Annotated in this window: 53 protein-coding genes, 2 pseudogenes, 1 CRISPR repeat array and 1 riboswitch (1 of these 57 running past the window's edge); of the genes and pseudogenes, 36 read left to right on the forward strand and 19 right to left on the reverse strand. The window is 58.7% G+C overall.

The genetic code is table 11. From position 1 onward, the window contains the following. From SOR61_RS01795 to SOR61_RS01815, 5 genes are all read left to right on the forward strand, one after another. On the forward strand, window positions 1–1945 hold a 1945-nt coding region (locus tag SOR61_RS01795; RefSeq protein ID WP_320610987.1), incomplete at its 5' end, for a DNA-directed RNA polymerase subunit beta. Window positions 1946–1965: 20 nt separating this feature from the next. After that, window positions 1966–5826, forward strand: a complete 3861-nt coding sequence (gene rpoC, locus SOR61_RS01800; RefSeq protein ID WP_320610988.1) for a DNA-directed RNA polymerase subunit beta' — start codon at window positions 1966–1968, stop codon at window positions 5824–5826. A gap of 182 nt (window positions 5827–6008) precedes the next feature. Next, window positions 6009–6941 (forward strand): UDP-N-acetylmuramate dehydrogenase, encoded by a 933-nt coding sequence (gene murB / locus SOR61_RS01805; protein ID WP_320610989.1) that lies wholly within the window; start codon window positions 6009–6011, stop codon window positions 6939–6941. Between the two features lie 17 nt (window positions 6942–6958). Next, the gene (locus SOR61_RS01810; RefSeq protein WP_320610990.1) at window positions 6959–7534 is read left to right on the forward strand and encodes a hypothetical protein; all 576 of its coding nucleotides are present in this window, start codon (window positions 6959–6961) and stop codon (window positions 7532–7534) included. Window positions 7535–7667: 133 nt separating this feature from the next. Then, on the forward strand, window positions 7668–8126 hold the full coding sequence (locus SOR61_RS01815; protein ID WP_320610991.1) for a dipicolinate synthase subunit DpsA: 459 nt from the start codon (window positions 7668–7670) through the stop codon (window positions 8124–8126). A gap of 6 nt (window positions 8127–8132) precedes the next feature. On the opposite strand, the gene thiD is transcribed toward SOR61_RS01815, so the two are convergent. From thiD to SOR61_RS01850, 7 genes are all read right to left on the reverse strand, one after another. After that, entirely contained in the window at window positions 8133–8951 is an 819-nt protein-coding gene (gene thiD / locus SOR61_RS01820; RefSeq protein WP_320610992.1) for a bifunctional hydroxymethylpyrimidine kinase/phosphomethylpyrimidine kinase, read from the reverse strand. Between the two features lie 72 nt (window positions 8952–9023). Then, window positions 9024–9326: a thiamine-binding protein gene (locus SOR61_RS01825; protein WP_320610993.1), complete on the reverse strand. Its 303-nt coding sequence runs from the start codon at window positions 9324–9326 to the stop codon at window positions 9024–9026. Then, on the reverse strand, window positions 9323–9967 hold the full coding sequence (locus tag SOR61_RS01830; protein WP_320610994.1) for an HAD family phosphatase: 645 nt from the start codon (window positions 9965–9967) through the stop codon (window positions 9323–9325). The genes SOR61_RS01825 and SOR61_RS01830 overlap by 4 nt, the downstream gene beginning before the upstream one ends. After that, window positions 9960–10619 (reverse strand): thiamine phosphate synthase, encoded by a 660-nt coding sequence (gene thiE, locus SOR61_RS01835; RefSeq protein ID WP_320610995.1) that lies wholly within the window; start codon window positions 10617–10619, stop codon window positions 9960–9962. Before thiE ends, SOR61_RS01830 begins: the two co-directional genes overlap by 8 nt. Then, window positions 10606–11430 (reverse strand): hydroxyethylthiazole kinase, encoded by an 825-nt coding sequence (gene thiM, locus SOR61_RS01840; protein WP_320610996.1) that lies wholly within the window; start codon window positions 11428–11430, stop codon window positions 10606–10608. Before thiM ends, thiE begins: the two co-directional genes overlap by 14 nt. Then, window positions 11427–11954, reverse strand: coding sequence for an energy coupling factor transporter S component ThiW (gene thiW, locus SOR61_RS01845; protein ID WP_320610997.1), 528 nt, complete (start codon window positions 11952–11954; stop codon window positions 11427–11429). The genes thiM and thiW overlap by 4 nt, the downstream gene beginning before the upstream one ends. A 308-nt stretch (window positions 11955–12262) precedes the next feature. Beyond that, window positions 12263–12383, reverse strand: a riboswitch (TPP riboswitch). Window positions 12384–12471: 88 nt separating this feature from the next. Beyond that, window positions 12472–12816, reverse strand: a complete 345-nt coding sequence (locus SOR61_RS01850) for a penicillin-binding transpeptidase domain-containing protein (protein WP_320611051.1) — start codon at window positions 12814–12816, stop codon at window positions 12472–12474. Window positions 12817–13010: 194 nt separating this feature from the next. Between SOR61_RS01850 and SOR61_RS01855 the strand changes: the two genes are divergently transcribed. The 12 genes from SOR61_RS01855 to SOR61_RS01910 all read left to right on the forward strand — a co-directional run bounded on the left by SOR61_RS01855 (window position 13011) and on the right by SOR61_RS01910 (window position 26016). Continuing rightward, on the forward strand, window positions 13011–13877 hold the full coding sequence (locus SOR61_RS01855) for a nitroreductase family protein (protein ID WP_320610998.1): 867 nt from the start codon (window positions 13011–13013) through the stop codon (window positions 13875–13877). 18 nt (window positions 13878–13895) lie between these two features. After that, window positions 13896–15755 (forward strand): flavin reductase, encoded by a 1860-nt coding sequence (locus SOR61_RS01860; RefSeq protein ID WP_320610999.1) that lies wholly within the window; start codon window positions 13896–13898, stop codon window positions 15753–15755. 1074 nt (window positions 15756–16829) lie between these two features. Continuing rightward, on the forward strand, window positions 16830–17144 hold the full coding sequence (locus SOR61_RS01865; protein WP_320611000.1) for a hypothetical protein: 315 nt from the start codon (window positions 16830–16832) through the stop codon (window positions 17142–17144). Next, window positions 17144–19114, forward strand: coding sequence for a V-type ATP synthase subunit I (locus tag SOR61_RS01870; protein WP_320611001.1), 1971 nt, complete (start codon window positions 17144–17146; stop codon window positions 19112–19114). Before SOR61_RS01865 ends, SOR61_RS01870 begins: the two co-directional genes overlap by 1 nt. Continuing rightward, on the forward strand, window positions 19111–19608 hold the full coding sequence (locus tag SOR61_RS01875) for a V-type ATP synthase subunit K (protein ID WP_320611002.1): 498 nt from the start codon (window positions 19111–19113) through the stop codon (window positions 19606–19608). Before SOR61_RS01870 ends, SOR61_RS01875 begins: the two co-directional genes overlap by 4 nt. Before the next feature lie 46 nt (window positions 19609–19654). Beyond that, complete coding sequence (locus tag SOR61_RS01880; RefSeq protein WP_320611003.1) at window positions 19655–20125, forward strand: V-type ATP synthase subunit K; 471 nt, start codon at window positions 19655–19657, stop codon at window positions 20123–20125. A gap of 32 nt (window positions 20126–20157) precedes the next feature. Continuing rightward, complete coding sequence (locus SOR61_RS01885; protein WP_320611004.1) at window positions 20158–20751, forward strand: V-type ATP synthase subunit E; 594 nt, start codon at window positions 20158–20160, stop codon at window positions 20749–20751. A 33-nt stretch (window positions 20752–20784) separates the two neighbouring features. Next, window positions 20785–21786, forward strand: a complete 1002-nt coding sequence (locus tag SOR61_RS01890; RefSeq protein WP_320611005.1) for a V-type ATPase subunit — start codon at window positions 20785–20787, stop codon at window positions 21784–21786. After that, entirely contained in the window at window positions 21779–22087 is a 309-nt protein-coding gene (locus SOR61_RS01895; protein WP_320611006.1) for a V-type ATP synthase subunit F, read from the forward strand. The genes SOR61_RS01890 and SOR61_RS01895 overlap by 8 nt, the downstream gene beginning before the upstream one ends. 69 nt (window positions 22088–22156) lie before the next feature. Beyond that, window positions 22157–23935: a V-type ATP synthase subunit A gene (locus SOR61_RS01900; protein ID WP_320611007.1), complete on the forward strand. Its 1779-nt coding sequence runs from the start codon at window positions 22157–22159 to the stop codon at window positions 23933–23935. Beyond that, entirely contained in the window at window positions 23932–25308 is a 1377-nt protein-coding gene (locus tag SOR61_RS01905; protein ID WP_320611008.1) for a V-type ATP synthase subunit B, read from the forward strand. The genes SOR61_RS01900 and SOR61_RS01905 overlap by 4 nt, the downstream gene beginning before the upstream one ends. A gap of 12 nt (window positions 25309–25320) precedes the next feature. After that, window positions 25321–26016, forward strand: a complete 696-nt coding sequence (locus SOR61_RS01910; RefSeq protein WP_320611009.1) for a V-type ATP synthase subunit D — start codon at window positions 25321–25323, stop codon at window positions 26014–26016. 75 nt (window positions 26017–26091) lie between these two features. Here SOR61_RS01910 and SOR61_RS01915 read toward each other — a convergent pair whose 3' ends face one another. Then, complete coding sequence (locus tag SOR61_RS01915; protein ID WP_320611010.1) at window positions 26092–26523, reverse strand: potassium channel family protein; 432 nt, start codon at window positions 26521–26523, stop codon at window positions 26092–26094. A 165-nt stretch (window positions 26524–26688) separates the two neighbouring features. On the opposite strand from SOR61_RS01915, the pseudogene SOR61_RS01920 reads away from it, so the two are divergent. Then, window positions 26689–26859: pseudogene (locus SOR61_RS01920) on the forward strand (NAD(P)-dependent oxidoreductase); the annotation flags it as partial. A 285-nt stretch (window positions 26860–27144) separates the two neighbouring features. Further along, window positions 27145–27729, forward strand: a complete 585-nt coding sequence (locus SOR61_RS01925) for a dipicolinate synthase subunit B (protein ID WP_320611052.1) — start codon at window positions 27145–27147, stop codon at window positions 27727–27729. 126 nt (window positions 27730–27855) lie between these two features. Here the strand turns inward: SOR61_RS01925 and SOR61_RS01930 are convergent, their stop codons facing one another. From SOR61_RS01930 to SOR61_RS01950, 5 genes are all read right to left on the reverse strand, one after another. Continuing rightward, on the reverse strand, window positions 27856–29421 hold the full coding sequence (locus SOR61_RS01930; protein ID WP_320611011.1) for a sodium/proline symporter: 1566 nt from the start codon (window positions 29419–29421) through the stop codon (window positions 27856–27858). A 173-nt stretch (window positions 29422–29594) separates the two neighbouring features. Further along, complete coding sequence (locus SOR61_RS01935) at window positions 29595–30215, reverse strand: TetR/AcrR family transcriptional regulator (RefSeq protein WP_320611012.1); 621 nt, start codon at window positions 30213–30215, stop codon at window positions 29595–29597. A 12-nt stretch (window positions 30216–30227) separates the two neighbouring features. Beyond that, window positions 30228–31376, reverse strand: a complete 1149-nt coding sequence (locus SOR61_RS01940; RefSeq protein ID WP_320611013.1) for an alanine--tRNA ligase-related protein — start codon at window positions 31374–31376, stop codon at window positions 30228–30230. A gap of 157 nt (window positions 31377–31533) precedes the next feature. Then, window positions 31534–32547, reverse strand: coding sequence for an aspartate--ammonia ligase (gene asnA, locus SOR61_RS01945; protein ID WP_320611014.1), 1014 nt, complete (start codon window positions 32545–32547; stop codon window positions 31534–31536). Window positions 32548–32588: 41 nt separating this feature from the next. Then, on the reverse strand, window positions 32589–34073 hold the full coding sequence (locus tag SOR61_RS01950) for a DUF1846 domain-containing protein (protein WP_320611053.1): 1485 nt from the start codon (window positions 34071–34073) through the stop codon (window positions 32589–32591). Between the two features lie 304 nt (window positions 34074–34377). On the opposite strand from SOR61_RS01950, the gene SOR61_RS01955 reads away from it, so the two are divergent. The 3 genes from SOR61_RS01955 to SOR61_RS01965 are packed head-to-tail and all read left to right on the forward strand — an operon-like array spanning window position 34378 to window position 36510. Next, on the forward strand, window positions 34378–35133 hold the full coding sequence (locus SOR61_RS01955; RefSeq protein WP_320611015.1) for an ATP-binding cassette domain-containing protein: 756 nt from the start codon (window positions 34378–34380) through the stop codon (window positions 35131–35133). A gap of 2 nt (window positions 35134–35135) precedes the next feature. Continuing rightward, window positions 35136–36053 carry a SufD family Fe-S cluster assembly protein gene (locus tag SOR61_RS01960; protein ID WP_320611016.1) on the forward strand — a complete coding sequence of 306 codons (918 nt, stop codon included), beginning with the start codon at window positions 35136–35138 and terminating at the stop codon, window positions 36051–36053. Further along, window positions 36037–36510 (forward strand): PaaI family thioesterase, encoded by a 474-nt coding sequence (locus SOR61_RS01965; RefSeq protein ID WP_320611017.1) that lies wholly within the window; start codon window positions 36037–36039, stop codon window positions 36508–36510. The genes SOR61_RS01960 and SOR61_RS01965 overlap by 17 nt, the downstream gene beginning before the upstream one ends. A 48-nt stretch (window positions 36511–36558) precedes the next feature. Here SOR61_RS01965 and SOR61_RS01970 read toward each other — a convergent pair whose 3' ends face one another. Further along, window positions 36559–36762, reverse strand: a complete 204-nt coding sequence (locus tag SOR61_RS01970) for a hypothetical protein (RefSeq protein ID WP_320611018.1) — start codon at window positions 36760–36762, stop codon at window positions 36559–36561. Between the two features lie 164 nt (window positions 36763–36926). Here SOR61_RS01970 and SOR61_RS01975 point away from each other — a divergent pair, with 164 nt between their 5' ends. From SOR61_RS01975 to SOR61_RS01985, 3 genes are all read left to right on the forward strand, one after another. Beyond that, window positions 36927–37277: an Asp23/Gls24 family envelope stress response protein gene (locus SOR61_RS01975; RefSeq protein WP_320611019.1), complete on the forward strand. Its 351-nt coding sequence runs from the start codon at window positions 36927–36929 to the stop codon at window positions 37275–37277. Window positions 37278–37299: 22 nt separating this feature from the next. Then, window positions 37300–38943, forward strand: a complete 1644-nt coding sequence (locus SOR61_RS01980) for a DAK2 domain-containing protein (protein WP_320611020.1) — start codon at window positions 37300–37302, stop codon at window positions 38941–38943. 64 nt (window positions 38944–39007) lie between these two features. After that, on the forward strand, window positions 39008–39796 hold the full coding sequence (locus SOR61_RS01985) for a hypothetical protein (RefSeq protein WP_320611021.1): 789 nt from the start codon (window positions 39008–39010) through the stop codon (window positions 39794–39796). 102 nt (window positions 39797–39898) lie between these two features. Here the strand turns inward: SOR61_RS01985 and SOR61_RS01990 are convergent, their stop codons facing one another. Then, window positions 39899–40156 (reverse strand): sporulation transcriptional regulator SpoIIID, encoded by a 258-nt coding sequence (locus tag SOR61_RS01990; RefSeq protein ID WP_320611022.1) that lies wholly within the window; start codon window positions 40154–40156, stop codon window positions 39899–39901. 274 nt (window positions 40157–40430) lie between these two features. Between SOR61_RS01990 and cas3 the strand changes: the two genes are divergently transcribed. Genes cas3 through cas2 form a run of 7 tightly spaced genes read left to right on the forward strand, consistent with a single transcriptional unit; the run spans window position 40431 to window position 47874 of the window. Further along, window positions 40431–42575 carry a CRISPR-associated helicase Cas3' gene (gene cas3, locus SOR61_RS01995; protein ID WP_320611023.1) on the forward strand — a complete coding sequence of 715 codons (2145 nt, stop codon included), beginning with the start codon at window positions 40431–40433 and terminating at the stop codon, window positions 42573–42575. Window positions 42576–42601: 26 nt separating this feature from the next. Next, window positions 42602–43264, forward strand: a complete 663-nt coding sequence (gene cas5c / locus SOR61_RS02000; RefSeq protein ID WP_320611024.1) for a type I-C CRISPR-associated protein Cas5c — start codon at window positions 42602–42604, stop codon at window positions 43262–43264. Continuing rightward, complete coding sequence (gene cas8c / locus SOR61_RS02005; protein ID WP_320611025.1) at window positions 43261–44994, forward strand: type I-C CRISPR-associated protein Cas8c/Csd1; 1734 nt, start codon at window positions 43261–43263, stop codon at window positions 44992–44994. Before cas5c ends, cas8c begins: the two co-directional genes overlap by 4 nt. Before the next feature lies 1 nt (window position 44995). Next, window positions 44996–45889, forward strand: coding sequence for a type I-C CRISPR-associated protein Cas7/Csd2 (gene cas7c, locus SOR61_RS02010; protein ID WP_320611026.1), 894 nt, complete (start codon window positions 44996–44998; stop codon window positions 45887–45889). Then, entirely contained in the window at window positions 45886–46548 is a 663-nt protein-coding gene (cas4, locus tag SOR61_RS02015) for a CRISPR-associated protein Cas4 (protein ID WP_320611027.1), read from the forward strand. The genes cas7c and cas4 overlap by 4 nt, the downstream gene beginning before the upstream one ends. Then, window positions 46545–47576: a type I-C CRISPR-associated endonuclease Cas1c gene (cas1c, locus tag SOR61_RS02020; RefSeq protein ID WP_320611028.1), complete on the forward strand. Its 1032-nt coding sequence runs from the start codon at window positions 46545–46547 to the stop codon at window positions 47574–47576. The genes cas4 and cas1c overlap by 4 nt, the downstream gene beginning before the upstream one ends. Window positions 47577–47583: 7 nt before the next feature. Next, on the forward strand, window positions 47584–47874 hold the full coding sequence (cas2, locus tag SOR61_RS02025) for a CRISPR-associated endonuclease Cas2 (RefSeq protein ID WP_320611029.1): 291 nt from the start codon (window positions 47584–47586) through the stop codon (window positions 47872–47874). Between the two features lie 171 nt (window positions 47875–48045). After that, a CRISPR array of direct repeats spans window positions 48046–48421; the repeat unit is 33 nt; unit sequence GTCGCTCCCCGCACGGGGAGCGTGGATTGAAAT. Between the two features lie 314 nt (window positions 48422–48735). Here cas2 and SOR61_RS02030 read toward each other — a convergent pair. Next, a pseudogene (locus SOR61_RS02030) lies at window positions 48736–48846 on the reverse strand (sporulation transcriptional regulator SpoIIID); the annotation flags it as partial. Between the two features lie 129 nt (window positions 48847–48975). After that, window positions 48976–49518, reverse strand: a complete 543-nt coding sequence (locus SOR61_RS02035; protein WP_320611030.1) for a stage V sporulation T C-terminal domain-containing protein — start codon at window positions 49516–49518, stop codon at window positions 48976–48978. A gap of 275 nt (window positions 49519–49793) precedes the next feature. On the opposite strand from SOR61_RS02035, the gene SOR61_RS02040 reads away from it, so the two are divergent. The 4 genes from SOR61_RS02040 (at window position 49794) to SOR61_RS02055 (ending at window position 54817) form a co-directional block, all read left to right on the forward strand. Continuing rightward, complete coding sequence (locus tag SOR61_RS02040) at window positions 49794–51812, forward strand: hypothetical protein (RefSeq protein WP_320611031.1); 2019 nt, start codon at window positions 49794–49796, stop codon at window positions 51810–51812. After that, entirely contained in the window at window positions 51709–52002 is a 294-nt protein-coding gene (locus SOR61_RS02045; protein WP_320611032.1) for a HAMP domain-containing sensor histidine kinase, read from the forward strand. Before SOR61_RS02040 ends, SOR61_RS02045 begins: the two co-directional genes overlap by 104 nt. After that, entirely contained in the window at window positions 51999–53372 is a 1374-nt protein-coding gene (locus tag SOR61_RS02050; RefSeq protein ID WP_320611033.1) for an S-layer homology domain-containing protein, read from the forward strand. The genes SOR61_RS02045 and SOR61_RS02050 overlap by 4 nt, the downstream gene beginning before the upstream one ends. A 173-nt stretch (window positions 53373–53545) precedes the next feature. Beyond that, window positions 53546–54817 (forward strand): hypothetical protein, encoded by a 1272-nt coding sequence (locus SOR61_RS02055; RefSeq protein ID WP_320611034.1) that lies wholly within the window; start codon window positions 53546–53548, stop codon window positions 54815–54817. Between the two features lie 106 nt (window positions 54818–54923). On the opposite strand, the gene SOR61_RS02060 is transcribed toward SOR61_RS02055, so the two are convergent. Further along, window positions 54924–55634, reverse strand: a complete 711-nt coding sequence (locus SOR61_RS02060) for an ABC transporter ATP-binding protein (RefSeq protein WP_320611035.1) — start codon at window positions 55632–55634, stop codon at window positions 54924–54926. 4 nt (window positions 55635–55638) lie between these two features. Beyond that, window positions 55639–56042, reverse strand: partial view of an ABC transporter ATP-binding protein gene (locus SOR61_RS02065; protein ID WP_320611036.1) — the end only. It continues 427 nt past the right edge of the window; 404 of the gene's 831 nt are visible here — the last part of the coding sequence; the start codon falls outside the window, past its right edge; the stop codon is at window positions 55639–55641.

Genomic DNA, 56042 nt, shown 5'->3' on the forward strand with positions numbered 1-56042 from the left:
GTCCCCCAAGATGATGGTCTCCATCGCAACGGCCATGATCCCCTTCCTGGAAAACGACGACGCCAACCGTGCCCTGATGGGCGCCAACATGCAGCGGCAGGCTGTGCCTCTGCTCACCACCCAGGCCCCCATCGTGGCCACCGGTATGGAGCATAAGAACTGCATCGACTCCGAGATCGCCGTGCTGGCTGAGGACGACGGCGAGATCACCCGGGTGTCTTCCACCAACGTCACCGTCCGCTATGACCGGGGCGACGTGGTGGATTACCCCCTCATCAAGTTCCTGCGGTCCAACCACGGCACCTGCATCAACCAGCGTCCCATCGTCTCCCTGCGGGACCGGGTGAAGAAGGGCGACGTCATTGCCGACGGCCCCTCTACCAACGATGGCGAGATCTCCCTGGGTAAGAACATCCTCATGGGCTTCATGACCTGGGAAGGCTACAACTACGAGGACGCCATCCTGCTCAACGAGAGAATGGTGAAGGAGGACGTCTTTACCTCCATTCATATTGAAGAATACGAGACCGAGGCCCGGGACACCAAGCTGGGCCCCGAAGAGATCACCCGTGACATCCCCAACGTGGGCGACGACGCCCTGAAGGATCTGGACGAGCGGGGCATCATCCGGGTGGGCGCAGAGGTCCACGCCGGCGATATTCTGGTGGGCAAGGTCACCCCCAAGGGCGAGACCGACCTCACCGCAGAAGAGCGGCTGCTGCGGGCCATCTTCGGCGAAAAGGCCCGGGAAGTCCGTGACACCTCCCTGAAGGTGCCCCACGGCGAGAGCGGCATCATCGTGGACGTGAAGGTCTTCACCCGGGAAGCCGGGGACGAACTGGGCCCGGGCGTGAACATGGTGGTTCGTGTCTACATCGCCCAGAAGAGAAAGATCTCCGTGGGCGACAAGATGGCCGGCCGTCACGGCAACAAGGGCGTGGTCTCCCGGATCATGCCCCAGGAAGATATGCCCTTCCTGCCCGACGGCACCCCCCTGGACATCGTGCTGAACCCCCTGGGCGTGCCTTCCCGTATGAACATCGGTCAGGTGCTGGAAGTCCACCTGGGCCGCGCAGCCCAGGCCCTGGGCTGGAAGGTGGCCACCCCCGTCTTCAACGGCGCCGACGAGAAGGACATCATGGAGCTGCTGGCCCAGGCCGGTCTGTTCCGTGAGGTCTATCCCAACGAGACCATTGCCGGTAAGCAGCTCTACCTGATGACCGAGGACGGCACCGACATCCGCGCCCTGGCCCAGGAAGAGATGGAGGACCAGGCCCAGATCCGCATCTGGAGAAAGGAAGGCCGCCTGCGTCTGGCGGACGGCAAGACCAAGCTCTACGACGGCCGTACCGGCGAAATGTTTGAAAACCCCGTGACCGTGGGTTACGTTTACTTCCTCAAGCTCCACCATCTGGTGGACGATAAGATCCACGCCCGTTCCACCGGCCCCTACTCTCTGGTCACCCAGCAGCCCCTGGGCGGCAAGGCCCAGTTCGGCGGCCAGCGCTTCGGCGAAATGGAAGTCTGGGCCCTGGAGGCTTACGGCGCAGCCTACACCCTCCAGGAGATCCTGACGGTGAAGTCCGACGACGTCACCGGCCGTGTCCGCACCTACGAGTCCATCGTAAAGGGACACAACGTGCCCTCCCCCGGTATCCCCGAGTCCTTCAAGGTCCTGGTGAAGGAGCTGCAGGCTCTGTGCCTGGACATCAAGGTCCTGGACGCCCAGGGTGAGGAGATCGAACTCCGGGATGACGACGAAGACGGATACCAGAACATCAACCAGATCCGGGACGACGACTACTATGAGCCCTACAACGAGGACGCCCAGTTCTCCGCTGCGGGCTATACCTTCAAAGAGACCAGCGACGACGACGATCTGGGTCTGTCCACCGGCGCCGGAGGGGACGCAGACGACGATGACGACGGTCAGTACGACGAATAAAGAAAGGGAGGACGATGAATATGAGTTATGCTGAGTTTGACGCCATTCGTATTGGCATCGCTTCCCCGGAACAGATCCGTGAGTGGTCCTACGGCGAGGTCAAAAAGCCCGAGACCATCAACTACCGCACCCTGAAGCCGGAGCGGGACGGCCTGTTCTGCGAACGCATCTTTGGCCCCACCAAGGACTGGGAGTGCCACTGCGGCAAGTATAAGAAGATCCGCTACAAGGGCAAGATCTGCGACCGCTGCGGCGTGGAGGTCACCCGGGCCAACGTCCGCCGGGAGCGGATGGGCCACATCGAGCTGGCCGCTCCTGTCTCCCATATCTGGTACTTTAAGGGGATCCCCTCCCGGATGGGTCTGCTGCTGGACCTGTCCCCCCGGATCCTGGAAAAGGTGCTCTACTTTGCCTCCTATATCGTGACCAATCCCGGTTACGCTCCCCTGACCAAGAACCAGATCCTCTCCGAGAAAGAGTATCGGGACATGCGGGAGAAGTATGAGGACGATTTCGAGGCCGGCATGGGCGCAGAGGCTGTGAAGCGCCTGCTGGCGGATATCAACCTGGAAGAGCTGTCCGTCCAGCTCCGTGAGGAGCTCCAGCACGCCTCCGGCCAGAAGAAGGCCCGGATCGTGAAGCGTCTGGAAGTGGTGGATGCCTTCCGTCTGTCCGGCAACAAGCCCGAGTGGATGATCATCGACGTGCTGCCGGTCATTCCCCCGGAGATCCGTCCCATGGTCCAGCTGGACGGCGGCCGGTTCGCCACCTCCGACCTGAACGACCTGTATCGCCGGGTCATCAACCGAAACAACCGTCTTAAGCGCCTCATCCAGCTCAACGCGCCGGACATCATTGTCCGCAACGAGAAGCGGATGCTCCAGGAGGCTGTGGACGCCCTCATCGACAACGGCCGCCGGGGCCGTGCCGTCACCGGCGCCAACAACCGCGCCCTCAAGTCCCTGTCCGACATGCTGAAGGGTAAGCAGGGCCGGTTCCGTCAGAACCTGCTGGGCAAGCGCGTGGACTACTCCGGCCGTTCCGTTATCGTGGTGGGCCCCGAGCTGAAGATCTATCAGTGCGGTCTGCCCAAGGAAATGGCCATCGAGCTCTTCCGCCCCTTCGTCATGAAGAAGCTGGTGGAGGACGGCCTGGCCAACAACATCAAGTCCGCCAAGAAGATGGTGGACCGGGGCCGTGCCGAGGTCTGGGATGCGCTGGACTTCATCATCAAGGAGCACCCGGTCATGCTGAACCGTGCACCCACCCTGCACCGTCTGGGCATCCAGGCCTTTGAGCCGGTGCTGGTGGAGGGCCGCGCCATTAAGCTCCACCCCCTGGTGTGCACCGCCTTCAACGCCGACTTCGACGGTGACCAGATGGCTGTCCACGTTCCCCTGTCCGCCGAGGCCCAGGCAGAGGCCCGCATCCTGATGCTCTCCGCCAACAACCTTCTGCGGCCCCAGGACGGCGGCCCTGTTACCGTTCCTACCCAGGATATGGTGCTGGGTTCCTACTACCTGACCTACGAAAAGGACGCCCCCGCCGACCCCGCCTACATCTATCCCTCCGTGGAGGCAGCCGTGGCTGCTCTGGATGCAGGCACCATCAGCGAGAGCGACTATATCTGGATCGAGACCCCCGGCCGTCTGCTGCCCACCTCCGGCTATGAGGCCCGTCAGGCCGCCCAGACCGGGGAGGAGCCCCACGAGGTGCTCCACGCCTTCTCCAGCCCCGAGGAAGCCCGCCTGGCTTACGACGAGGGCCAGCTGGAGCTCCACGTTCCCATCCTGGTTCGGATGTTTGCCACCGTCAACGGGGAAGAGCGCCACAAGCTGGTGCGCACCACCGTGGGCCGCCTGATCTTCAACGAGGGCATCCCCCAGGACCTGGGCTTCGTGAACCGGGAGGATCCGGAGGAACTCTTCGCCCCCGAGATCAACTTCGTCTGCGGAAAGAAGCAGCTGGGTCAGATCATCGACCGCTGCATCACCCGCCACGGCTTCACCCAGTCCGCTGAAGTGCTGGACATCATCAAGGCCAGAGGCTACCACTACTCCACCCTGGGTTCTCTGACGGTTTCCATCTACGATATGACCGTCCCCCAGAAGAAATATCCCCTCATCCGCGAGACCGAGAAGGAGATCGTCAAGATCGAGCGCCAGTTCAAGCGGGGCTTCCTGACCAACGACGAACGGTATCGTCTGGTGGTCAAAGCCTGGGAAGAGACCACCAAGGACGTGACCTCCGCCCTGCAGGCAGGTCTGGACCGGTACAACCCTATCTTCATGATGGCAGACTCCGGCGCCCGTGGTTCTATGGCACAGATCCGTCAGCTGGCCGGCATGCGCGGCCTGATGGCCGACACCTCCGGCCGTACCATCGAGATCCCCATCAAGGCAAACTTCCGTGAAGGTCTGTCGGTTCTGGAGTACTTCATCTCCTCCAGAGGCGCCCGGAAGGGCCTGGCCGATACCGCTCTGCGTACCGCCGACTCTGGTTACCTGACCCGCCGTCTGGTTGACGTTTCCCAGGAAGTCATCATCCGGGAGCACGACTGCGGCACCACCGAGGGTATCACCGTCAGCGAGATCAGCGAAAACGGCCAGGTCATCGAGACCTTTGCCGAGCGTCTCAAGGGCCGTTACCCCGTCAACGACGTGGTGGACCCCAACACCGGCGAGCTCCTCTTCACCAAGGATCATATGTTCACCATGGATGACGCCAAGGTCCTGGAGGACCGGGGCATCACCCGTATGGAGATCCGCTCCGTGCTTACCTGCCGGGCCCGCAACGGCGTGTGCTCCAAGTGCTACGGCATCAACCTGGCCATCGGTGAGCCGGTGGGCGAAGGCGAAGCCGTTGGTATCATCGCTGCTCAGTCCATCGGTGAGCCTGGTACCCAGCTGACCATGCGTACCTTCCACACCGGCGGCGTGGCCGGCGGCGATATCACCCAGGGTCTTCCCCGTGTTGAGGAACTCTTCGAGGCCCGTAAGCCCAAGAAGATGGCCCAGCTGGCTGAGATCAGCGGCCGGGTCACCCTGGAGGAGAGCAAGCGCATCACCATCTGCAACGTGACCATCACCGCCGACGACGGCGAAGTGGTGACCTATGCGCTGCCTTACAGCGCAGGAATCCGCTGCAAGCACGGCGACTGGGTGAACAAGGGCGACCAGCTCACCGAAGGCGCTCTGTCTCCCCACGAGGTGCTGCGCATCCGCGGCGTGTCTGCGGTTCACGACTACCTCATTCAGGAAGTCCAGAAGCCCTACCGTCAGCAGGGCGTTGACATCAACGATAAGCACATTGAGATCATTGTCCGTCAGATGATGCGGAAGGTCCGGGTGGAAGATCCCGGCGACTCCCAGCTGCTCTCCGGCGCTACCGTGGAGGTGCTGGAGTATCTGGACGCCAAAGCAGCCGTCCAGGCCCGCATCGACAACGGCGAGACCAGAGAGGACGGCGGCGAGCTCCAGCTGCCCACCGCCACCACCCTGCTCATGGGTATTACCAAGGCCTCTCTGGCCACCGACTCCTTCCTGGCCGCCGCTTCCTTCCAGGAGACCACCAAGGTCCTGACCGAAGCTGCCATCAAGGGCAAGGTGGACCACCTCATCGGTCTGAAGGAGAACGTCATCATCGGTAAGCTGATCCCCGCCGGTTCCGGCCTGGCCATGTACCGCCAGGTGAATCCCCGGGAGGAGGATACTGCCGAGCCGAAGAACGCCTACGAAGCCGTTGCCGCCGCGGTGACGGAGCTGCACCAGGAGGCTGAGGGAGAGGATGAGGTCCTCTCCATGGATCTGGAACCTGCGGGAGAGGACGTGTCCGCTCCTGTGGAGGACGAGATCATCGGCATCACCCTGGATGAGGGCTGAGCCCTGTTTTCGTGAGAAAACGGCTGCGGAGAGATCCGCAGCCGTTTTTTGTCACCAGAGGAAGTGGTGGGAAATTTACAAATGCGCTACTTTTTCCGGGGGGAATCTGCTATAATAAATAAAGTTTGCAGCGGGCGAAGTCCGCAGCAATAGATCAGGGAAGAACAAGGAGGAGGGCTTTCATGAGTGGGATGAGCGCACTCCGAGATCGATTACGAAAAGAACTGCCCCAGCTGGAGCTGCGGGAGCAGGAACCCATGAGCCGTCACACCACCTTCCGGGTGGGGGGACCGGTCACCCTCATGGCCCTGCCCAAGGGGGAAGAGGAGCTGGCTCCCATTCTCCGGGCGGCAGCCCAGGAGGGGATCACCCCGTTTTTTCTGGGGAAGGGTTCCAATCTTCTGGTGGCTGACCAGGGGGCGGATGCCTTTCTTATTAAGCTGGCCGGGGGCCTTACCCGGCTGGAGCTGGTGGGAGAGACCAGTTTGTACGCAGGCAGCGGCGTGACCCTGGCCCAGGCGGCGGTGTTTGCTGCGGGCCATGGCCTCACCGGGCTGGAGTTTGCCCACGGCATCCCCGGCACCCTGGGGGGCGGGGTATTTATGAACGCCGGAGCCTACGACGGAGAAATGGCCCAGGTGATCACCTGGGTGGACTGTCTGGACCTGGAAGGCCAGCCCCATCGGCTGCCTTTGGACCAGCTGGAGTTGGGGTACCGGAAGAGCCTCTTTTCCCGGCAGCCCTGGCTCATCACCGGGGCGGAGCTCACCTTGCAGAAGGGAGACCCCCAGGCCATTCGGGAGAAGATGGCGGACCTGGCCCAGCGCCGCCGGTCCAAGCAGCCTCTGGAGTACCCCAGCGCCGGGAGCACCTTTAAGCGTCCGGTGGGTCACTTCGCCGGGGGGCTCATTGAGCAGTGCGGTCTGAAAGGGACCGCAGTAGGAGGCGCCCAGGTGTCCGAGAAGCACGCAGGCTTTGTGGTGAACACAGGGGGCGCCACCTGCGGAGAGATTTTAGACCTGATCCGTCTGGTGCGCCGCCGGGTGCTGGAAGAGACCGGCGTCACCCTGGAGCCGGAGGTCCGGCTGCTGGGCTGCACCTTAGAGGAACCATAACGCAAAGGAGAACAACTATGAGCGATCACTTTTTTGTGCTGATGTACGCCACCAGCGGAGAAGAGCGGAACGTCACTGAGTTCCGCAGCTTTCATAAGGTAGAGGACGCTGTGGAGATGGTCCAGGACTGGCTGAGCCGCTGCTGCTGCATGGACTGCATCCCCGAGGAGAAAGAGGCAGAAGTCCGGGCAGCCAACGGCGGCGAGCTGCCGGAGACCGCCTTCCTGTGCCCTGGGGTGAAGGAGCCCGCAGACCTGGTGAAGTACAACGGATTTTATGACTACGAGAGTTTGGGCATGTTCAACCTCTTCCTGACGCCGGTGTACGACATGGAAACCGCGGTGAAGTTCCGGGGAGGCATGAACAAGGAGTTTGGCATCGACCGGGAGTACAGTGACCGGGCAGACCGGATGCTGGCCCACCTGGCCACCTTTGTCCAGTCCTTTGAGGACCCCGCCCTGGATTACAGCGAAGCGGAAGAGGCCATCCGTACCTTCCTGATGCGGGGTGGCTTTGACCTGTTCGACTTCGGCGAGTATGTGCCGGATACCATCGTGATTCCCGGCGGCAGCACCGATCAGTTCAGCCACTAAAGCCCTTTTTTATCCTGAGAACCGAAAGCCCCTGCCAGCGCTCCGGCGCTGGCAGGGGCTTCTTGCGTGGTGTGGGCCAGGCACCCTTTGGTCCGAGGGGAATAGAATGAACCTGAGGGAAGGAGGCGGTTTGATGGAACCCATGGAACGGGAACGAAACGTTTGGGTGGCAGGGGGAGACCTGCGTCAGCGAGCCCTGGCAAGACTGCTCCGGGAGGACGGCCACACCGTCCACATTGCCGGGCTGGAAGGAGAGGGCTTAGAACCGGAACCCATTGGCCCTGGACTGGCGCTGGCCCACTGCGTGATTCTTCCCCTGCCGGTGACCCGGCAGGAGGGAGTGCTGCACACCCCCCTGAGCCGGGAGACGGTGGAATTGTCTCGCCTGCTGGACTACATGGAACCTGGGCAGATCCTCTGCGGCGGTTTGGTGTCTCCGGCGGTGCGGGAGGCAGGGGAAAAGCGTGGGCTGCTGGTCTTTGACTACTACGCCCGGGAGGAATGCATGGTGGCCAACGCGGTGCCCACAGCGGAAGCGGTGGGACCGACAAAGAAAAAAGCCCCAGGCTCCGGGGAGAGCCTGGGACGATAGGATGGATTAGAAGGAGTCCGCGTGGGCATCCAGGGCGAAGGCACTGTGCAGATCGAACATGTGGTTCATGGGTCCGCTGCCGTGGCCCAGGTCCAGCATGGCGTTCAGGGCGCCGGAGATGTAGTCCTTGGCCCGCTGCACGGCTTTGTCCAGAGGAAAACCCTTGGCCAGGTTGGCAGCGATGGCGCTGGAGAGGGTGCAGCCGGTGCCGTGGGTGTTGGGGTTTATGATCCGTTTGCCCCGGAACCAGGTGAGGGTTCCGGCTGAGCAGAGCAGGTCGTTGGCGTCGCTGATGTTGTGGCCACCCTTTACCAGAACGGCGCAGTGGTAGGCCTCGTTCATGTATTTGGCGGCGGTTACCATGTCCTCTTCGTTCCGAATGGACATCTGGGCCAGAATCTCCGCCTCCGGGATGTTGGGAGTGGCCAGGGTGGCCAGAGGGAGCAGCTGGGTTCTGAGGGCGGTCACCGCCGCCTGCTCCAGTAAGCTGGCCCCGGAGGTGGCCACCATCACCGGGTCCACCACGATGTTTCTTGCCTGGTGGCGGGTGAGGGACTGGGTAATGGCCTCGATGAGCCCGGCGTTGGCCACCATGCCGATCTTCACGGCGTCGGGGGGAATGTCCTCAAAGACCCGGTCGATCTGCTGCTGTAAAAAGTCCGGGGAGACCTCAAAAATGCCGGTGACCCCCAGGGTGTTCTGGGCGGTCAGGGCGGTGATGGCGCTCATGCCGTAGACCCCGTTGGCGGTCATGGTTTTCAGGTCTGCCTGGATCCCGGCGCCTCCGCTGCAATCACTGCCAGCGATGGATAATGCTGTCTTCATGGTGGCCACTCCTTTGTGTGCATTCTTTTTACAGGGCGACAGAACATGGTCCCCCGATCTGCCCCCTGGGGCTTAGTGGTTCTGATACTTTCCGATTTTCTGGTCGATGGTGAGGATATCCCCTTCGGGACGGTAGACTACCTTGATGTAAGCGGATACTTTGGGGGCGCCGGCCCGGATGGCTACGTGCTGACATTCCTTGGCGATGTCCATGAGCTGATCGTAGCTGTCGCCCTCGATGGTGGTCTCAAAGGGCCCCACCTCATAACGGAGGCTGGTTTGGCGGATGTAGTCGATGACCTCATCTACGATGCGGCAGAGCTCCTGGTCGTTCTCGGCCTGGGGCAGTACTTGAATGGCAATGCTTGCGCTCATAATGGTAAGCTCCTTTCCCAGTTGTCAATGGTCTCGTCCGTCAGAGCGGACAGTTGGTCCCAGCTTTTCCGGGCGCTGGGGTCATAGACGCCCACCACGTAAAAGCCCGCGTCTTTTGCGGTTTGGGCGGCGTACAGGGCGTCCTCGTATACAGCGGTCTGGGCAGGGTCTGCGCCCAGCTGCTGGGCGGCGGCAAAGTAAACGTCGGGCCGGTCCTTTCCGGCCTGTACCTCCTCGCAGGAGAGGAGAAAGGCAAAGTGATCGGCTACGCCCAGCCGGGTCAGACAGGCATCCATGAGAGGTTCTGCCGTGGCGGAAGCCACGCAGAGGGTGACGCCCCGCTTCTTTAACCGGTCCAGGTAGTCCTTGACCCCGGCTTTCAGGGGAATGTCCCGGCGGTAGTGTTCCTCCATCATGGCGTTCATGGCCTGGGCGATGTGCTCGGGGGTGCCGGGCAGAGAGAAGGATTTCTGGAAGAGGGCGGCAGACTCCGACATGGTCATGGTCTTGATCTGCTCCAGGAGGGAAGGGGAGGGGGAAATCCCATGCCTGCCCAGAAATTCCCGGGCCAGGTCCTTCCAGTAGGGCATGGAGTCCACCAGGGTGCCGTCCATATCGAAGATGGCGTAGGGTTTATCCATGGGCCACCATCTCTTTGGCCAGCTTCAGGAGCTGGGCGGTGGCGGCACCGGGGTCCTCCGCGCCGAAGATGGCGGAGACCACGGCCACGCCGTCTACGCCGCATCCAGCCAGAGAGGGCAGGTTTTGGGCGGTGATCCCGCCGATGGCTACCACAGGGATGGTCACTGCCCGGCGGATGGCCTGCAACGCCTCCATGGAGAGGGTGCGGGCGTTTTTCTTGGTGCTGGTGTCAAAAATGGCCCCGACGCCGATGTAGTCGGCCCCTGCCTGCTGGGCGGCCCGGGCCTCTTCTACGGTTCCGGCGGAGATGCCCAGGATCTTATCCGGCCCCAGCATGGCCCGCAGGTCCCGGCCTTTGATGTCCGACTGGCCTACGTGGGCTCCGTCGGCGTCAATGGCCAGGGCAATTTCCACGCTGTCGTTCACCACGAAGGGAACTCCGTAGCGGGCGCAGAGGGTTTGTAACGCAGCGGCTTCCTGCTGAAAGTCGTCGGGGTTCAGGTCTTTTTCCCGGATCTGTAAAAAGGTGGCTCCGTTCTCCAGAACGTCCTGGCAGACGGAGAGGAGGGTTTGTCCCTCCTTTAACCACATCCGGTCGGTAATGGCATAGAGCAGCATGGACTGCTGGATCATTTCTTTAGAAAATTTCATAACGAGCCCCTTCCTGGCATTGTTGTTCGGTGAGATTGAAAACAGCGTCAATGAGATCGGTGCGGAACGTGGCGTTTCCGGTGCCGTTGGCCAGACGGCGGGCGTCGGCGAGTTCGCCGCAAATCCCCATGGCGGCCACAGCGGCGCAGGCAGCGGAGAACGGGTCCTGGGGCAGCGCGCCGCAGAAGACCCCGATGAGGGAGGTGAGCATACAGCCGCTGCCGGTGATCCGGGCCATGGTGGGGCAGCCGTTACGCAGCACCACAGCGCGGGTCTGGTCGGACACCAGGTCCAGCGCACCGGAGATGACAATGACGCTTCCGGTGGTGGCGGCCAGGGTCTTGACCATTGGGACCGCTTCCGGGAGGTTCTCTTCCGTGATCACGTCCAGCCGGCTTACATCCACGCCGCTGCCCTGCGCCTGCTGTCCGGCCAGGTAGCGGATCTCCGAGGCGTTGCCCCGGATGACGGAAAAGCGGACGGAATCCAGCAGCTGGGCGGCGCAGGTTCTGCGCAGGGTGGTGGTGCCCACGGCCACCGGGTCCAGCACCACGGGCTTGCCCAGGGTGTTGGCCCGACGTCCTGCCAGGATCATGGAGGGGGTGTCCTCAATGGCACCCATGTTGCACACCAGGGCCTGGGCCCCCTGGATGGCCTCCTCCACCTCGTCGGGGTGGTGGGCCATGGAGGGGGAGCCGCCGGCGGCCAGAATGATGTTGGCGCAGTCGTTGACGGTAACAAAGTTGGTGATGCACTGGACCAGGGGCATTTTCTCCCGGACCAGACGCAGGGGGGTGGCAAAGTCGATCATGCTTCCTTCCTCCCTTCCTCCAGTTCCCGCAGCATACGGGAAAGAACCCCGCTTCTCTTCAAGATGAGCAGGACCATCACGCCCATGGCGCCGCCCACCACGGCGGAGGGGGTGTAGAAGGGGATGTAGTAGAACGGGGACTGGGCGTCCAGACCGTAGAACCACTTCATGAGGGGGTAGGACACCATGGCCCCCACAAACCCTGTACCCACCACTTCTCCCACCCAGACCAGGTAGATGTTCTTGGTCTTGCGGTAAAGAAGCCCACCCAGGATGGGGCCGAAGACGGCACCGGCAATGGCTTGGATGGTGCGGCCGGTCATCATACGCATGGCGCCGCAGAGAAAGGCGCTGGCGCACCCGTACCAGGGTCCCACAAAGACGGCGGCCAGGACGTTCACGAAGTGTTGGAATGGCGCCATAGCGGGGAAGTATACGCAGGTGTTCAGCACGAACGCCAGGCACACGAATACCGCAGAGAGCACCATTTTCCTTGTTGTCTGCTTGTGTTTTTGCTTTTGCATGGAAATCAAAACGCTCCTTTGGGTCGGAGAAATGAGCCTGAGACAGCGACCCTTCCTCCGAAAAAAGATAGAGACCCCCTGTGGTGGAGATCGAAGAAAGTCGGTCGATGCTTGCTGGCATCCTCTCACGCCGGAACACGGCTTCCCATCGCTGTGTGTCTTAGACTCAAGGCGCTCCCCTTCAGCCCGCTGTGAATTCCATGGCCCCCTTTCCTCAGGCAGTGCAGCAAAAATCCGGGCGGACAGAGCAATCTGGTCCCTGCCCTGGCAGAAAAACAGGAGGCACCAAAACCTGGTGCCTCCTGCAATGATCCGTTTCGATGACTTCCTACGGCGGCATTATCCGCATCAGGTAAAAGGGTCGAAGGTCACACCTTCCTCTCAGCCTGTGTTGACGCCGGACGTCTGCAAGCTCCCCTGTATTTTGCTGTTGGATCTATTATACACCCCCTGCCACAAAGTGCAAGAGGAAAAATGCAGTCCGCCGGGGGGAACAGCGGCGACCGACAGGGCCCTTTTACGCCGCCTCAAAGAGATCGCCTAAAATCTGAAGGGCGCTGCGCTTTGCCTCTGCGCTGGATACGCTCCCGCCGTCTGTCTGCCCCAGATACACGCAGAAGTACCGGGGCCCCTCCGGCGTTTCCGCAAATCCGGTAAACCAGGCGTCCACAACGGTCCCGTAGTTCTTCCCCGTGCCGGTTTTTCCATAAACTATAAGGCCGTTGCTGTCCTGGTCGGATACCAGCCAGAAGATGATCAGGGAGGGATTGCGGCTTTTGATGTTCAGGGCGCCCGCCCAGTCAGAGCAGTCCCGGTTTCCATACGATAGGGTGTCCAGAACTTTTTTAATTATAGATTTGATAGGGCTTGTATCCTAACAGAACGTATGTTATAATAAAAATGTAATATTTGCATACATTTTTGTAGTATTTTTTAAATTGTGTGTAGATTGGACGAAGGAATGCGAGATGACCATAGAAGGAGGTGTAGAGTCAGGAAATATCTCTCTGTCCCAGGATGTCTTTCTCAACTTAAAAAAGGAGGATCGCCAAAATTATGGATTATAGTGCTTTGATTCAGAATCGAAAATCATTTCGCTCGTTTACAGCACAGCCAGTTACATATGCAGCCCTCGAGGAAATTGACGTTTTTTTTCACGAATCTTGTCAGCGTCTGGATTTATCAATTCCGGTAGAACTTACCGTCTTTCCCAGTGAGGTGCACGCTGGATTAGATGGGATTGTTGGGTATCATCAGATCATGATTGGCGCTCCAGCCTATCTTTTGCTCCGGTCTTCTACTGGTTCACACGCCCGAGAAAATCTTGGATACATGATGGAAGATCTCGTGCTGAAGCTATTAGACCTGGGGTACGATTCTTGTTGGCTTAACATTGATGACGAAAAAGTTTTACTTGAACGCCTCAATTTAGACTTAGATAAGTCTGTCTGCGCCCTCATTGCGTTTGGTATCGGGAAAAAAGAACGCAAGACACTTCGACTGACTATTAAAAGCATGTCTGACATTGACGCAGAAGTTAAGCGCGGCTATTTCGCACAGAAAAAAAATATTCATGAAATGGTGTATCTCAATGCTTTAGGTAGTTCTGAACCTATTGCCCCATATTTGGATAGCTACGGAGAGCATCTCTGGCGAGCTTTCTACGCTGCCACGTTGTCTCCGAGTTATTTGAATCGTCAGCCGTATGCTTTCGTGGTCAAAGATAACATCTGTTACTTGATTCGCGTCCATGACCAATTTACTAACGATGATAACGCAGCTATTGGGCACGGCATAGTCATGTTACATTTTGCAGCGACTTTGAAACATCTCATTCCAGATTCGAAATGGTGCTTTGATGTGGATGGAACGTCGCTTGCTTTGCCTGATGGATGTGTTGCAGTTGCACGGTATCAGCTATAACATTCAGGAGGTTTTTAAATGTATTGTTTCCGCTCCGTTTGTGAAGATTTATTCTGGATTGGAGGAGATGACCGCAGGCTCTCCCTGTTTGAGGGTGTTTATTCTGTTCCTAATGGTGTAAGTTATAACTCTTACCTTCTGTTGGATCAAAAAACTGTTCTGTTTGATACGGTAGATATTTCGGTCAGTTCTGTTTTTTTTGAGAATCTTGAGTACTTGCTGCATGGTCGCCCACTGGATTATCTGGTCATCCACCACATGGAACCGGACCATTCCGCCACGCTCTCAGAATTGTTGTTGCGCTACCCTGAAACGACCCTCGTCTGCAACAAAAAGTCACAAAAGCTTATTGAACAGTTCTTTCACCTTGCCCCCACCGTAGTCCTGGCCGATGAGAATTTCCTCTTAGAAACAGGTTCTCACACGTTTCGTTTTCTGATGATGCCTATGGTGCATTGGCCTGAGGTCATGATGTCTTACGACGAGACTAGCCGGACCCTCTTTTCTAGCGATGCCTTTGGTTCCTTCGGCGCGTTGAACGGGGCCATTTTCGCAGATGAGGTTGATTTCGATGGTCACTATATGGATGAGGCCCGGCGATATTACTCTAATATCATGGGGAAATATGGGCCCCAAGTTTTGACGGCCATGCGCAAAATTGACGATTTAGACCTCCGAACGATTTGCCCTCTCCATGGCTTTGTTTGGCGAACGAGTTTGGAGAAGATTTTGAGCAAATACCGAACCTGGGGTTCTTATACCCCGGAAGAGACCGGGGTTATGATTGCCTATGCTTCCGTTTACGGAAACACTGCAAATGCAGCAACAATTGTCTCCAGCATGCTGCGGGAACGCGGAATCAAAACCGTTATGTTCGATGTTTCCGTCAAGCCGACCTCAGATCTTGTTTCGGCTGCGTTCCAATATAGCCACATCTTATTTGCTTCCACCACGTACAACGCTGGGATTTTTATCAGCATGGAGGAGTTATTACGAGATTTGGTTTCTCACAATATTCAAAATCGAACGGTTGCATTTGTGGAAAATGGCTCTTGGGGCCCCACCAGTGGCACGTTAATGAAGGAGCTATTGTCTTCCTGCAAGGATATGCGGTTTGTTGCTCCTGCGGTTACCATCCGTTCCTCTCTTAAGGAAGCTCAGTTGGATGAACTAGTTGCTTTGACAGATGCTCTGGTAGCGTCGATGCCTTCAGTTGCTAAGGTTGACGATAGCCCTCCTCATCCCACTCTAGCTACCAAACAGACCAATGAGATTGATTTTTTGGCAACACATAAATTTTCCTACGGTTTGTTTTTACTCACTGCGAAAGAAAACGAGAAAGAGAACGGTTGTATAATCAACACGGCAATGCAGTTGACCAGCAACCCTCTGAGGATTTCTATTGCCGTGAACAAGCAGAACTATACCCATGACATGATTCTTCGTACCGGGGAGTTCAATGTCTCTGTGCTGACCGAGCACACCTCTTTCGATGTTTTTCAGCGCTTTGGCTTCCAAAGTGGTCGCACGGTCAACAAATTTGAAAACGCGACCGAGCCATGCACAACAAACGGCATTCGCTATTTGAAGGATTCTTCCAACGCTGTGTTTTCCGGACATGTAATCCAAGGCGTTGATTGTGGCACACATACTCTGTTTATCGCAGATGTCACTGAAGCGCTGGTTTTGTCCTCTGTGCCATCGGTCACCTACGCTTACTATTTCGCAAATATCAAGCCGAAACCTCGGAAAGCCGAAGAAAAAAAGAAAGGGTTTGTCTGTACAATCTGTGGGTATGTTTACGAGGGAGATACCCTGCCTGATGACTTTATCTGCCCGATTTGTAAACACCCAGCCTCTGATTTCGAGGCGTTGTAAGTAGAAATTTGTCGGACAATCGCGTTCAGCTATATTGATACAGTTTGAAGCTGGCACTCGCAGAACAATTTCTGGCGGAAGCAGATAAGGCGCGCATAATTACCGCTGTTGGAGTTGTTGGAGTCAAGGTTTTTTCTGGAAAGCATAGATGATTTTTATGAATTGGGAAAGAAAGATTTAATCATAACTAACAAAATCAGAATCTTAAGTATACCCAATAAGCATTGAACTGCACCCCACTTGTTAGACAGTATAATATACTGTCTAACAAGTGGGGTGCTTTATTATGCCAAAAGGAATACCAAACAAACGCTACACACCAGAATTTTGGACAAGGAGATAAAGCGGAGATATTGGGTAATTACAGACTGTACGGACATACCCCACAGAGAAAGAAACTGACCGTATTTTTGGAGTTATGAGGCCATTTTGAGCAAAGGGGATCCCCTGCCCCGGGCAGAGATCGGGGGACCCCGTCCGTGGCAATTTTGACGATTTTATTTTTCACAAGGGGAGAGAAAAACGCAGCGTTTGTTGTATTTAAAGGAAAAAGGGGGGTGGGTATCAGAAAAACCAATGGTGGGTGTGGTGGGGGTGGAACTGGCTCTGTGGGGATGATTATACATCATATAGATAGAATATGAGGCTTATTTCTTGAAAAACGGGGGGAATCTGGCGAAAGATAGTGAAGAGGTGATAATAAGAGAAGATGATAGGAATAATAAGCAAAGAATAACGAAAATGCGCAAGACAAATCTTAAAGAATCTGTTACAATAAATACAATACGTCGGAACTTCACGATGGAAAGCGCCAAAGAAAAGAGAGAAGACGCAGGAAAGAAAGGCCGGTCCTGGGGGGATCGGTCCTGGAAGAGGACCATCACATTTTCTTATGGTCCGGCTGAAGAAACGGCGCAGGAAATGAAATTTGTCTTGCAAAAATACGACGAAGGAGCAAAAAGGGCCTGGGACCTTCCCCTTGAAATCCCGGATTTCTCATGGTATATTGCAGGACAAGGAAAAAACGCCTGCTTGTGCGTTTGGGATAGAAGGAGAAGGAAAGGGGGTGTGATCATGTCTTTAGAAGGCGTAAAACGAATCGTAGAGATGGAAAAGCTCTCTCAGAAGAGAAAGGAAGAGGCTGAGCAGACCGCCAAGCGGTTGATTGCGGAAGCGGAAAAGGAAGGGTCCGGCCGCCTGGAGGTCGCCCGCTGGGAAGCGGAAATGAAAGTAAAGAAACTCATGACTGCCATTGAACAGAAGTCTGCGGAGAACGCAGCCAAGTTCCGGGCAGAGACCGACCGCCAATGCGAACAGATCAAAGAGGAAGCCCGGAAGTATCTGGACGACGCGGCGGAATTGATTGTAAGAAGGGTGGTGGCTTTCTGATGGCTATTGTAAAAATGAAGCGGCTGCGCCTGCTGGCGCTGGAGTCGGAGCGGGACGCCCTGCTGGCCCGACTGCAGCACGCCGGATGCGTGGAAGTTTTGGAGCCGGAAGGGCAGCTGAACGACCCGGAGTGGACCGCACTTCTCCATCGGGACACCACCACGCTGCTGGAAGTGAAGGCCCAGGCCTCTGTCATTCGCTCCTCTCTGGAGGCGCTGAAAAAATACGCAGAGGTCAAGTCCGGCCTCTTTGTCCAGCGGGTGCCGGTGCAGGAAGAGGACTTCTTTGCCTCCCGGGTGCTGGAGGATGCGCTGAAGACCGCCGAGTTCATTAACCAATGTACCAGGCAGCTGTCCAAGCTCCAGACCCAGGAGACCAACCTGCTCAACGGAAAGGCAGGTCTGCTGCCCTGGGCCTCTCTGGATCTTCCTCTGGAGACCCGGGAGACTGTGACCACGGTGCTTCAGCTGGGCACCTGCCCGGTGGCGGTGGAGCTCAGCACCCTGGAAGGGGAGCTGGCCCAGGCGGCCGAGCGGGCACAGCTGTATGAGGTCTCGGCGGATAAGCACCAGCGGTACCTGCTCCTGGTATGCAGCAAGGACCAGGCGGAGGACGCGGTGAAGAGCCTGCGGCCCTTTGGGTACGGCATGGCCCGTATCAAGGGGATGACCGGGACCGCCGGGGAGAACATCCGGCGGCTGGAAGAGGAACTGGCGGAAAACGCCCGGCAGCGGGAGGAACTCATCGGCCGGATCGTGGACTGCAAGGACCAGAGCAAGGCCCTGGAGATCTGTCAGGACCGGCTGGAGCAGGAGCTGCAGAAGCAGCAGGCCCGGGAAAAGGTCCTCACCGACGGGACCATGATCTTCCTGGAAGGCTGGGCTGCGGAGACCGGGCTGGAAGAACTGAAGCAGGAGCTGGCCCAGTTCGTCTGCGCCTACGACCTGTCCGACCCGGACCCGGAGGATACGCCGCCCACGCTGCTGAAAAACCGCAAGTGGATCTCCTGCATCAACATGGTCACGGAGATGTATTCTCTGCCGGTGTACCACGGGGGCATCGACCCCAACCCCCTGATCTTCGGGTTCTTCGTGGTGTTCTTTGGCTTTATGTTTGCCGACCTGGCCTACGGCATTGTCCTCTTTGCCCTGTCTCTGTACATTACGAAGAAGTACCGGCCCAAGGGGACGGTGGGCTATATGTTCCACCTGGGTCAATACTTAGGTATCTCCACCGCTGTCTTCGGCGCCCTCACCGGCGGCCTGTGCGGTGACGCGATTTATCAGTTTACCTCGGCTTTCTTTCCGGAGCATGTGATCTCCATGCCCGCCCTCATCAATCCCCTGCAAGATCCCATGACCATCATGGCCATTGCTTTGGGGATGGGCGTCATCCATATGCTGTTTGGCCAGTGCGTCCACATCTATATGGAGATCCGGGACGGCCGCCCGGCGGAAGGCTTCCTGGACGTGGTCCCCTGGTGGATCGTCTTTGCGGGCATCGCCGTGGCCTACTTCAAGGGTACGCCCATGGTGATCGGTCTGGGCTTCCTGGCCCTGCTGCTCACCCAGGGGCGGCATAAAAAGGGCATCGTCGGGAAACTCTTCGGCGGTCTGGCCAGCTGGTATGACATCACAAGCTGGCTGGGAGATATCCTCTCCTACTGCCGTCTGATGGCCCTGATGCTGGCCACCTCGGTCATCTCCCAGGTGTTCAACATCCTGGCGACTCTGCCCGGCAAGGGCCTGCCGAAAGTGGTGGGGATCCTCATTTTCCTGCTGATCTTCTTCATCGGCAACGCCTTTAATATGGGCATCAACATCATCGGTACCTACGTCCACGCAGCCCGTCTGCAGTATCTGGAGTTCTTCAGCAAGTTCTATAAGGAGGGCGGCGTGCCCTTCCGGCCCCTGAAGTACAACACCAAGTTCGTGGACGTGACCACACAGAGCGGGGAGGTGGTGGAATGACTACGTTCCTCCAGTCGCTGCCGATTACCGGCGTGTCTGTGGCCCTGCTGGGGGCCGCTCTGGCGGTGGCCCTGCCCTGTTCCGGTTCTGCGACCGGCGTGGGCACGGTGGGCCGCGCGGGGGCCGGCGTTCTGTCGGTGGACCCAGGGAAGTTCTCCCGGGTGCTCATCATGCAGATCCTGCCGGGCACCCAGGGCCTGTACGGCCTGGTCATCTGGTTCTTTGCCCTGACCAAGCTGGGGTTCTTCTCCGGCCAGATGGCGGCGATCACCATGACCGAGGGGCTCAAGTTCTTCGGCGCCTGTATGCCTGTGGCCATCGGCGGCCTCATCTTCGGCATCATTCAGGGGCGCATCTGCGCCGGCGGTCTGTCGCTGGTGGCGAAGAAGCCCAACGACTTGAGCCGGTCCATCATTCTGGCGATTATGATGGAGTTTTATGCCATTTTGGCGCTGCTGGCATCCTTCCTGATGCTCAACAGCTTTCAGTTTTAACCAAAGAGAGGATAGGCTCTCTCCCACATGAATAGGAGGAATCATCATGGAGACAATCGGAATCGCATTGGCGTTTATTGGTGCGGCCCTGGCAGTCGGGCTGGCCTGCTCTGGCTCTGCCCGCGGCGTGGGCAGCGTAGGTGAACTGGGTGCTGGTGTGCTGGCCAACGACCCGGGCAAGTTTTCTCAGATCCTGATCCTGCAAATCATCCCCGGTACCCAGGGCCTGTACGGTCTGGTGGCCTGGTTCTTCGCCCTTATGAAGCTGGGCTTCTTCGCCGGCGAGCTGCGGATGCTCACCGCTGGCGAAGGCCTCATGTTCCTGGCAGCCTGCCTGCCCATGGCCATCGGCGGCCTGCTCTCCGCCATCGCCCAGGGCCGCTGCGCCGCAGCTGGTGTGTCTCTGGTTGCCAAGCGCTCGGAAGAGCTGTCCAAGGCCATCATCATGGCCATCATGGTGGAGTTCTACGCCATTCTGTGCCTGCTGGCATCCTTCCTGATGCTCAACAGCCTGTAAGACAGTCTTAATCGGAAAAGGAGGGCGAGGGAATGAACGGGATTGAAAAGATCACCGACCGCATTGCCCAGGATACCCAGGCAGAAGTAGAAGCATGTATTGCCCGGGGCCAGGAGGAAGCCAGCCGGATCCTCTCTGACTACGCATCCCGCGCCCAGCGGGAGCGGGATGAGATCCTGGCAAAGGGACGGCGGGACCGGGAAGAGCGGCAGGCACGTCTGGACAGTATGGCCCAGATGGAGCTGCGCAAGAGTATCCTGGCCGCCAAGCAGGATGTGGTCAGCCAGGCCTTTGACCTGGCGCTGAAGAAGCTATGTGCGCTGCCGGAGGAGGAGATGGTTCCTCTGCTGGCCCGGCTGGCGGCCGACTCGGCCGTCACCGGCACCGAGCAGCTTGTGATGAACCCGGCCCAGCGGGAGGCCTATGGCCAGAAGGTGGTGGACGCAGCCAATTCCCTTCTGGAAAACGGCCGTCTCACCCTGGGGCCGGGCAACGAAGAGATCGAAGGGGGGCTGCTGCTGCGCAGCGGCTCCGTGGACGTAAACTGCACCTTTGAGATGCTGGTGCGTCTGCACCGAAGCAAAACCAGCGGAGAAGTAGCCCAGGTGCTCTTTCCCCGGGGCTGACCGCAGGACGGGTGCAGGAAAGGGGGAAGAACCATGACAGGAAAGATACGGGATACGGACTACCTGTTTTTGACCACCCGGGTCCGGTCCCTGGAGTGCAGTCTCCTGGACCAGAACCAGATGGAGCAGATGCTGGAGTCCGCCTCGGTGGAGGACGCAGCCCGCATCCTCACCGACTGCGGCTATCCTGAGCTGGAGAAGGTGAACGGCGATACCGTGAGCCGGATGCTCATTGAGGAGCAGGAGCGGATGCTCCAGGACGTGGGACAGTTCGTCCCCGACCCGGCGCTGCTGGCCGTGTTCCAGATGAAGCACGACTACCACAACGTGAAGGTCCTGCTGAAAGCAGAGGCCATGGGCACCGAGGCAGACTACCTTATGGTGGGCGGCGGCCGGGTGGACCGGGATGTGCTGTCGGCAGCGGTCCAGAGCGGAGACTTCCGCAACCTTCCTCCTCTGCTGGGGGAAGCAGTGGAACAGGCCCGGCAGACCCTCTCTGCCAGCCGGGACCCGCAGCTGGGTGACTTTGTGCTGGACGAGTTCTACTTCCGGGAGATGATGGCCTTGGCCGATGGGATGGGGTCCCGCTTCCTGGAGGGCTACGTCCAGCGGACCATCGACCTGGCCAACCTGCGCACGGTGGTGCGGGTCCAGCGGATGGGCAGAGGCAGCGAGTTTCTGGAGGGCATCCTCTTTGCAGGCGGCACCATGGAGACCGGGCGCATCCTCAGCGCAGTGAACGCCGGGGCCATGCTGGAAGAGCTGTACGCATCCACGCCCCTGCAAAAGGCGGCGGAAGCCGGCGCAGCTGCCATCCGAGGAGAGATCCTGACGCTGTTTGAAAAGCTGTGCGACGAGGCGGTGCTGGACTATGCGCGCCAGGCCCAGTTCGTGGGCTTCGGCGAGGCGCCGGTGATCGCCTATCTGGCCGCCAAAGAGGCGGAGATCACCGCCGTTCGGATCATCATGACAGGCCGTCTGGCGGGGCTGCCCACCGACGTGATCCGGGAAAGGATGCGTGAGGCATATGTATAAGATCGCTGTGGTGGGGGACCGGGACAGCGTGCTGGGGTTCAAGACCCTGGGGCTGGAGGTCCATCCCGCCGAGACGCCGGAGCAGGCCCGGAAGATCATCCGCCGCCTGGCGGAGGAGAACTGTGCGGTGATCTATCTCACCGAGCAGATGGGCGCCCAGCTGGGGGATGTGCTGGATCACTACAAGGATCAGGTCACCCCGGCCATTATTCTGATCCCCGGCAAGGAGGGGTCCCTGGGTATAGGGATGAAGAACATCACCTCCGCCGTGGAGCGTGCCGTGGGCGCAGATATTTTATAAGGAATTTGACACAGGCGCAGGCCGGAGACCGGCCGTGCGCCCTGGTTTGAAAGAAGGGAATCGATACCTATGAGCAACGGCAGAGTTGTGAAAGTTTCCGGCCCGCTGGTGGTGGCCACCGGCCTGGCCGAGGCGAACATGGCCGACGTGGTCCGGGTGGGTGAGCAGCGGCTCATCGGCGAAGTGCTGACCATGACCGGAGATTCCGCCTCCATCCAGGTCTACGAGGAGACCTCCGGCCTGGGCCCCGGCGCTGTGGTGGAGACCACCGGCGCCCCCCTGTCCGTGGAGCTGGGCCCCGGCCTCATCGAGATGATCTATGACGGCATCCAGCGCCCCCTGCAGGAGATCGCAGACCTCACCGGGTCCAACAACCTCCCCAGAGGCGTGGAAGTCCCCGCCTTGAACCGGGAGAAGAAGTGGGAGTTTACCGCCACCGTGACCCCCGGCACCCAGGTGACAGGCGGCGACGTGATCGGTACCGTCCGGGAGACCCCCTCTGTGCTCCATAAGATCATGGTGCCTGTGGGGATGAAGGGGACCATCCGGACCATAAAGTCCGGTACCTATACCGTCACCGAGACCGTGGCTACCCTGGAGACGGAAAAGGGAGAGGAAAAGCCCCTCACCCTCATGCAGAAGTGGCCTGTTCGGGTAGGCCGGCCCTATCAGAAGAAATTCGCCCCCGTGACCCCCTTGCAGTCGGGTCAGCGGATCATTGACACCATGTTCCCCCTGGCCAAGGGCGGCACGGCCGCCGTGCCCGGCCCCTTCGGCTCCGGCAAGACGGTGGTGCAGCACGCATTGGCCAAGTGGTCTGACGTGGACGTGGTGGTCTACATCGGCTGCGGCGAGCGCGGCAACGAGATGACCGACGTTCTGCGGGAGTTCCCCGAACTCATCGACCCCAGAACCGGCGAGTCCCTTATGAAGCGGACCGTGCTCATCGCCAACACTTCTGACATGCCCGTGGCCGCCCGTGAGGCCTCCGTGTATACCGGCATCACCATTGCGGAGTACTTCCGTGACATGGGCTACGACGTGGCAGTCATCGCAGACTCTACCTCCCGCTGGGCCGAGGCCCTGCGTGAGATGTCCGGCCGTCTGGAAGAGATGCCCGGCGAGGAAGGCTACCCTGCTTACCTGGCCTCCCGCCTGTCTCAGTTCTACGAGCGTGCCGGCGTGATCCAATGTATGGGTTCCGACGAGCGTCGGGGCTCCCTCACCGCCGTTGGGGCCGTGTCCCCTCCCGGCGGCGACCTGTCCGAGCCGGTCTCCCAGGGCACCATGCGGATCGTCAAGGTCTTCTGGGCTCTGGACTCCGCCCTGGCCTATGCCCGCCACTTCCCGGCGGTGAACTGGCTCAATTCCTACTCCCTGTACCTGGACTCCCTGAAGCCCTGGTTTGACGAGCATCTGGGCAACCATTTCTTCCATAACCGCACCCGGGCCATGAGCCTGCTGCAGCAGGAGTCCAACCTCAACGAGATCGTGCAGCTGGTGGGTAAGGACGGCCTGGCCCCCGGTGACCAGCTCACCCTGGAGACCGCCAAGATGATCCGGGAGGACTTCCTCCAGCAGAACGCCTTTGTGGACGTGGACTCCTTCTCCAGCTATGACCGGCAGTCCAAGCTCATGCAGATCATCCTGGACTACGACAAACTCTGCCGGGCAGCCCTGGAAAGAGGCGCCCAGCCCTATGACCTGTTTGCCATCCCCTCCCGGGCTGCCATCGGCCGGGCCAAGAGCGTGCCGGAGGACCAGTACGCCCGGGCCTATGAGCTCATCGCCACACAGATGGAAAAAGAGATCGCCGAACTGGCAGAGAAAGGAGGCGACGCCCAATGATGAAGGAATATCGTACCATCGCGGAAATTTCCGGCCCTCTGATGGTGGTCCGTCAGGTGGAGGGCGCAACCTTTGACGAGCTGACCGAGATCGAGCTGGCCGACGGTTCCATCCGCCGGGGCAAGGTGCTGGAAGTCAACGGCGACAGCGCCGTGGTCCAGCTCTTCGAGGCCAACGCCGGCATCAACCTGGCCAACTCCAAGGTCCGCTTCCTGGGCCACCCCCTGCAGCTGGCCGTCTCCAAGGATATGCTGGGCCGGGTCTTTAACGGCATGGGCCAGCCCATCGACGGCGGCCCCGATATTCTGGCAGAGGAGTTCCGGGACATCAACGGCCTGGCCATGAACCCCGCTGCTCGAGCCTACCCCAACGAGTTTATCCAGACGGGCATCTCCTCCATTGACGGCCTGAATACCCTGGTCCGTGGTCAGAAGCTGCCCATCTTCTCCGGGTCCGGCCTGCCCCACGCAGCCCTGGCCGCCCAGATCGCCCGGCAGGCCAAGGTGCTGGACGGCGAGTCCAACTTCGCCGTGGTCTTTGCCGCCATCGGCATCACCTTCGAGGAAGCCAACTACTTCGTGGAAGAGTTCCGCCGTACCGGCGCCATCGACCGTACGGTCCTCTTCACCAACCTGGCCAACGACCCTGCCGTAGAGCGTATCGCCACCCCCCGTATGGCCCTCACCGCAGCAGAGTACCTGGCCTTTCACCAGAACATGCACGTGCTGGTCATCCTGACCGACATCACCAACTATGCGGAGGCCCTTCGTGAGATCTCCGCTGCCAAGAAGGAAGTGCCCGGCCGCCGCGGCTACCCCGGCTACCTGTACACCGACTTGGCCACCATGTATGAGCGGGCCGGCCGTCAGCTGGGCAAGGATGGTTCCATCACCATGATCCCCATCCTCACCATGCCCGAGGACGACAAGACCCACCCCATCCCCGACCTGACCGGCTACATCACCGAGGGACAGATCATTCTCTCCCGTGAGCTGCACCGGGCGGGCATCCAGCCGCCGGTGGACGTGCTGCCCTCCCTGTCCCGTCTGAAGGACAAGGGCATCGGCGAGGGCAAGACCCGAGAGGACCACTCCGGTACCATGAACCAGCTCTTTGCCGCCTATTCCGCCGGCAAGCAGGCCAAGGAACTGATGTCCATCCTGGGCGAGGCCACCCTGACCCCCACGGACCTGCTGTACGCCAAGTTCGCCGAGGAGTTTGAGAAGAAGTACGTCTCCCAGGGTTTTGACGAGAACCGCTCCATTCAGGAGACCCTGGACATCGGCTGGGAGCTGCTGTCCATCCTGCCGGAGACCGAGTTGAAGCGAATCAAACCGGAGTATATTGAGAAGTATCTCCCCCGGAAACAGTAAGGAGGTGGACGTATGGCTTCTGCCACTGTCAATGCCACCCGAATGGAATTGACCCGGATCAAGGGACGGCTGAAAACTGCGGTCCGGGGCCATAAGCTGCTGAAGGATAAGCGGGACGAACTCATGAAGCAGTTCCTGGAAGTGATCCAGGAGAACCGCGCCCTGCGCCGCCGGGTGGAGGAGGGGCTCCAGCGGGCCCACGGCTCCTTTACCGTGGCCGCGGCGCTCATGTCCCCGGAGGTCTTGGAGCAGGCCCTGCTGTATCCCAAGCAGAGCGTGGAGCTGGAGATGGGCTTTCGGAACATCATGTCGGTGAACGTGCCGGTATACGAGTTCAAGACCCAGAACCGGGAGGGGGGCGACATCTACCCCTACGGCTTCGCCACCACGTCCTGCGAGCTGGACGGGGCGGTGGAGGCGCTGTCCTCGGTCTTTCAGGATATGCTGAAGCTGGCCCAGATCGAAAAGGCCTCCCAGCTGCTGGCGGAGGAGATCGAAAAGACCCGCCGCCGGGTCAACGCCCTGGAGTACGTGATGATCCCCCGGATGCAGGAGAGCATCAAGTACATTACCATGAAGCTGGAAGAAAACGAGCGGAACAACATCATCCGCCTCATGAAGGTGAAGGATATGCTCCTGGCCGAGGCCATGGAGGAGAACCGCCGGAGAGACCAGCAGGCGCTGGAAGAGAGCCGGGGAACGACCTGAGAATCAAAATGAAAAAACGCAAGGGACCCTTTAAATGGGTCCCTTGCGTTTTTTTGTCTGTGAGAGCCGGGCGGTTTACTTGAGCCAACCGGTCCGGTCCAGCTTGCGGACCCGCTCCTGGATCTGCTCCAGTTCTTCCGGAGAGAGCTCGGTCAGGTGGGTCAGTTTGTCCAGAAAGAGGGTGATGGTCTCCTTCTCCCGCCGGGCCAGGACCTCCTGATAGTGGCTGACCACCACGCCGGTCACCAGAGCCAGCAGCACCAGATGATAGAGGGTCATAAAGGACACGATGAGACGGCCGACAGTGGTGACGGCGGAGATATCGCCATAGCCGATGGTGGTGCAGGAGACGAAGAGGAACCAGAGGGCGTCCCCGAAGGACTGCACGTCGGGTTCCACCCGCAGCAGGACCGCAGAAAAGAGAAGGAACGCAAGGAGAAAGAAAAAGATCGCCTTCTCCAGCTTGCACCGACGGACCACAGCCCAAAATAGTCTGAAATTCTTCATGGCTTTGCTCACCTCATCCGTTGGGCAGCGGGGAAAGGCAGGCTGCCCTGGGTTTCCTCTTACTATACCATAAAGGGACGGAAGGGCCAAGGGTCCTGTTCTCCCTCCCTTGTCGGTCCCATGGCTGCGGCGGTGCCCACCGCAGAAGGGGCCGTGCAAGTGGCCATGGAGGAACTGCCCTTTACCCTGCACAGCGCTCGGGTGCTCATCCTGGGGTTTGGCCGGGTGGGGAAGCTGACCGCCCACCGGATGCAGGCCCTGGGGGCCCGGGTGATGGTGTCGGCCCAACGCTATGAGGACCTGGCCTGGGCGGCGGCTTACGGCTGCGAGACTGTCCGGCTGGAGAAGCTGTCCTGGGAGCTGGGGGGCTTTGACCTCATTGTGAATACCATCCCGGCGGTGGTGCTGGACGGGAAGAAGCTGCGCTGGGTGAACCCCGGTGCCTTCCTGCTGGACCTGGCCTCCGCTCCGGGGGGGGATCGACCGGGCGGCAGCCAAGGAGTTGGGGCTACGGGTGCTGCAAGCCCCGGGCCTGCCGGGCCGGACCGCGCCGGTGACGGCGGCGGCAGCCATCCGGGACGCTGTGTACCACATCCTTTGGGAAAGGGAGGAGTGAGGACCATGGAGCAAGCGCGGGTAGGATTCGCCCTGACCGGGTCATTCTGCACCGTGGAGAAGGCCCTGGGGGCCCTGGCAGATCTGCGGGAGCAGTATCCCAATCTGTACCCCATCCTGTCAGAGACCACAGCCTGCACGGACACCCGGTTTGGCCGGGCGGCAGACCTGCGGGAAACGCTGGCAGATCTGTGCGGCCGCCGGGTGGTGGAGAGCATCCGGGAGGCGGAGCCCATCGGCCCCCAGAAGCTGCTGGATGTGCTGGTGATCGCCCCCTGCACGGGCAATACCCTGGCCAAACTGGCCGCAGGGATCGCAGATACATCGGTCACCATGGCGGCCAAGGCCCACTTGCGCAACGGGCGGCCGGTGGTGCTGGCGGTGTCCACCAACGATGGGCTGGGCGCAGCCGCCCGAAACATTGGGGAGCTGCTGTGCCGAAAGCAGTACTATTTTGTCCCCTTCCGCCAGGATGACCCGGAGGGGAAGCCCACCTCTCTGGTGGCGGACATGGGACGGGTCACCGAGACGGTGGCCGCGGCCCTGGAGGGGCGGCAGATCCAGCCGTTGCTGCTGGGTCCGGCAGAGTAGGCCCCTGCCCCGGGCGGAAGAAGAGACACCGGTGGTTTGAAAGAAAGCAGGAAAGCACAGTCCCCCGGCTCGGACCCGAGCCGGGGGACTGCGCAATGCTGAGAAAAGAGGAGAACAGGAGTCTTTTTATTCGGGGATGGTTCTGCGGCCGGCGGGGTGGCGGCCCACCTCGTCGAACTCGTCGCAGATCTCCTTAGAGGGAGCGGGGGTGGCCAGGGAGACCACCAGGATGGCCACGCAGCCCACCACGAAGGCGGGGAGCAGCTCATAGATGGCCCAGGTGCCGCCCATGGGAGCCACCAGGTACTTCCAGATGAAGACCATGGCGCCGCCGGCGATCATACCGGCCAGGGCGCCCTGCTTGGTGGTGCGCTTCCAGAAGAGGGAGAAGAGCATGACCGGGCCGAAGGCACCGCCGAAACCGGCCCAGGCGAAGGACACGATCATAAAGACGGAGCTGTTGGGGTCCCAGGCCAGGAAGATGCCGATGATGGCAATGACGATAACGGTAGCGCGGGCGGCAAACATGGAAGCCTTGGCGCTGAGCTTGATGCCGAAGAAGTCCTGGAGCAGGTCCTGAGAGACGCCGGAGGCGGCGGTCAGGAGCTGGGAGTCTGCGGTGGACATGGTGGAGGCCAGGATGCCCGCCAGGACCAGACCGGCGATGACAGCGAAGAAGGGGCCGAACTGGCTGAGCAGCTCAGACAGACGGATGATGATGGTCTCGGACTCGGAGCTGGTAGCCAGGTAACCGATCTTGCCAGCCTTGGTGACGCTGAGACCGATGATGCCGATGAGGATAGCCACGAACATGGAGATGACCACCCAGACGGTAGCGATCCGGCGGGAAGTCTTCAGCTCGTTCTCGTTGCGGATGGCCATGAACCGCAGGAGGATGTGGGGCATACCGAAGTAGCCCAGGCCCCAGGCCAGGGTGGAGGCGATGCTCAGGCCGCTGTAGGTGGAAGCCTGACCGGCGGCAGCGTCGTAGCCCTGGGTGAGGTTCAGGTAGCCGGGCAGAGAAGCGGCGTTGGAGGAGACAATCTCCCAGCCGCCGGCCTGCTGGATGCCGAAGAAGACGATGAAGAGCAGAGCAAAGGTCATGACGATGCTCTGGATGAGGTCCGTGGTGGAAACCGCCAGGAAGCCGCCCAGCACGGTGTAGCCGATGACCACGATGGCGCCCACGATCATGGCCATGTGGTAATCCACGCCGAAGAAGCTGCTGAACAGGGTGCCGATGGCCTTAAAGCCAGAGGCGGTGTAGGGGACGAAGAAGATGAGGATCACGATGGCAGAGATGCAGGAGAGCACATGCCGCTGGTCCCGGTAGCGCTGGGAGAAGAAGCCGGGGATGGTGATGGCGCCGATCTGGGCAGAGTAACGGCGCAGCCGCTTGGCTACGATGAGCCAGTTGAGATAGGTGCCGATGGCCAGGCCGATGGCGGTCCAGCCAACCTCGGCCACGCCGGCCAGATAGGCCAGGCCGGGCAGGCCCATGAGCAGGTAGCTGCTCATATCGGAGGCTTCGGCGCTCATGGCGGTGACCACGGGACCCAGCTTCCGTCCGCCCAGATAGAACTCATGGGAGGAGGAGCCGCCGCCGGCTTTGCTGAAGTAGATGCCCACCAGCACCATGGCGATCAGGTAGACCACGATGGTCGCCACGATGCAGATCTGAGATGAGGTCATGGTTGTATCGTTCCTTCCTTTTTATGATTGCAGGCTGGCGGGGAGACCCCGCAAAAGCCCACGGTAAGACAGTGAGACTATCATACCACGACGAAAGATAGAACGCAACACAGAACGCAGTATAGACTGTAGTCTATACTGCGTTCTCAAAAAAACGAAAAAATTGTTGTGTATCAGCGGTTTCCTGCTGTGCTGTTTTTAGGGGATGGGTCAGGGAGGAAGCTGCTTAAAAATGTGGGCAAAACCTGGGCGGCGTAGTCCCGCAGGGAATATTCCCCACCCCGGAGACACCAGTCGTACATCAGGGCCCGCTCGCACAGAGCGTAGAGCTTCACCATGTCATTCACCGTCTGGGTCTGGCTCAGTTCTCCGTCCTGCTGCCCCTGGGCCATGATCCGCCGGAGCAGCCGGTAGTAGATGCGCTTATGGTCCAGGAGATGCTTTTCTCCGCTGGTCACCAGCTGGGTGGACAGCAGGCGGGCCAGCAGGTCCATGGGTACGGTGTTTTCAATGGTGAGAAAGAGCTCGCTGTTGAGGAAGAGCAGCTTGTCCATGGCGGACATGGTGGGGGCCATGGTCTCCAGCAGGGCCTCGTATTTTTCATCAAAGAGGTCGCTGAGGGTGCTGAGCAGGGCGTCCTTTCCGTCGAAGTAGTGGTAAAAGGACCCCTTGGAGGTGTGGGAGGACTCAATGATCTCCTCCACCGTGGTGTTCTCATACCCCTGCTCGTAAAAAAGTTGCCAGGCAGCGCCCACGATCTTCCCCCGGGTATTCCGGGCGTTTTTCTTTGCCATGCCGGGTCCCTCTCAGGCGAAGTAGGCTTCGATGGCGGCCCGCTGGGCAGGGAGAGAACCCTGGATCATGGTGGGCTGGCCGCCCCCCTTGCCGCCCAGGGCCTGATGCATCCCCTTGGCCTTGGCCCGGAGATCCACGGTGCGGCTGCCGATCACATACCGGTAGCCCTCCTTGTCCGAGCCGGTGAAGGCGGCGCAGACTCCACCGCACCGGGTCATACCGGTGTTCACCAGGGTGCGCAGGGTGGGGATGTCCATGCCCTCCTCGAAGAGCAGCAGGTTGCCGTCGGTCTCCGGGAGATTCCTGGTCTTTTCCCCGGCCAGGGCTACCTTGGCCTCCTTTAAGGAGAGGCTCAGGGCCTGCATCTCCTGCTGGAGCCGGTCCACCCCCTGGGCGGCGGCCTCCTGCTTCACCGACAGGGCGGCGGAGATGGCGGCTACGTTGCGCTGCTTGGTCTGGTAGTCCTCCAGAGCCATGGCGCCGGCGGCCATCCAGATGCGGATGCCGCCCCGGTGGCGCATGGTGGAGAGAAGTTTGACCACCCCGATCTCACCGGTGTGGTTCACGTGGGGGGCGCAGCAGGCGCATACGTCACAGCCGGGGATGGTGACGATGCGGACGTTTTCAGTGAGGTCCAGCTTGCTCCGGTAGTCCATGGTTTCCAGTTCGCTGGGGTCCGGATAGCGGGCCTCCACCGACCGGTTCTCCCAGATCACCTGGTTGGCCAGGGTTTCCAGCCGATCCACCTCTTCCGGGGAGAGCTCCTTGTCAAAGTCCAGAATGACCTCGTGCTCCCCCATGTGGAAGCCCACGTTGTTGCAGCCGAAGAGGCTGTGGGCGGTGCCGGAGACGATGTGCTCCCCCGAGTGGCACTGCATCCGGCGGAAGCGCAGGGGCCAGTCCAGGGTGCCGGTGACGGATTCGCCCGGGGTCAGGGGTGCATCGGTCCGGTGGAGAATGCCCTCCGGGGTCTCCTGCACGTCCAGCACCTGAGCGCTGCCCAGGGTGCCCTGGTCGGCGGGCTGGCCGCCGCCCTCGGGGAAGAAAGCGGTCTGGTCCAGAAGGACCTGCCACTGGTTCTCTCCGGCGGGAGCGCAGGAGAGGACCTGGGCGGAAAAGACGGACAGATGGCTGTCCTCGTCGTAAAGTTTCCTTGTCATTGAGAGGGTCCTGCCTTTCTCACGGGTTCTTATTTCCTTCCATCATAGCATGAAGGGGATCGGGATAGCAAGGTATATCCTGCAAGGGGAATAGGACATGAAAACACGGGTGGGACCAGAGTTTGGTCCCACCCGTGTTTGGTGGTGCAAAAGAGGATCACAGGAGAATGATGCCAGCGTCGTGGCAGGCCTGGATGGTCTCGTCGTCCCAGATGGATGCCTGGACCTCGCCGATGTGGGCCTTGCCCAGCAGGAGCATATCCAGACGGGACATGCCGATGCCGCCGCCGATGGTGAGGGGAAGCTTATCTTCCAGCAGCATTTTGTGGAAGGGCAGCTCCCGGCGGTCGTCGCAGCCGGCCAGGGTGAGCTGGCGGTCCAGAGCGGCGGAGTCCACCCGGATGCCCATAGAGGAGATCTCAAAGGCCCGGCCCAGCAGGTTGTTCCAGAGGAGGATGTCGCCGTTGAGGGTCCAGTCGTCGTAGTCGGGGGAGCGGCTGTCGTGGGGCTGGCCCGACTTGAGCTTGCCGCCGATCTGCAGCAAGAGGGTGGTGGGGTGATCCTTGACCCAGGCGTCCTCCCGCTCTTTGGCGGTGAGGTCAGGATAGAGGTCCTCCAGCTCCTGGGTGGTGACGCAGCTGAGGCTGGTATCCAGCCGGGGCAGAACGCTCAGCTGGGGGAAGACAGCGTAGAGGGTGCGCTGGGTCTCGGCCATGGCGTCCACGATGGACTGGACGGTCTGCTTCAGATAGTCCAGGGTTCGGTCTCTGGGGGCGATGACCTTTTCCCAGTCCCACTGGTCCACGTAGATGGAGTGGAGGTTGTCAGGGATCTCATCCCGGCGGATGGCGTTCATATCGGTCACCAGGCCCTCGCCCACGGGGAAGTGGTAGCGGTAGAGAGCCATGCGCTTCCACTTGGCCAGGGAGTGGACCACCTGGGCGTCCCGCTGGGCGGCGGGCACGTCAAAGGAGACGGGGCGCTCCACGCCGCTGAGGTTGTCGTTGAGGCCGGAGGAGGCCTCGACGAAGAGGGGAGCGGAGACCCGGCGCAGGTGGAGGTTCCCGCAGAGGGTATCTTCGAACACCCGCTTCAGGAGGCTGATGGCCTTCTGGGTGTCGTAGAGGTTCAGGAGAGGGGCGTAGCCGGCAGGGATGTAGGTCTTTGACATAGGGAAAACTCCTTTCGTGGGCTGTGGGGGTGGTCCCCCGATTAACCGTGGTAGAGATTGGAGGTCTGGTACTTGGGCTCGCAGGTGAGGCGGACCCCCAGGCGGCGGAAGCTGTCCTCGTCGGCCTCGGAGAGGATGACGGTGGAGTGGGCCTCGCAGCCCCGGAGCTTTTGCAGCTGCTGGACAGCCTGCTTGGCGTTGGGGTCGGTGACCGCACAGATGGACAGGGCCACCATGAGTTCGTCGATGTGGAGCCGGGGGTTTTTGTTGCCCAGCACGTTGACCTTCAAATTCTGAACGGGTTCAATAACGGAGGGAGAGATGAGCTGGACCTCATCGGGGATGCCGCCCAGGTATTTCAGGGCGTTGAGCAGCAGCGCGGAGGAGGAGCCCAGCAGGGAGGAGGTCTTGCCGGTGAGGATGGTGCCGTCGGGCATCTCCATGGCGGCGGCGGGGGCGTCGGTGCGCTGCTCCACGGCCAGGGCGGGGGTGACCACGCTGCGGCTCTCAGGGGTGAGGCCCAGCTGCTTCATGAGCAGCTCGATCTTGTACACGGCGCTGCCGTCGGAGAGGCCGCGCCGGTGGCGGCACCGCTCGGTGTAGAACCGGCGGAGGATCTCCTCCTTGGAGGCCTGGCAGACGGCGTCGTCGTCAATGATGCAGTAACCCACCATATTGACCCCCATGTCGGTGGGGGACTGGTAGGGGGAGGACCCGGAGATCCGCTGGAACATGGTCTTGAGCACGGGGAAGATCTCCACGTCCCGGTTGTAGTTTACGGTGGTGACCCCGTAGGCTTCCAGGTGGAAGGGGTCGATCATGTTCACGTCGTTGAGGTCGGCGGTGGCGGCCTCGTAGGCCAGGTTCACCGGATGGCGGAGGGGGAGGTTCCAGATGGGGAAGGTCTCATACTTGGCGTACCCGGCCTGGATGCCCCGCTTGTGCTCGTGGTAGAGCTGGCTGAGGCAGACGGCCATCTTGCCGCTGCCGGGGCCGGGGGCGGTGACCACCACCAGGGAGCGGGAGGTCTCCACGAACTCGTTGCGGCCGTAGCCCTCCTCGCTGACGATGAGGGGGATGTCGTAGGGGTAGCCTTCGATGCTGTAATGGCGGTAGACCTTAAGGCCCAGGGCTTCCAGCTGAGCCTGGAAGATCTCGGCGGCGGGCTGGCCGCTGAAGCGGGTGAGCACCACGCTGTCCACCTGGAAGCCGAAGCTGCGGAAGGCGTCAATCAGGCGGAGGGTATCGGTGCCGTAGGTGATGCCCAGGTCGCCGCGCATTTTGCTCTTTTCCAGGTCCATGGCAGAGACGGCGACCACGATCTCCACCTGTGCCTTGAGCTGCATCAGCATCCGGATTTTGGAGTCGGGGTGGAAGCCGGGCAGGACCCGGGAGGCGTGGTGGTCGTCAAAGAGCTTTCCGCCGAATTCCAGGTACAGTTTGCCGCCGAACTGGCTGATGCGGGAGCGAATATGCTCGGACTGCATCTCCAGATATTTTTCATTATCAAACCCAAGTCGTTCGATCATTCTATGCGCATCCTCTCAATTCTCTCGATTCCTCTTCATAAAACGTGCAGAAACTTTAGTAATAAAATACCAATCCTTGTATGAAAAGTCAATATCGGGAGAAAATTATTGTAGAACTTGACGAAAAAGAAGGGGGAGCGATTTGAGGTGAAAAATAGCAGGCTGTGCAAGGTGACAACAAAAAGAAGAAGGCTCTATTGCCTCAAAACAGGATTTATGGTATAATTTAACGTTCAGAAAAGGACAGAAATCCCCTGGACCATATGATATGATTACCAATAGCGACAAGGAGCTATGCGATATGCTGGAATTAAAAGGACTTACCTACCAGGTTGAGGACGCCGGCGGACAGACCGACATTCTCCGGGGCATCGACCTGACGGTTACAGACAACAAATTTGTGGTGATCACCGGCCCCAACGGGGGCGGCAAGACCACCCTGGCCAAGGCCATCATGGGCCTGGCCCGCCCCACCGGAGGCCAGATCCTCTGGAACGGCACCGACCTGACCAACCTGAGCATCACCGAGCGGGCCCAGCTGGGCGTGAGCTACGGCTTCCAGCAGCCCCCGCGGTTCAAGGGCCTGCGGGTGCGGGACCTGCTGGAGCTGGCCTCCGGCAGCCGGAAGCTGACCCGGGACGAGTGCTGTTCCTACCTCAACCGGGTGGGCCTGTGCGCTGCCGACTACGTGGACCGGGAGATGGACGCCTCCCTCTCCGGCGGCGAGATCAAGCGCATCGAGATCGCCACCATCCTGGCCCGCCCCGGCGGCCTGCTCATCTTTGACGAGCCCGAGGCAGGCATCGACCTGTGGTCCTTCGCCAAACTCACCGAGACCTTCCGGATGCTCCACGACAAGGGAGACAACACCATTGTGGTCATCTCCCACCAGGAGCGGATCATCAACCTGGCCGACGAGATCGTGATGATCTCCGGGGGCAAGGTGATCCGTCACGGCACCCGGGAGGAGATCATGCCCCACATTCTGGCAGATACCGGCGGGGTATGTCAGTTTTTGCATCCCGGCAGTGACAGCTGCCGCCAGAAGGAGGGTTGACTGTGAACAAAATTGATACCAAACTCCTGCGGGAGATCGCAGACCTGGAGGGCACCCCCAAGGGAGCGTATAACATTCGGAAAAACGGCCAGCTGGAGTCCAGAAGCTCCACGGCCAACATCGAGATCGTCACCAAAGAGGACAAGCCCGGCATTGATATCCACATTAAGCCCGGCACCAAAAACCAGTCGGTGCACATCCCCGTCATCATCACCGAGTCCGGCCTGGACGAGATGGTCTACAATGACTTTTTCATTGGGGAGGACTGCGACGTGGTGATCGTGGCCGGCTGCGGCATCCACAACGAAGGGGACAAGGACTCTCAGCACGACGGCATCCACACCTTTTATGTGGGGCAGAACTCCAAGGTCCAGTATGTGGAAAAGCACTACGGCCAGGGTGAGGGCACCGGCGAGCGGGTCATGAATCCCCAGACCGTGGTCTATCTGGAAAAGGGCGCCAGCATCCAGCTGGACACCGCCCAGCTGCGGGGCGTGGACTCCACCAAGCGGTACACCAAGATCGTGGTGAAGGAGGACGCCGAAGCGGTGGTGAACGAGAAGTTGCTCACCCACGGCAAGCAGAAGGCAGAGTCGGAGATGGACATCATCCTGGCCGGGGCTGGGGCCACGGGCCGGGTGATCTCCCGCTCGGTGGCCCAGGACGACTCGGAGCAGATCTTCTATCCCCGGATGATCGGCGACGACGCAGGCTTCGGCCACGTGCAGTGCGACTCCATTCTCATGGGCAAGGCCAAGATCCAGTCCATTCCCGCCATCACCGCCAACCACCCCGACGCCCAGCTCATCCACGAGGCCGCCATCGGCCGGATCGCCGGAGACCAGATCCTGAAGCTCATGACTCTGGGCCTCACGGAGGAAGAAGCGGAAGAGGAGATCCTCAATGGGTTCCTGCGTTAAACGGGGGGACTATTACATCGGGGAGGACCCCCAGCTGGGGGAGATCCGGGGCATGGACCCCTGGGGTGTGGAGAATGGCATCCACATCATTCGGATGGAGAAGGACGGAGCGGAAGGGATCATGATGATCCGGGACAGCAACCGCCAGATCTACGGGACTGTGCACGGGGGGATGCTGGTGGCCTTTGCCGACAGCGTGGCCGGACACAGCCTGCTGCCCCATGGGCTCATGTGCGTCACCCAGGGCAGCACGGTGAACTTCCTTCGCCCGGCTACGGGAGAGTATCTCTTCTGCCGGGCCACCCCTTTGAAAGTGGGCAAGCGCATCTGTGTGGTGTCCGTGGAGCAGATGAACGACCGGGACGAACTGGTGACCTCGGCGCTGTTTACCTTTGCGGTGAAAGAGCTGCGGGAGCCGGTCATCCTGCCGCCCAAGCATCCTGATCTGCACTTTTGAGCAAAAAGAAAAAGGAGCGGATGGTTCCGCTCCTTTGGAGGACGCTCCTTAGAGATCCCAGTCTTCAAACTCGTCGTCGTACTGGTCGCAGGGGCAGCTGCGGCAGAGCATTTCCTTCTTTGCCTGCACCCGGGCCCGGAAGCTGGTCAGCCAGTCGGAGATCCGCTCCATATTTGCCATGACCAGGCAGATAATGGCGGCGGTGGCCAGCACAAGCGCGGTGACTTTCAAAATAAGATTGGTGAATTTCATACAAAAACCTCCCAGACACAGTTGCGCACATTCACTGGTGTATGGTAGTATTCTACATGATATCGTGGAAAAATACAATGCGGAAGCGAATTTTTTTCACTGTTTTCTCAAGCGAAGAAGACGGCCACCTACCGGCCTGACACGGAAAGGAATGGGTACAATTTATGCGGCTTCAGAATGATAAAGGCGAAATCCAGATCAGCAGCGAGGTCTTCACCACCATCACTGGGGCGGTAGTCACCGCCTGCTTTGGCGTGAAGGGCATGGCAGCTCGGTCCAGAAAGGACGGACTGGTGCACCTGCTCCGGAGTGAATCCATGGCAAAAGGGGTGCGGGTGATCTTCCAGGAGGACGATACCGTCTCCGTCGAGCTGCACATCATCGTGGACAACGGGGTGAACCTGGCTGCGGTGAGCAGCTCCATCATGAGCGAGGTTCGGTATGCAGTGGGTAAGATGACCGGCGCCCAGGTACGCGCGGTGGATGTCTATATTGACTCCATGGAGATCGGCTGAGAGAGGAAAGGGAACGAGAATTATGGTACAGTCAGTGGACGGAGGCCTGTTGGCACGGATGCTCATCCATGCGTCTGCCTCCCTGAACGCAGAAAAACAGAAGATCAATGAACTGAATGTGTTCCCCGTGCCTGACGGGGACACTGGAACCAACATGGGCCTGACCATCGGCACCGCCGCGGCAGAGCTCCAGCAGAAGAAGCCCACCACCGTGGGCCAGGCTGCCAGCGTGTGCGCCTCTGCCATGCTCCGGGGCGCCCGGGGCAACTCCGGGGTGATCCTCTCCCTGATTTTCCGGGGCTTCTCCCGGGCTGTGAAGGAGAAGGACACCATGGACGGCATCGACCTGGCTGACGCTCTGAACGCCGGGGTGATCGCCGCCTACCGGGCGGTGATGAAGCCGGCAGAGGGCACCATGCTCACCGTTTCCCGCCTGGCCGGGGACCGGGCCGGACGGGCTGCCGAGGAGAACACGGCCTTTGAATACGTGCTGGAGTCCGCCATCGCCCGGGCGGAAGAGGCCCTGGCCGACACCATCAACCAGAATCCGGTGCTGAAAAAGGCCGGTGTGGTGGACGCCGGCGGCATGGGCTTCATCATCATCCTCAAGGGCATGATGGACGAGCTCCGCGGCCTTCCCATGCCCCAGGGCGGGGAAGAGGCAGCAGCGCCCCAGAAGAGCAAGGCAGATTTCGGCGACTTTGAGACCGGGGAGATCACCTTCGGCTACTGCACGGAGTTCATCTGCTCCCGGGACAACCAGAAGGACCCGGAGGCCCTGCGCTCCTTCCTCAACGGCCTGGGCGACAGCCTGGTGCTGGTGGAGGATGACGAGATCATCAAAGTACATGTCCACACCAATCACCCGGGCAAGGCCCTGGAAGAGGCGCTGACCTACGGCGGTCTGCTCATGGTGAAGGTGGAAAATATGCGGCAGCAGCACACGGAGCTGCTGCAGAACGGCGGCGCCCAGGAGGAAGCGGCTCCTGTGAACGCTGCCCCCGAAAAGAAGTACGGCTTTGTGGCTGTTGCGGCCGGAGAAGGTCTGGCCAAGGTCTTCCATGACCTGGGGGTAGACGGCGTCATCAGCGGCGGCCAGACCATGAACCCCTCTACGGAGGATATTCTGAAGGAGATCCAGAAGACCCCCGCAGAGATCGTCTATGTGCTGCCCAACAACAAGAATATCATCATGGCGGCCCAGCAGTGCGTGGACCTGGTGGAGGACAAGAAGGTCGTGGTCCTCCAGGCCAAGACCGTGCCCCAGGGCATCTCCGCCATGATCGCCATGAATCCCGACGGGGAAGAGGAAGAGAACACCGCCGCCATGGAGGAGGCCATGGGCATGGTCACCACCATGGAGGTGACCTACGCAGCCCGGGACTCCGAGTTTGACGGGACGGCCATCCACGAGGGGGACTATCTGGCCCTGGTGGATAACCAGCTCTTCGGTACGGAAAAGGATCTGAACCAGGTGCTGGACAAGCTGGCCCGGGAGAGCGCAGCCCGGGGCGGGGAGTTCATCAGCATCTTCTACGGCGAAGGGGTGGAGGAAGCAGACGCAGAGAAGGCCAGGGCCTTCTTTGAGGATGCCTGCCCCGATGCGGAGATCACCGTTCTGGAAGGCGGACAGCCGGTGTATCACTACCTGATCTCGGTGGAATAAGAAGAACCACAGAGTGCCCTGCGGCTGCGCCGCAGGGCACTGTTTTTTTCGGAGGTTTGTAGATATGCGGATGGTTTGGAAGAAGGGGTTCGACTCGCTGTTTTTCCTGGTGGTTGTGCTGCTTCTCATCGGAGCATTGTGCTGGTTTGCCAGCCGCCCCCGGCAGACGGCTGCGCCGGAGGAGATCCCCGAAGTCCAGGAGGAGGCGAAGGAAACTCCGCCCGAGGACGTTGCTTTGAAGACCGGAACCGTTGCCGGAAACGCTGGGGGACTCCATTTTGCCTTTTCTTTGGACAACCTGATCGCCAGCTACAACAGCGCCTATTGGAAAACCTATGGGGAGGCAGTCTTTCTTCCTCCGGCAGAGGAGTGGAGCATCACAGAGGCCCCCGGGGAAGGGGACCGGCCGGCCCAACGGGTGTACAGTGTGTCACCAGGGGGCAGCGGATGGTTCTGGCCCACCCTGTCGGTGTACATCCCGGAGGGCGGCGAAACGGCAGCACGGATTTCTCTGGACCTGGACGAGCACAGCGACACCCAGGTCAAGAACGAGTTCTATCGGGAGATGTGCCTGGAAGTCTTTGGCCTTCTGCTGCCGGATCTGCCCCAGGAGAAGCGGGGGGCCTTGTATGAGCGGCTGGACCGCCAGGCGTACCAGGACCGGTACGATACCCGCTACCTGGAGGTAGAGATCCCACGAGTGGTGTATTACCAGGGGGAGATCGGGGTGTTCCCCTTCTTTGCTCTTGGAGACTACGAGCGGATCACCCTGCTGCCGGTGGACCAGACGATTCTGGAGACCTGGAAGGCCCGGGGGACCCAGGTGATCGACCTGGAGCAGTGGCAGCCGTAATATTGGCATATAATAGAAAGAGGGCAGGGAGAGATCCCCGCCCTCTTTGGAACAGGATACAGTCCGTGGGCATGACAGCGCAATGCCTACGGACTGTTTTCTTTACCGGCGATGAAGCCGCTCATACTTTTCTTTGGTGGCGATGCCCCCGCGAATGTGGCGTTCCGCTTTGTTCAGGGCCAGAATCTCCTTCACCTGGAGGTAGAGGGGCCGGTTGAAGGCGGGAAGCCGCTGGGATAGATCCTTATGTACCGTACTCTTGCTGATGCCAAAGTGCTTGGCGGCGGCACGGACAGTGGCGCGGTTTTCTATCATGTAAAGGGCGAGGGCCTCGGCCCGCTCCTCAAGGTTTCCTTTCAATGGCACACACTCCCTATCCCGATTTGTCCCATGTATATGAGGGGAAGGGGGAAAAGTATGCAGAGAGATCCGACACCTCTGACTTCAAGGGGTTTCTTCTGCGCACAAAAGAAGTCCCCAAACGCTTTGCTGACCCTGGAAGAAAAAGTTGTATTTTGCTGTTGAACAGTGATATACTAAAATAAATATAATTATATATGGATGTTGATTTGCCTTTAAAGCCATCAGATACCCTTTTGTCATATGGATTTTTCAAAATGAAAGGAGTTTCAGCATGGAATCTTCTCCTTATCTGGCTCATCTGACAACAGAAGGACAGTCGCAGTCTGTCTTGGAACATTTGCATGGAACAGCCTCCTTAGCAAAGGACTTTGCTCGTCCCTTTGGCGGTGAGGAGCAGGCCGAGCTGGCGGGGCTTGCCCACGATATCGGAAAATACAGCACAGCATTTCAAAAGCGGCTCCTTGGAGGGGCAAGAGTGGATCACTCCACCGCGGGTACCGTGGAGTGCTTTAGGCGCAGACAGATGTTTGCTGCCTTTGCTGTGGCGGGTCATCACGGCGGCCTGCCCAATGGCGGTAATCGGTTGGACGGGGCAGAACAAGCTACTTTTTGGGGACGCATCAAACGTGGAGAACGTGGGATGCTGGAGCCCTATGACAGATGGGTGCGAGAGGTAGCGCTGCCCCAGGCCGGAGTCCCGGACTTTGTCATGAAAAAATCTGGGTTGGAATTGATGTTTTTTACCCGGATGCTCTATTCCTGTCTGGTGGATGCCGACTTTTTGGACACAGAGGCTTTTATGGAGGGGCAACGCCGGGAGGCTTGTACGGTTTCCATAGACGATCTTTGGGAAAGACTCCAAAGCTATATCTCAGGCTGGTTTCCGCCTAAGGGAGAGCTGAACTGCCGGCGCTGTGAGATTCTGGAGCGGTGTATGAGGGAGGGAGAAGGCCAGTTGCCCGGTCTGTTTTCCCTCACAGTCCCCACCGGCGGCGGAAAAACGGTGGCATCCCTGGCCTTTGCCCTGGCCCACGCAAAAAAGCATGGCCTGCGGCGGGTAATTTATGTGATCCCCTATACTTCCATCATCGAGCAGACGGCGGAGGTGTTCCGCAGCATACTGGGCACGGAAAATGTGTTGGACCACCACTCCAACAGGCTCTATGATCTGGAGGGAGAGGCCAGCCCTGAAACGGTTCGTCTGGCAAAAGCCACAGAAAACTGGGATATGCCGGTCATTGTGACAACAGCAGTCCAGTTTTTTGAATCCCTGTACGCCTGCCGATCCTCCCAGTGCCGCAAGCTTCATCATATTGCTGGCAGTGTGGTGATTTTTGACGAGGCTCAGATGATGCCGATACCTTATCTGCGTCCCTGTGTCTGGGCAATTTCTCAATTGGTGAAAAACTATGGCGTTTCTGCTGTTCTCTGTACGGCAACCCAGCCTGCACTGAAGCCGCGCTTTCAGGAATTTCTGCCGTCAGTCCCCGTACGGGAAATCTGCTTGCCGGAGACCTGCCAGTGGGAGGTTTTTCGCCGGACGATCTTCCGGAAGGAGGGGCACCTCACCTGGGAGGCGCTGGCGAAAAGGCTCAACGCCCATCATCAGGTCTTGTGTATTGTAAACACCAGAAAAGCCGCTCAAGCGGTATACGAACGGCTGGAGGAGGAGGGTAGCTTTCACCTCTCAACGCTAATGTATCCCGATCACCGGAAACGGCAGCTTGCAGAGATCCGCCTCCGTCTCAAGGAGGGACTTCCCTGCCGGGTGGTATCTACCTCCTTGATGGAAGCCGGTGTGGATGTAGATTTTCCGGCGGTGTTCCGGGAGCTTGCTGGTCTCGACTCGATTTTGCAAGCTGCCGGTCGGTGCAACCGGGAGGGAAAAAGATCCCGGGAGGAGAGTATTGTCCATATTTTTGAGGGAGAAGAAAAAGAACCTCCGCTGTTTTCTGCGGCTATCAGTGCGGGAAGAGAGGCAATGTCCCGCCATGAGGACATTGCCTCCCAGGAAGCCATTCACGACTATTTCTCGCAGCTTCTGGATATCAAGGGAGAAGCCGCCTGGGATGAAAAAAATATCCTGTGGCTGATCCAGTCGGAATTTTTCCCGTTTCGCACGGTAGCGGAGAACTTCCATCTCATTGACAATTCCACCCGGACGCTCTACATTCCGCTGGGAGAAGGTGCGGCACTTGTTGAGCAGCTACGAGCCGGTGCAGGCAGTCGGAAGTTGTTCCGGCAGCTGGGGCAATATGGCGTATCTATCTATGAAAAGCACTTTTCCGCTCTGGAAGAAGCCGGAGATCTTGAGATTTTGGAGGATGGTTCTGTGATTTTAAAAAATATAGCGCTTTACTCTGAGAAAACCGGCCTCTCCCTGGAGGCGGACAGCGGAAAGGCGCTGTTTATATAAACTACGATGAGAAAGGAGTGACGCCAATGTCTATAAAACTGGAAGTATGGGGAGACTACGCGCTCTTTACCCGTCCGGAAATGAAGGTGGAGCGGGTGAGCTACGATGTGATGACGCCATCGGCAGCCAGGGGATTGGTCGAAGCAATCTATTGGCACCCCGGTCTGCGGTGGTATATCGACCGTATTCATGTCTGTGCGCCTCTTCGTTTTTCCAACCTGCGGCGCAACGAGGTGAAATCCACCGTTTCTGCCCGTTCTGCCCGCACGGTGATGGAGCGGGGGAAAGGAGAGCTGTACCTCAGTACCTCTGAGGACATTCAGCAGCGGGCAGCTCTGCTGCTGCGGGATGTCCGCTATGTGATCGAAGCCCATTTTGAGATGACGGAGAAGGCCGCAGCGGGGGACAACCCGGGAAAATTTCAGGATATTGTGAAGCGGCGCATCAGAAAAGGGCAGTTTTATCACCAGCCATGCTTTGGCTGCCGGGAGTTTCCCGCCCAGTTTCGTCTGTGTGAGGAGCTGCCGCCCTGCCCGGAGGAGCTGAAGGGAGAGCGGGATCTGGGCTGGATGCTCTACGATATGGATTATTCCGACCCGGAGAATATCACCCCTCTCTTTTTCCGGGGAATCCTGCGGGACGGCGTGCTGGATGTGCCGCCCTGGGACAGTGAGGAGGTGCGGCGATGATCTTGCAGGCACTGACGGAATACTATAAGACCCTGGCGGACAGCGGCAAGATCTCTCCGCCCGGCTGGGGAAAGGTCAAAGTTTCTTATGCCCTGTGTATCGGAGCAGATGGGGCGCTCCAACAGGTGGTTTCTGTCCAGACAGAACAGACCAAGGGGAAAAAGACCGTGCTGGCACCCCAGCTTATGAAGTTGCCTGCTCCGGTGAAGCGTACCGTGGGCATTGCCTCTAATTTCCTTTGTGACACATCCAGTTATCTACTGGGTATTGACAATAAGGGAAAGCCTCAGCGGGCTTTGGACTGTTTTCAGGCGTGCAGAGAGCTGCATGAAAAGCTCCTTGCAGAGACAGATACACCCGCTGCCCGGGCAGTCCTTGCTTTTTTCCGGACATGGCAGCCGGAACAGGCTGCCAGTCACCCAGCGCTGGCCACCTGTTGGGAGGACATCATCAGCGGCAGCAACCTTGTGTTCCGGTATGATGGAGCGTTCGTCCATAAAGACCCCATGCTTTGTAAAGCCTGGGACAATCACTATCAGGCAGCAGAGGACGGGCCGCAGATGGTCTGTCTGGTTACTGGAGAACGGGGCCCGGTAGAGAATATCCACCCATCTATTAAAAATGTGCAGGGGGCACAGTCCAGTGGAGCAGCCTTGGTATCGTTCAATGCACCGGCCTTCTGCTCCTACGGAAAAGAGCAGAATTTGAATGCGCCCACCAGAAAATACGCCTCTTTTGCCTATACCAGCGCCCTTAATCATCTGCTTTCCGATCGGGAGCACGTCTATCGCATGGGAGATGCTACGGTAGTCTGCTGGGCAAAGAACGGCGGAGATGTCTACCAGAATATGATGGGGTGGATGTTCTTCGGGCAGGAGCTATCCTATACGCTGACGGATTTACAGGGCGCATTGAAGAATCTGTGCATAGGAAACGCAGTGGAGCTGGACGGGGAGCGGCTGGACCCGAATATGGAGGTTTACATCCTGGGGCTTTCTCCCAATGCTGCCCGTCTTTCCGTACGCTTCTTCCTGCGCAACAGCTTTGGGGCGTTTCTCCGTAATGCCCAGGCTCACCAGCAGCGGCTGGAGATCGTGAAACCTGCCTACGATAAGTTTGATACCATCCCCATGTGGAAGCTGCTGGATGAGACCGTCAATCAGAACAACCGGGACAAGACCCCGGTACCCAATATGGCCGGCGAGGTACTTCGGGCGATCCTCACCGATACCCGCTACCCGGCGACACTGCTGAACGGCGTAGCACTGCGGATTCGGGCAGAGTGTTCCATTACCCGGGGCCGTGCCGCTATCTTGAAAGCATACTATTTGAAAAATGCACATCCTGATGTACCAAAGGAGGTTTTGACCGTGTCCCTCAATCCTGAAAGCGCCCATGTACCCTATACCTTGGGGCGGCTGTTCTCTGTACTGGAAGCCATACAGTCCAGCGCAAACCCCGGAATCAATGCCACTATTAAGGATAAGTATTTTAATGCGGCCTCTGCTACGCCGGCGATTGTCTTCCCGGGGCTTTTGAACCTGGCACAAAAGCATATGAAAAAGCTGGATTCCGGACTTCGTATACACTATGACAAGCAGATCGCCGAACTGCTCTCCAAGCTGGGAGAGAGCTATCCCCCTCGTATGAATCTGCCTCAGCAGGGATCGTTCCAGCTGGGCTATTACCATCAGACCCAGGCCCGTTTTGAGAAAAAGGAGGAAAAGTAAGATGTCTGAACCGATTAGGAACCGCTATGAATTTGTTATTCTCTTCGATGTGGAAAACGGAAACCCCAACGGGGACCCTGACGCCGGCAATATGCCCCGAGTCGACCCGGAAACCGGTCTTGGCATTGTGACTGATGTGTGCCTCAAGCGGAAGATCCGCAACTATGTGGAGACAGTGAAGGAGGATGCCGCCGGCTACCGTATCTATGTGAAGGACGCAGTTCCTCTCAATCGCAGCGACGCAGAGGCTTATACGGCGCTGGATGTTACTGAGAAAACGGTGAAGGAGAAAAAGAAGGCAGATCCTGATCTCGACAGAAAGATTCGTGACTGGATGTGCAAAAACTTCTATGATATCCGTACTTTTGGTGCAGTAATGACTACTTTTGTAAAAGCTGCCTTGAATTGTGGTCAGGTGCGGGGACCGGTGCAGCTGGGCTTTGCACGGAGTGTGGAGCCGGTGGTGCCTCAGGAAGTCACGATTACCCGTGTAGCAATCACCACAGAAGCAGATGCAGAAAAGAAAGGTACGGAGATGGGGCGGAAGTACATCGTTCCCTATGGCCTCTACCGCTGTGAGGGGTATATTTCTGCCAATCTGGCCCGGAAGACTACCGGCTTTTCCGAGGGAGACCTCTCTCTTCTGTGGGAGGCTATTCTCAATATGTTTGAACATGACCACTCCGCTGCCCGGGGCAAAATGGCAGTGCGGGAGCTGATCGTCTTCAAACACGACAGCGAGCTGGGCTGCGCTCCTGCATGGAAGCTCTTTGACGCTGTGACAGTCAGCCGGAAAGATGCGGATGCTGCTCCTGCCCGTTCCTATCAGGACTATGTTGTCACAGTGGATGAAGCGGCCCTGCCTGCCGGTGTTACCTGTCAGCGCATGGGGTGATCTACTGCGAGGAGGACTTCCTCCAGCTGTCCGGTTTGCAGCACTTTGCTTTCTGCCGCCGCCAGTGGGCACTGATCCATATTGAACGGCAGTGGCAGGAGAATCTGCGTACCGTGGAAAGGGATCTGTTCCACCATCGGGCCCACAACGGCGAGGCCCGGGAACGGCGGGGAAACCTCCTGATTTTGCGAGACCTTTCCATAGTGTCTCCGACGCTGGGGATCTCCGGTAAATGTGATGTGGTAGAGTTTCACCAGGATTCCGGCGGTGTGCCGCTCTATGGGGAAGAGGGGCTGTGGTCTCCCTTCCCTGTGGAGTATAAGCGGGGAGCGCCAAAAACCCACCAGGCAGACGAGCTGCAGCTGTGCGCCCAGGCCATGTGCCTGGAGGAGATGCTTTGCTGCACCGTTGCGGAAGGAGCGCTCTTCTATGGCGAGACCCGGCGGCGGGTATCCGTTCTCTTCACACCAGAGCTGAGACAGCAAGTGCACACGATGACAGAGGAGATGCACCAGCTCAGCCGCCGCGGATACACGCCGAAAGCAAAACCGTCCAAAGGGTGTAACGCCTGTTCCTTGAAAGAACTTTGTCTGCCTGCCTTGATGAAAGGGAAAGACGTGGAGCAGTATCTGCGTCAGGCCATGGAGGAGGAACCATGAGACATCTGCTTAACACGCTGTTTGTCACCTCAGAGGACATCTATCTCTCTCTGGATGGCGAAAATGTAGTAGCCAACCGGGAGAAAACCGTGGTGGCACGCTACCCGCTCCACACGTTATCCGCCATTCTCTCCTTTGCCTATCCGGGGGCCTCACCGGCTCTGATGGGGGCCTGTGCCCAGCGGGGGATCTCTCTTTCCTTTTGCACGCCAAGAGGGAAGTTTCTGGCGAGGGTTACCGGTGAGGCCAATGGGAATGTGCTCCTGCGGCGTACCCAGTACCGGATTGCGGATGACCCGGCCCAGAGCTGCACCATTGCCCGTGCCATGGTGTTTGGAAAAGTCCATAACGCCCGGTGGAGCATCGAGCGCACCCGTCGGGATCATGGGCTTCGGGTGGATGACCAGCGCTTAGCCGAGGTGTCCAGTCAATTAAAAGCCCTGCTGCCTCAGCTTTTGGAGGAAACAGAGCTCAGCAGCCTTCGGGGGCTGGAGGGAGCCGGGGCAACCGCCTATTTCAGTGTATTTGATCAGCTGATTTTGGGAGACCGGAGCACCTTCCGCTTTACGACCCGCAGCCGTCGACCGCCCCTTGATCCGGTAAATGCGCTGTTGTCTTTTGCCTACAGTCTGCTGTCCCACGACTGCGCCTGGGCGCTGGAGAGCGTTGGACTGGACTCCTATGTGGGGTTTCTTCACCGGGACAGACCGGGACGCAGTTCCCTTGCCCTTGATCTTATGGAGGAACTTCGGCCCTGCGTGGCGGATCGTTTTGTATTGACCTGTATCAACAATCGTATGTTTCGGGAAAAGGACTTTACCTATCGTGAGAATGGCGGTGTTTTTCTGAGTGAGGACGGACGCCGATTGTTTTTGCAGCGCTGGCAGGAGCGCAAAAAAGAGACGTTGACCCACCCATTTTTGAGAGAGAAGATCCCGTGGGGACTGGTACCTTATTTACAGGCGCTGCTTTTGGTACGATACCTGAGAGGCGATCTCAAAGCCTATCCGCCTTTTTTGTGGAAGTGAGGATGCTATGCTGGTACTGATTACATACGATGTCAATACAGAGGATGCCGCCGGACGAAAACGCCTGCGGCAGATTGCAAAGCAATGTGTCAATTACGGTCAGCGAGTGCAATGTTCTGTGTTTGAGTGTCTGTTGGACACGGCGCAATGCAAGTTGCTGCAGGCAAAGCTGCTGTCCATTATGAACCAGGAAAAGGATAGCCTACGCTTCTATTACCTTGGAAAACGCTACGAAAATAAAATCGAGCATTTTGGCTGCAAATCTTCCTATATGCCGGAGGATCCGCTGATTTTGTAAAAGTGCGAAGTATCAGCGCACATAAAAGATCTGGGAGGTTCGCACCGAAAAAGCGCTCCATTTTGCCGTGTAAAGAAGGTAGGGTTTGACAACTCTCCTGGCAAGACGTTAAAATTTAGCTATAGTCTATAAGTTCGCAGGTATGCATTTATGCATTTATGCATATCTGCCGTCGCTCCCCGCACGGGGAGCGTGGATTGAAATCGATTACGTGTACTGCATTGAAGGGAAACACGGTGGTCGCTCCCCGCACGGGGAGCGTGGATTGAAATGGAAGGCATCCCTGAACTATGTCCCCCTGGAAGATTGGTCGCTCCCCGCACGGGGAGCGTGGATTGAAATCAAGTTTTGCCCTCGCTGCGGCGCACAGATCCGTGGTCGCTCCCCGCACGGGGAGCGTGGATTGAAATCTTTTTTACATTTGAGTGTCCATGCTCAATGAGATGCGTCGCTCCCCGCACGGGGAGCGTGGATTGAAATCAGTTCGGCAGCAAGACGGATATCATCGCTGTCCGTCGCTCCCCGCACGGGGAGCGTGGATTGAAATAAGCCTTTTTGGCTTTAATTGTTGTGCGGGTGACTGGTTGCTCCACGCAAGGAGAGTATGGGTTGAAATAAGGAACCGGTTAAAAATGCTGTAGTGGATCGTACCTGTGCTGCCTCCCATAGGGAGCATAGTATGAAACATCACTTGATGTAATGGGGCGGAGTGGCACCTCGCCGCCTGTATAGGGAGTATAACGACAACAGCGCCTGCCAGTCTATCAACCGGCGGGCGCTGTGCTGTAAACCATTATTTTTGGTTGACGGTTCCTCCTTGCTTTTCTTAATCTACTACCCAAACGAACCGTTCTAATTTATCACTTCTGTATGTACCGTTGACTTGCTGATGCCGAACTGCTTTGCCGCAGCCCGGACCGTCGCCTTGTGTTCGATGATATAGAGGGCCAGATCGCAGGCGCGTTCTTCCATGTCAGTCCGCAAGTTCTACCACTCCCAACATTGTCCGTGTCACCACTGTATGCAGCAGGGAGCGGGTTTATGAAGAGAGAACCGTCTGCCGGGGCAGAAGCTCCTCCGGCAGACGGTTCCGGGGAGAGATCACCCTTCCATATGCCGCCCCAGAAACCCGGCGATGGTCTGGGCCAGCTTGTATTCCGTGTCGCTGACAGTCAGGGACTCCTTGGGGCAGAGGAAGACCACGCAGCCCAGCACGTCCCCTTCCGAGAGGATGGGAGCGGCGGTGGAGACCAGGTAGCGGTCAGTGTAGTCGCTCACCGGGATGGGAGGGATCCCCTCCTGGTACTGGTAGATCTGCCGGGCCTCCATGACCTGGGCCAGGGCAGGGGAGATGGTCTTGTCGGTGAGTTCCTTCCGCCCTCCGCCTGCTACGGAGATGCAGGCGTCCCGGTCGGTGATGGTGACCATCTTCCCGGTGGATTTGTAGAGGGATTCGCGGAGCTGGGCGGAGAAATCACCCAGACCACCCATGAGCGAGTATTTTTTAAAGACCACGCCGCCGTCGCTGCTGGTGAAGATCTCCAGCGGGTCTCCCTCCCGGATCCGCATGGTGCGGCGGATCTCCTTGGGGATGACCACCCGGCCCAGGTCATCAATGCGTCGGACAATACCGGTAGCTTTCATAGTACAAAACTCCTTGCATGTGTGAATTTGCTGTGGGGATAGTGTCTGCATTTGATGGAGAAATATGCAGGGATTGGGAGGGGTGGGACTCAGAACGTCTGCTGCGCCTCCGAAAGGCGGCCAGAGGAGGGATCTCAAAAGATGAGGGTGCCATTGTTGAAATGAGGGGGCTCATCCGGTATAATGATGAAAATACCACAAAGAAACGTGGGAAATAGAAAATGAGGCAGGTAGACAAAGGCCTTTCTTATCAGAGCCCGCCAAAGGAGGAACGTATGAAAAAACGATTGTGTAGTCTACTGATTGCGATAATTATGGTATTATCACTAATGCCCGCAAATGCGATAGCAGTTGAAGGCAAGGGAACGAATGATGTGCCTAGCTCGACAGTGGAGACGAGAGAAAATAGCAAGGAATATCAAGGGCCAGTGATTTCCTGCACAGAAGGTAATGTGGCAGATAAGGTAAAACTAGAAGCTTCCTATGGGAGTGACGGAAAAAGACAATCCATTGTGATCAAGGAGAGCGGTGACTATACGATTTCCGGCACATGGAACACCTCTATCTGGGACGAATATGCACAAATGGGTGCAGTATTGATCATAGACACCAATGTCGAAGCGAATATTACTTTGCATAAGGTGAATATACGGTCGGATCAAGCTGCTGCCTCAAATTCGGGGAGTTCCGGTATCTGCTGTAAGGATGGGTCCAAAGTCACTCTGACATTAGATGGAGAAAATACAATATATGGACAGTACAAGCCTGCGATAGAACTCCAAGGTGCTGCTGATGTGACCATTACAGGTGATGGCTCATTAACTGCTGTATGCGGAAAAAAAGGAAGCGAAGATGGAAGAGGACCAGGTATTGGTGTGTTTAACGATGGAGGCGGCACCTTAAAAATCTATGGTGGTACGATTAAGGCTACCGGCGATTTGCAAGCTACGGGTAGCCCTGGAGGTGCAGGAATCGGAGACAATGGCATTAGTAACAGTGCTGTCCTTGAAAAAATCATCATTGAAGAAAGAGATAACCATACAATCAACCTGACAGCAATAGGCGGCAGAGGTGCTCCGGGTATTGGCAGCAATACTTCCGGCTCTACATCTGACACCCAAATCATCATTCGCTCTGGTAGGATTATTGCCAAAGGTGGAGAAGTAAACAACTATTACGGAGGGCCGGGTATTGGCGGCGGGGACAATTGGATCAGTTCATCCATTTCTCCCGGTGCTCCTGAAGCCCAGATTGATATTTCGGGAGGTAATATTACTGCTGAAGGAACAGACGGCGGTGCAGGTATTGGCGGCGGTTATAGAAGTGCTCCAAGCATTCATATTACAGGTGGTGACATCAGAGCTACTGGTGGTCCCTGGGGTGCGGGGATTGGGGCAGGGGTATCTGCTCAAGGCGGAAACATCGACATTACCGGAGGTAAGATCACTGCTGTTGGCAAAAGCGGCAGTGCAGGTGTTGGCGGCGGCTACTATGGAACGGGAATGAAGATAGCAATTGGTGGTAACACAGATATAATTGCTATCGGTAGTGATTCAGGAGAGGGCATAGGCGCAGGTAGTGACGGATCTATTGAGGAACTTGTCTTTTCTGGTACACCAAACATCATAGCGGGAGCACAGAATGGGTTAGCTGTTTCGGAGAAGGCGGCGGTATCCGGATTTTCAATCCTCAATGGACAGTTCAAAGATGTGCTGCCTGATTCTATCTTTATTCAGGATAAGGATGGAAAAATCATTAAAGAACACAAAAATCTTGGAACGCTTAAGCTGAAATCAATTGCTTACAGCTTGCAAAACAAAGAGCAAACCTTGTTGGTGGGACAGACTAACGGGACGTTTGCCTGTGTTTCTGAAAATGAGCAAGATGTCTTTGAGTGGAATGCAGCTGATAGCCCACCGGGTGGACCAGGAGACCCCGGAGAACCTGCGGACCATCCACCAGGAGGCCATGCGTCTGGCGGATCTGGTTTCCAGCCTTATGGACTACTCCTACGGCAGCCGGCGGGAGGAGACCTTTGCCCCCGTGGAGCTGGAGGACCTGCTGCAGCGGGTCCGGGCGATTTGTACCCCCATGTGCCTCAAGAACCAGAACCGGGTGGTCCTGGCAGAGGAGACCGGGGGGAGCCTGTACGGCAGCGAAGAGATGCTCCTGCAAATTTTTATCAATCTGGTGGGAAACGCCAACCGGCACACCCGGAACGGGACCATTACCATCCGGGCCTCGGCGGTGGAGGACCCAGCCTTTGTGGTCTTCCGGGTGGAGGACACCGGTGAGGGCATCCAGCCGGAGCTGCTGCCCCATCTCTTTGAGAAGGGGACCAGCGGCGACGGAAGCAGCGGCCTGGGTCTGGCCATCTGCCGGGAGGCGGTGGAGGCCCACGGCGGACAGCTGAACCTGGAGCAGACCGGACCGTCGGGCACGGTGTTTGTCTTTACCGTGCAGAGAGAGAAGGGGGAGACATGAGCAGAATTCTTTTGGTGGAGGATGGAGGCGTCAACTACAACGACTACGTGATCACAGTTATCCTAACTGGCACTTGTAGGAAAGTACCCTCCGGTGCGCCCAATCTTAGCACCACCACTATCACCTATGGTCAGTCGCTCAGCGCCATCACTCTCTCTGGAGCTATGCAGGATGGAGAGGAGGCCGTGCCAGGAACCTTTACCTGGGATGCACCTGATACTATGCCCGCCGCAGGCAGATATGAGGCTCAGTGGACATTTACTCCAGATAACAGCGATTTGTATGCGTCAGTGCAAGGAAGTGCTGCCATCACAGTGAATAAGGCGACTCCCACTGGTGAGCCCCGATACACTTCCATTACCAGCGGTGGCAAGACCTTGGCCGATGCTGGTCTTACCACCGAGGGCGGTACTTTCTCTGTAAAGGGTACCGTGACTTGGGAGCTGGACAACACAACGGAGGTTAAGGCTAACACCAGCTACAAATGGATTTTTACCCCCGAAGATAGCCATAACTATAACAGCATTTCCGGAAGCATTGAACTTTGGCACAAGAGTCTCCCCAGCGGCAGCGCCATCACCGTTCTGCCCACTGACAACGGCACCGTCACCTGCTACGCCAAGGGCGCAGAGCAGGGGGCAACGGTGACCGTGAACGTGAAGCCCCAGGGGGGCTATCACCTGGACAAGCTGGTGGTCACCGACGCCAAGGGCAACGTCATCGACGTGAAGCAGGAGAGCTACGGCACCTACACCTTTGTGATGCCTGCCTCCAAGGTGACCATTGAGGGCGTGTTTGTGAAGAACAGCCCCGAAGTGCTGCCCTTCACCGATGTGAAACCCACCGACTGGTTCTACAATTCTGTGAAGTACGTCTATGACAAGGGCCTCATGGACGGCGTGGAGGGAGGCCAGTTTGCCCCCAACGCCACCCTGAACCGGGCCATGCTGGTGACCATCCTGTACCGTCTGGACGGTCAGCCTGCGGTGAGCGGTGACATGCCCTTCGAAGACGTGCCCGCAGGCACCTGGTACACCAACGCGGTGAAGTGGGCCTCGGACAACGGTATCGTCAACGGCGTGGAAGGAAACCGGTTTGCCCCCAGCGGCGACCTGACCAGGGAACAGATGTCCGCCATTCTGTACCGTTACGCTCAGTACAAGAAGTGGGACGTGTCCGCTTCCGCTGATCTGACTGCCTTCGTGGACGGCGATAAGACCTCCCCCTGGGCAGCCGACGCCATGAAATGGGCGGTAGGCGCTGGGCTCATCAACGGTCTGGAAGGCAACACCCTGGCACCTCAGGGCACGTCCACCCGGGCCCAGGTGTCTACTGTGCTCATGCGGTTCTGCGAGAATATTGTGAAATAACATACGACCAAACGAAAAAAGAGAGAGGCAGCTTGCCTCTCTCTTTTTTGCTCTTCCCCGGAAAATTTTCTGTGGGGAGGGGAAGAGATAACCGATGTGAATGACGGCGGAGAGAAACTATGGTATCATAAAATAAGTATGACCCCAAAACCAAAGAGAAAGAGGAGAAAGCCATGAAACGAACGAAAGCAGGGATTGCGCTGCTGGCGCTGCTGCTGGGGTTGTCCGCCTGCGGGAAGCAGGGGGCAGAGACGCCAGAACCGCCCAAGGAGGACACCCAGGCCAGCGCATTGGAGCTCTACCAGAAGGCAGTGGAGAAGCTGCAGGAGGGACCGGTGGAGATCGAGCGGACCGGGACCATGGACAGCGAGGCGTTTCGCATTGAAGGCCTGACCTTCACCGAGGAGATGCAGGCAGAGGGGCTGGGGACCGCTCAGCTGCGGGCAAACGGGACCTACGAGCAGGAGAACGAGGACCGGGAGTATACCCTGACCTATCAGTTCCCCACCCTTTCCCTGCAGAAGAAGGCGTATGAGCAGCCCTGGATCCAGGACCGCCCCTACTATTTGGAGCTGGCCCTGCCCGGCGAAGCCGACCACGAGGGCACCGTGAGCCAGAAGGAGAACGGCACCACCGTGTGCACCTTCACCTACAGCCAGGAGGACGTGGGGGAGACCAATTGCGGGATCTTGAACAGCGCCCTTCCCATTGAGTACACCATCTACTGGGCCCGCAGAGAGGTGGCCCCGGAGGAAGAAGGGGTCCAAAAGGCAGAGGTGGTGGCTACCCTGGACAAGGAGGGGAACCTCCGGTCTGTTGAGATGACCTATGAGATCATGGGCGGCATCCAGGACGTGGCCCCCTTGACCGGGACCACCAGGCTGACCTTTGAAGAGGGAGAGCCGCAGGAGGGGAACGGCCCCTCGCAGTCTGGGCAGGAGAAGCCGGAGGCGCAGCCCAGCCTGTGGGAGGAGATGCCCGAGGAATTTGTCTTTTCCAGCGGTGCTGGCGGCTGGGCCACCATGCTCAACATTGCGGACGACGGGTCTTTTACCGGCAAGTACTTTGACGGGGACCTGGGAGACGTAGGGGACGCCTATCCCAACGGCACCACCCGGATCTGCACCTTTAAGGGAAAGTTCTCCCAGCCCAAGCGGGTAGAGGGCGGGGTCTATTCCACCCGCCTGGAATCCCTTGAGATGGATGGCACCCCGGGAGAGGAATATTATCAGGAAGGCGTCCGGTATATCCGGACAGAGCCCTTTGGGCTTGTGGGGGCGGACGAGTTTTTGATCTACAAGCCGGGCCTTCCCGTGACGGACCTGCCCGGCCCCTTCCGGGACTGGATGCGGGGCATTGCCCCGCTGGGGAACGAGAAGTACCTGCCCTACTACGGCCTGTATAACGTCAGCGGCGAGATGGGCTTTGGCGCCATCGAGGACTGAGGCCCCGGGCTGTCCGCTGCCTGGTTTGATCTGACAGAAAAACGGGGACCGCCCCGCTGCGACAGGATGTCGCAGCGGGGCGGTCCTTTGCAGGAAAAACAGCGGCTTAACCGCCCAGATAGGCTTTCTTGATCTCGGGGCTGGCCAGCAGCTCGGCCCCGGTGCCGGTGGTGACGATCTTTCCGGTCTCCAGCACGTAGCCACGGTTGGCCACGGACAGAGCGGCCTGAGCGTTCTGCTCCACCAGGAGGATGGTGGTGCCCGCCTTGTGGAGGTTCTCGATGATCTCAAAGATCTGCTCCACCAGGATGGGGGCCAGGCCCATGGAGGGCTCGTCCAGCATGAGCAGCTTGGGGTGGCTCATGAGCGCCCGGCCCATGGCCAGCATCTGCTGCTCACCGCCGGAGAGGGTACCGGCGGTCTGCTTGATCCGTTCCTTCAGACGGGGGAAGAGCTGGTAGACCTTGTCCAGGTCTGCGGAGAGGGTCCCGCCCTTCTGAGAGAAGGCACCCATTTCCAGGTTTTCCTGGACGGTCATCTGGAGAAAGACCCGGCGGCCTTCGGGGACCAGCGCCAGGCCCCGGCCGGTCATTTTGTGGCAGGGGACGTTGGACACGTTCTGGCCCAGGAATTCAATGGAGCCGGTCTTGCTGCGCAGCAGGCCGGACACGGTGTTCAGGGTGGTGGACTTACCTGCGCCGTTGGCGCCGATGAGGGTGACCACCTCGCCCTCCTCCACTTGGAAGGAGATGCCCTTGATGGCGTGGATGCTGCCGTAGTAGACGTTGATATCTTCTACTTTCAGAATGGTTCCCATGGGTTCAGGCCTCCTTCTTCTTGCCCAGATAGGCCTCGATCACGGCGGGGTTGGCCTGGACATCCTGGGGGGTGCCCTTGGCGATGACCTTGCCGAAGTTCAGCACGCACAGACCTTCGCAGATGTTCATGACCAGGTTCATATCGTGCTCGATGAGCAGGATGGCGATATGGAACACGTCCCGGATCTTACGGATGTTTTCCATGAGCTCCGCGGTTTCCGAGGGGTTCATGCCTGCGGCCGGTTCGTCCAGCAGCAGCAGAGAGGGGTTGGTGGCCAGGGCCCGGACGATCTCCAGGCGGCGCTGGGCGCCGTAGGGCAGGGAGCCTGCCTTCATGTTGGCCATGCCTTCCATGTTGAAGATGGAGAGGAGCTCCAGAGCACGCTCATGGGCGACCTTCTCCTGCT

This window comes from Evtepia sp. (assembly GCF_034090835.1).
Classification (GTDB): Bacteria; Bacillota; Clostridia; order Oscillospirales; family Oscillospiraceae; genus Evtepia.

Excerpts from the sequence above, each read along its gene's own strand:
- rpoC (WP_320610988.1), top strand. The coding sequence starts at position 1,966 with ATGAGTTATGCTGAGTTTGACGCCATTCGTATTGGCATCGCTTCCCCG.
- murB (WP_320610989.1), top strand. The coding sequence starts at position 6,009 with ATGAGTGGGATGAGCGCACTCCGAGATCGATTACGAAAAGAACTGCCC.
- SOR61_RS01810 (WP_320610990.1), top strand. The coding sequence starts at position 6,959 with ATGAGCGATCACTTTTTTGTGCTGATGTACGCCACCAGCGGAGAAGAG.
- SOR61_RS01815 (WP_320610991.1), top strand. The coding sequence starts at position 7,668 with ATGGAACCCATGGAACGGGAACGAAACGTTTGGGTGGCAGGGGGAGAC.
- thiD (WP_320610992.1), bottom strand. The coding sequence starts at position 8,951 with ATGAAGACAGCATTATCCATCGCTGGCAGTGATTGCAGCGGAGGCGCC.
- SOR61_RS01825 (WP_320610993.1), bottom strand. The coding sequence starts at position 9,326 with ATGAGCGCAAGCATTGCCATTCAAGTACTGCCCCAGGCCGAGAACGAC.
- SOR61_RS01830 (WP_320610994.1), bottom strand. The coding sequence starts at position 9,967 with ATGGATAAACCCTACGCCATCTTCGATATGGACGGCACCCTGGTGGAC.
- thiE (WP_320610995.1), bottom strand. The coding sequence starts at position 10,619 with ATGAAATTTTCTAAAGAAATGATCCAGCAGTCCATGCTGCTCTATGCC.
- thiM (WP_320610996.1), bottom strand. The coding sequence starts at position 11,430 with ATGATCGACTTTGCCACCCCCCTGCGTCTGGTCCGGGAGAAAATGCCC.
- thiW (WP_320610997.1), bottom strand. The coding sequence starts at position 11,954 with ATGCAAAAGCAAAAACACAAGCAGACAACAAGGAAAATGGTGCTCTCT.
- SOR61_RS01855 (WP_320610998.1), top strand. The coding sequence starts at position 13,011 with ATGGATTATAGTGCTTTGATTCAGAATCGAAAATCATTTCGCTCGTTT.
- SOR61_RS01860 (WP_320610999.1), top strand. The coding sequence starts at position 13,896 with ATGTATTGTTTCCGCTCCGTTTGTGAAGATTTATTCTGGATTGGAGGA.
- SOR61_RS01865 (WP_320611000.1), top strand. The coding sequence starts at position 16,830 with ATGTCTTTAGAAGGCGTAAAACGAATCGTAGAGATGGAAAAGCTCTCT.
- SOR61_RS01870 (WP_320611001.1), top strand. The coding sequence starts at position 17,144 with ATGGCTATTGTAAAAATGAAGCGGCTGCGCCTGCTGGCGCTGGAGTCG.
- SOR61_RS01875 (WP_320611002.1), top strand. The coding sequence starts at position 19,111 with ATGACTACGTTCCTCCAGTCGCTGCCGATTACCGGCGTGTCTGTGGCC.
- SOR61_RS01880 (WP_320611003.1), top strand. The coding sequence starts at position 19,655 with ATGGAGACAATCGGAATCGCATTGGCGTTTATTGGTGCGGCCCTGGCA.
- SOR61_RS01885 (WP_320611004.1), top strand. The coding sequence starts at position 20,158 with ATGAACGGGATTGAAAAGATCACCGACCGCATTGCCCAGGATACCCAG.
- SOR61_RS01890 (WP_320611005.1), top strand. The coding sequence starts at position 20,785 with ATGACAGGAAAGATACGGGATACGGACTACCTGTTTTTGACCACCCGG.
- SOR61_RS01895 (WP_320611006.1), top strand. The coding sequence starts at position 21,779 with ATGTATAAGATCGCTGTGGTGGGGGACCGGGACAGCGTGCTGGGGTTC.
- SOR61_RS01900 (WP_320611007.1), top strand. The coding sequence starts at position 22,157 with ATGAGCAACGGCAGAGTTGTGAAAGTTTCCGGCCCGCTGGTGGTGGCC.
- SOR61_RS01905 (WP_320611008.1), top strand. The coding sequence starts at position 23,932 with ATGATGAAGGAATATCGTACCATCGCGGAAATTTCCGGCCCTCTGATG.
- SOR61_RS01910 (WP_320611009.1), top strand. The coding sequence starts at position 25,321 with ATGGCTTCTGCCACTGTCAATGCCACCCGAATGGAATTGACCCGGATC.
- SOR61_RS01915 (WP_320611010.1), bottom strand. The coding sequence starts at position 26,523 with ATGAAGAATTTCAGACTATTTTGGGCTGTGGTCCGTCGGTGCAAGCTG.
- SOR61_RS01925 (WP_320611052.1), top strand. The coding sequence starts at position 27,145 with ATGGAGCAAGCGCGGGTAGGATTCGCCCTGACCGGGTCATTCTGCACC.
- SOR61_RS01930 (WP_320611011.1), bottom strand. The coding sequence starts at position 29,421 with ATGACCTCATCTCAGATCTGCATCGTGGCGACCATCGTGGTCTACCTG.
- SOR61_RS01935 (WP_320611012.1), bottom strand. The coding sequence starts at position 30,215 with ATGGCAAAGAAAAACGCCCGGAATACCCGGGGGAAGATCGTGGGCGCT.
- SOR61_RS01940 (WP_320611013.1), bottom strand. The coding sequence starts at position 31,376 with ATGACAAGGAAACTTTACGACGAGGACAGCCATCTGTCCGTCTTTTCC.
- asnA (WP_320611014.1), bottom strand. The coding sequence starts at position 32,547 with ATGTCAAAGACCTACATCCCTGCCGGCTACGCCCCTCTCCTGAACCTC.
- SOR61_RS01955 (WP_320611015.1), top strand. The coding sequence starts at position 34,378 with ATGCTGGAATTAAAAGGACTTACCTACCAGGTTGAGGACGCCGGCGGA.
- SOR61_RS01965 (WP_320611017.1), top strand. The coding sequence starts at position 36,037 with ATGGGTTCCTGCGTTAAACGGGGGGACTATTACATCGGGGAGGACCCC.
- SOR61_RS01970 (WP_320611018.1), bottom strand. The coding sequence starts at position 36,762 with ATGAAATTCACCAATCTTATTTTGAAAGTCACCGCGCTTGTGCTGGCC.
- SOR61_RS01975 (WP_320611019.1), top strand. The coding sequence starts at position 36,927 with ATGCGGCTTCAGAATGATAAAGGCGAAATCCAGATCAGCAGCGAGGTC.
- SOR61_RS01980 (WP_320611020.1), top strand. The coding sequence starts at position 37,300 with ATGGTACAGTCAGTGGACGGAGGCCTGTTGGCACGGATGCTCATCCAT.
- SOR61_RS01985 (WP_320611021.1), top strand. The coding sequence starts at position 39,008 with ATGCGGATGGTTTGGAAGAAGGGGTTCGACTCGCTGTTTTTCCTGGTG.
- cas3 (WP_320611023.1), top strand. The coding sequence starts at position 40,431 with ATGGAATCTTCTCCTTATCTGGCTCATCTGACAACAGAAGGACAGTCG.
- cas5c (WP_320611024.1), top strand. The coding sequence starts at position 42,602 with ATGTCTATAAAACTGGAAGTATGGGGAGACTACGCGCTCTTTACCCGT.
- cas8c (WP_320611025.1), top strand. The coding sequence starts at position 43,261 with ATGATCTTGCAGGCACTGACGGAATACTATAAGACCCTGGCGGACAGC.
- cas7c (WP_320611026.1), top strand. The coding sequence starts at position 44,996 with ATGTCTGAACCGATTAGGAACCGCTATGAATTTGTTATTCTCTTCGAT.
- cas1c (WP_320611028.1), top strand. The coding sequence starts at position 46,545 with ATGAGACATCTGCTTAACACGCTGTTTGTCACCTCAGAGGACATCTAT.
- cas2 (WP_320611029.1), top strand. The coding sequence starts at position 47,584 with ATGCTGGTACTGATTACATACGATGTCAATACAGAGGATGCCGCCGGA.
- SOR61_RS02035 (WP_320611030.1), bottom strand. The coding sequence starts at position 49,518 with ATGAAAGCTACCGGTATTGTCCGACGCATTGATGACCTGGGCCGGGTG.
- SOR61_RS02040 (WP_320611031.1), top strand. The coding sequence starts at position 49,794 with ATGAAAAAACGATTGTGTAGTCTACTGATTGCGATAATTATGGTATTA.
- SOR61_RS02050 (WP_320611033.1), top strand. The coding sequence starts at position 51,999 with ATGAGCAGAATTCTTTTGGTGGAGGATGGAGGCGTCAACTACAACGAC.
- SOR61_RS02055 (WP_320611034.1), top strand. The coding sequence starts at position 53,546 with ATGAAACGAACGAAAGCAGGGATTGCGCTGCTGGCGCTGCTGCTGGGG.
- SOR61_RS02060 (WP_320611035.1), bottom strand. The coding sequence starts at position 55,634 with ATGGGAACCATTCTGAAAGTAGAAGATATCAACGTCTACTACGGCAGC.